We start from the raw sequence: 43,265 nt of genomic DNA, 5'->3' as shown, positions 1-43,265 counted from the left end.
ACCAGGTCCGTGCCCGGGACCGGGACGACGAGGTTGTCGTAGAAACCCTCGTCCCAGGCCGCGGCGGCGAGGTTGTGGGAGCCGGCGGAGAACTCGTCCTGCTGCTCGCGGGTCACGCCGTACTTCTCCCGGAGCCGTTCGGTGGCCTCGCCCAGGGAGATGGTCCAGTCCGCCGGCATGGCCTGGTTCACCAGCCGCCAGCCCAGCGTGGTGGAGGCCAGGGTCAGGTCCCCGGCCGGGTAGGGCTTCTCGGTCTTCGGCAGCACCCACGGGGCGCGGGACATCGATTCGGCGCCGCCGATCAGCATCAGTTCGGCGTCGCCGGTGTTGATCTGCCGGGAGGCGATGATCGCCGCGTCCAGGGAGGAGCCGCAGAGCCGGTTGACCGTGGTGCCCGGGACCGAGACGGGCAGCCCGGCCAGCAGGGTGCCCATCCGGGCGACGTTGCGGTTCTCCTCGCCCGCGCCGTTCGCGTTGCCGAACACCACCTCATCGATCCGCTCCACGTCCAGGGCCGGGGCGCGCTTCACGGATTCGCGGATCACGTGCGGAACTTGCGCGTGCTTACCGGGAGCGGGTGGTGAACCGCCGGGTGGCAGATGTACGCCTCCTGGTGGAGCGGGGCATCTCCCGAGGAGACCTGAGCCCGGACGTCGACGCCGAGATGCTCACCGACCTCCTGCTGGGGCCGATCTACTACCGGTTCTTCCTGAGCGGCCAGCCGCTGGACGAGGGCTTTGGGGTCCGGCTGGTCAGCACGCTGTTTTCGCGCCGACCCGCCCACGGGGGCACGCCGTAGAAGCGATGACGGCGCGGGGGCCCGTGCCGATGTCGGTCCCCGGACTGTCATTCGAAAACGACGGTCAGCGTCCCTTACATGGGTGCGGGCATGTATAGCCCGGGCAGCAGCTCCGGGTGTGCCGGGACGAAGAGCGCGAAAACGATCAGCGAGACACCGGTTATCCGGCTGAAGGCGGGCCCGTATTTCCATGTCTTCTCCAGGAAGATAACTACCGTGAGCACGGCCATCCACGCCAGGTTCATCACGCCCACGGCAATCAGCACCACCATGAGCCCCCAACAGCAGCCGACGCAGTACACGCCGTGGTACATGCCGACGCGGACGTCCCGCAAGCGGCCCTTGTACCCGGACACGTGCAACAGGAAGGCTATGGGCGACCGGCAGTGCCTGAGGCAAAAGTCCTTCAGCGGGGTGAGCTGGTAGGCGCCGGCCGCCACGAGGACTCCGGCACCCACCCAGGGTGCGATGTCCGCCGCGTTCTCAGCCAGCAGTCCGGCGAGCGCCGCGGCCGCGTAGGCCACGACGCCGAATCCGATCCATGTCAGAAGGTAGCCGCCTACCAGGGCCGTTGTCCGGATGGCCCTGACCCGGCGGCTGCGCACGGCGCGGATGGATCTGAGATACGTCGAAGTCAGGGGCGCCAGCGCCGGCAACATCATGGCTGCCATCATCAGCGTCCACACCGCCAGGAAACCCCAGAGCCTCAATCCCATCGTTCCCGGGCCCGTGGACATGTCGGAAAGGCCTAGGAACGTCAGGTACCAGGCCAGCGCGGCGCACCCGATCAGCGCCAATTCTCCGGCATGGTGGCCAGCTGTCAGGCGGCTCCTGCCCGGCACCTAAGCGGACCAGGCGAAGGGGGCCGAGAAGGAGTTCTTCCCGGCGTTATCCCAGGTCATCCCGAACACGTCGACGCGGGCGGTGCTGGATGTGCCGGCTGCCAGAGTGTCGGCCGGGAATCCGACCCCGCTAATTTTCACTCCCCGCCCTGTGGAATCAAATGGATTCATGAAGTCCTCGACCACCATCTCGACTGCACTGCCAATACGCACCTGGTGGACACGCCCGTCGTCGGCGTAGGCCATCTCCAGGGACTCCATGCCCGCCATTTCACCGATCAAGGGTGCGAGGCCCTCCATCGGTCCGCCGAGCTGGCCGCCGAAGACTGCACCGAGCGCTTCGGCCTGCTCGGCGGAGGCGGCGGCGTCCATCAGGAGACCGACCTTCCAGCCCCCCTCACTCATCAGGGCCGGGGTATCGGCGAGGACGCAGACTGTCAGACCGCCGACGTCGACACCGTTGACTTCGCCGGTTTCCACGTGGAAGGCCAAGGCCACGTTGCAGCGGTCATTGTCCGCCGGTGCCGTCTGTCCTGTCGCCGTACACGGGCAGACCATGTCGCAATTGCAATTCTCAAAGTATGTACCCTCGACATGCCACGGCATTTAGGGCTCCTTTCGAAGAGGCCCCCCAAAACAAATCCTCCTCGCGGCCCTGAGCAGTGTCAACGTCCTGCGGACACCCCTGCAAAAGGCCATTCTGGGCGGCCCTGCGCTTCGAATGGAGGGGTGGGGATCATGCGGCCGGGATGGGCGCCAGGGCGACTTTTCCGTTTACAGGAGCGGTGTAACACCGCTGCTAGCTGGCCGGCGTCACGACGTCCTCAAGCATTGACCTGTCGAAGAATCGGACCTCACCCGTTGCCTGGAAAAACACCGGCACGACCGAGGTGCTCGGGTCCTTCGAGGTTTCGTAGATCTCAGGCGCGCCCCCGTGTTTGCGCGCGATGGTTCCAACCAGGTCAGTGCCGCGAACCCGGACAGTTCGATATTTGTAGCTCATGTGGACCCCTTCGTCTGCCAAATCAAACCCTACTCCTGAAAAAGCGTCAGCCACGCCGTTGCTTGCGTGCCAGAATCCTCATATGACCAAGGAACGAAGTGAACTGAAGAGCACCGGATACGAGATCTTCATCGGTATCCTTTCGATCCTGTCGATTATCAATCTCGTGCTCTTGTATGTCGTGCAGGACCAGTACCTCGACACGGTGCTCACCGTGATGAACGCCATTTTCAGTGTGATCTTCCTTGCGGACTTCCTCTACCGGATCCTCACCGCGCCATCGGCCGGCGCCTATTTCTTCAAGCACTTTGGCTGGGCCGACCTGTTGGCCAGCGTGCCTGTCGCGCAATTCAAGATCCTGCGCATCTTCCGGCTGATCCGGGTGTACCGCCTGCTCCGCGACGTCGGCGTCCGCACGATCAGCCGCGCGCTGATCAAGGACCGGGCCGGCAGCTCCCTGTACATCCTGCTGCTCATGGGCATTCTCGTGCTCGAATTCGGCAGCCTCGCCATGCTCCGCGTCGAGCAGTACGCCCCGGGGGCCAACATCACGACCGCCTCCGACGCCATCTGGTACACCATCGTCACGATCTCGACAGTCGGATATGGTGACCAGTATCCGGTCACCGAACCGGGCCGTCTGATCGGGGCAGGCATCATTGTCCTCGGTGTCGGCATCTTCGGCACATTCACCGGCTACCTGGCCAACTTCTTTCTGTCTCCCAAGAATCCCGCACCGCCGGTCGATGCCGCCGGGACGGGACCCGCGACGGTCGAAGGACTCCGTCAGCGCCTCGAAGAGTCCGAAGCCAAGCTCACCGAGATCAAAAAGCTGCTTGCCGGGCCAACCGGGTGAACGTTCGTCCCATAGCTGCCGCCATCTGACCCGGCGCCTCTATTGAAGGAGCGCTCATGGCGACGGGGGCGTGAACTGGCTGGCGGTAAACTCCGCTCCCTGGGGGTCCCGGATCAGTGCCGTGCGCGTCCACTCGGTCTCGCTTTGGCTAACGACTTGGGCGCCGAGTCGCTTCGCATCAACCACTGTCCGGTCCCGGTCAGCAACGGTGAACGAGACGTGCCAGTGCGGCAGTTCGTCGGGGGGCCGTGGTCGCGATCCAGGCGATCGCATCCTCGAAGCCAGGTGGAGGGGCCAGCACTGACTGCCTCGCCCGGATGCCTGGATCGATTGTCGCCTCAAGGTGATCACCGTAACCGGGCCTGCGGATCATCATCGCGAAGCCGAGGTCGTCGACTTGCCAGCCAAACACGTCCTCATAGAACTTGATGGCCGCGCCGGGGTCAGGCGTGTGGAGATCACTGAAATTCCAGGACCCCGGCTGATTGGCCATTTGTGCCCCTAAGCGTCGCTTGGCTTGCCAGATGCGGATCCCGACGCCCCCTGGATCGGTCAACGCCGCACTGCGGCCGCCTTCTCCAGCGTCTGCGGCTGCCGACCGTACCGTAGCGCCGGCAGCGACCAAACGCTGCACTGCGGTATCCGCGTCCTCGACGGATACGTAGGTATTCCATGTCGCGGCACCCCGGGTGTCCGCCATCCCGGCGACGTCCTGGCCATCGAGCTTGGCAATCAAGTATCGGCCTGGCGCGCCCGCCGACACAGCGTCCTCGAACGTCCAGCCAAAGAGGCCTGCATAGAACTCGGCGGCCGCCTCTACGTCGGGCTGCTCGGTGTCGATCCAACACGGTACACCCTCAGGGTAGGTTCGCTGGGTCATGTCTCGCTCCCGCAGTCCCTTTCGTAGTACCGCTTGGCGTGATCAGTCCTCGGCCGGGGCATCGGCTTCAGCCTCAAGCTCGGCTTCGAGCTCGGCTTCGGCCACTGCGATGACAAAGCCGAGCGCAATGGCGAGGTTTGCTGCCTGCCGCCACGATCCGGGGAGTGCAGACAATGGGCGCAACTGCGATGACGATGCCCTGGACATCATCTGCCGTGACGCCGGCGTCGACCGCCGTACCGGCGTTGAGCAGGTAGGAGGCGGGTGGAGCGTCGACGGAGACGAGGGCCGCGATACGGGCGTGCATCAACTCGCGGGGAACAAGGGTGGAGCGTTCGAGCGACACGGCGGTGATGTCGGCGAGGGCGTCGACGACGGGGGTTTCTTCTTCGGCCATGATCATGTCTCCATCTGGATTCGGTGTTGGGTGCCGAGCCGACGGCACGGGCGAGGGGCCCGGCCCGTCTGCAAAGTGACCCTGTACGTCCCAGGGAGACATCACCCCCGCGGGATGAACCGATCGCCGGCCATCGGACTCCGTAACAGACGGGCCTCGAGCGTGCGGCGGGATCATTTCTCGGTAGCCGCCAAGTAGCGAGGTCGCCTTTGACGCACAATTGCTGACCCGCCCAAAAGGATTTGAGCCCGATGTATCCGTCGGCCCCAATGCCGAGAGATATACCCGTTACGGTGTCGGCTGGAAGAAGGTCTGGATGAAACGTAGGAGTCGGTGAGTCCGTCATATGTGGGGCCGAAATCGGCCATGGGGCGTGGCTGCCCCACGGGCAGCGCATCAAGTAGATCGTTCGTTGCGGATGAGCCGGATGTCAAGAAGCGGCTGCCATGCTTGTCCCATGGATGACCAGGTTGGTGCCGCGCAGCCGCAACCCCGGCCGTCTGCCTATCGGACCGGGCGGATGGAAGCATTCAGCGACGGCGTGTTCGCCATCGCGATAACGCTCCTCATTTTGGAGATCTCGGTCCCTGCCGGCTCCCACGAGAACCTCGTCGGCGCGCTGGTCGACCTGTGGCCGTCGTACTTAGCCTACTTGGTCAGCTTCTCGACGATTGGGGCGGTCTGGTTTGCCCACACCGTTATCACCGAATACCTCGACCATGCCGACTCGGTGTTCGTGCGGCTGAACCTGTTACTGCTCCTGGTTGTCTCGTTCCTGCCGTTTCCGACGAAGTTGCTGGCCGAATTCATCCACGAAGCCGGGCCCGAGCGGATCGCGGCGACCGTCTACGGCATCAACCTGCTCCTATCGATGATCATGATTTCGGTGACCTGGCGATATGCTGTCCGCGCGCGTCTCGTGCGCCCGGATCTGGCTGATGAGGATGTGAAGACCCTCACCAAACGGCTAACGCCCACGCTGGGCGTGTACGTCGCCATGATCCTGATTGGGCTGGTCCAGCCAGTCATCGCCGTCTTCGGCTATCTGGCACTCGCCCTGTTTATCCTCCTGCCGTTCAGCGCCATCCGGCGCCGTTCCCGTTCCGCTTGACCGGCGGGTAGGCAGAATCGGGGGCTTTGCATTCAAGATTCCTGTCGATGCGCTGCGGCCGCCACGGCGGGCTGAGCATCGGTTCATCCCATGGGGGTGATGTCGTCCTCCGCTTTCGAGGGTTACGTTGATGTCGAGTCGCAGCGACCGGCCCCGGTCGCGCCACTCGCCATACAATCACCGCAACCAGATGGAGACATGGCCATGGCCGAAGAAGAAACCCCGATCCTGGACGCCCTCGCCGACCTCACCGCCGTATCGGTTGAACGCTCGACGCTTGATCCTCGCGAGTTAATGCTGGCCCGGATCGCTGCCCTCGCCGCCGTCGACGCCCCGGCCGCGTCCTACTTTTTCAATGCCAGTACCGCGATGGATGTCGGCATCACCAGTGAGGACATCCAGGGCATCCTGATCGCTGTTGCCCCGATCGTCGGCACCCCCCGGATCGTGGCGGCAACCGGCAACCTAGCCAGCGCCCTGGGCTTCGCCCTCGAATTGACCGAGGCTATGGCCGAGGCAGAAGCGGAAGCCGAGGGCTAATCCCGTCCGGACCACGGCGCCGTGGCGCGCGGGCTCGTGGGAGGGGAACCTGCACGGGCGGCATATCGCCTTCGGGCTACGCCGGAATGATCCTCGTCCCGGTCTGTGCAGACGACGTCGTGGGGTCCGGTGCTGATGACGTTCTCCCCTCCGGTCCACGCATTCCGGCTCAATGTGGCAGGGGACGCGTAGATTTGCCCCGGGTGGTTATGACCGGTTTGGATCGCACGGAAAGGCGGTTATTTCTGGCCCCACCTCGTGACTCGCCGGCACCCTGGTGGATGGAGCCGAGAGTGGAGTTGTTCGCGCGGATCCGAAGCGATGCCCGGGCATGTCGGTTCGTGGCCTTGCGGCCCTCCGCAGGGTTCACTGGAGTCGTGTCGGCCGATCAGGACGAAGCGGCTTCGATGAACTTCTCGTCTCCCACGTTCACGGCCTTGACACCGGACGCTGTCTCCGGACGGTGTGGGGCAGGACCGACCCGTCAAAGGCAAGCGGCCTTTCGCACCCGGACCGGGGCGCTGGCCAAACCGGTAGCGAAGGTCCGACTCTTGCCCCGGCAGGCACACACGGGCAGTGCCAAAAGTCATTGGTTCGGCGAAGAACCCTGGCAGGCAGCCGGGCCGGGGAGGCCCAGCTAGGTTGGCTCGGTGAGCAGCTTTCTGATCTCGGTGAGCTTGGCTTCGGACTCTTCGAGGCGCAGGCGGAGTCCTTCGACCGTCGCGCTGGTGTTGGCCGCATCGACGGGCGGTGCGGGTTCCTTCTTCCGGGGAGCCAGGAAGAAGTTGGCCAGGTAGCCGGTGAAGGTGCCGAAGATGCCGACACCGACGACGATGATGCCCGCACCGAGAATACGGCCGGCACCGGTGACCGGATACTGGTCACCGTATCCCACTGTCGAGATCGTGACGATCGTGTACCAGATGGCGTCCGAGGCCGTCGTGATATTGGCCCCCGGCGCATACTGCTCGATGCGGAGCATCGTGAGGCTTCCGAATTCCAGTACGAAAATGCCCATGAGCAGCAGGATGTACAGGGAGCTGCCGGCCCGGTCTTTGCTCAGTGCACGGCCGATTGTCCGGATGCCGACGTCGCGGAGCAGGCGGTACACCCGGATCAGCCGGAAGATGCGCAGGAACTTGAGTTGCGCGAAGGGCATGCTGGCCAGCAGGTCGGCCCAGCCGAAGTGCCTGAAGAAATAGGCGCCCGCCGATGGCGCGGTGAGGATCCGGTAGAGGAAGTCGGCGAGGAAGATCACGCTGAAAAGGGCGTTCATCACCTCGAGCACGGTGTCGAGCGACTGCTCCCGCGCGGCATACACGAGCACGAGATTGACGATCGACAGGAGCGAAAGGATTCCGATGAAGATCTCATATCCGATGCTCTTCAGTTCACTGCGTTCCCTGGTCATGTGAGGATTCTGGCACGAAAGCACTCAAGTACCCGACACTTTTTGCCCTTCTCTGACCGGACCGCAGTGCCGCTGTTCAACAGCCTGGCGCGCAAGTACCCGGCCTGGGGCCTCGCCGGGATCGAGGCAGGCGCATGGTCTAAATGTCGTTAGCCACTCCCCCACGGCGACGACCGCTGCATGCACGCCGCCACGAAAATTCCCCTGCATTAAGTAGTCTTACTATGCAAGCTTCCAGCAGAGTCGAGGAGGTTAAAGTGGCCGGACATTTGGAGTTGGAGCACTCGCTGCAGAGTGGTGGCGGCGTTCTGATCGTGGACGCTGAGAAGTCTTTGACAGGTACTTCGGACGCCGGTCTGGAAAGATCCGTTATGGGCCGAGCCGTTGCCTGGTCAGGCACATGCGGCCGCCCTCAACCAAAGGTGGGGTAGCAATGGTGCCAGGTTCAAAATCCGAAAAGAAACGCGGGGTCCTTTTCGACGTCGACGGGACCTTGATTGACTCCAGCTATTTCCATGCCCTTGCCTGGTGGCAGGCGTTCCGGCGGGAGGGGCTGGACATCCAGATCTCGGCTATCCACCGCTGCGTCGGCATGGGCGGCGACAAGCTCATCGAACACTTGGTCCCCGGGTGCACCACGGACATGCAGGAAGACCTCAAATCCGCGCACGGCGCCGTGTTCTCCACGTTTTGGCCTTCCCTGCGCCCCTTCGACTCTGCCCGGGACCTCCTGGCCGCATGCTCCGGCGCCGGGCTGGCCGTGGGTTTGGCATCATCAGCGCAGGAGCGCGACCTGGACGTCGCCCGGCGCCTCCTGGACGCCGGCACGTCCATCGATGCGTGGACCAGTTCCAACGACGCCGACGAGAGCAAGCCCGCTCCCGACATTCTGCTGGCGTGCCTGGACAAGCTTGAGCTCAGCCCGGCGGACGTCGTGTTTGTTGGCGACGCCGTCTGGGACGTGCTGGCCGCCGCGGCAATCGGAGTTCCCGCCATTGCCCTGACCTGCGGCGGAATCAGCGAAGCCGAGCTGCGGGAGGCCGGTGCCGCCGAAGTTTACGACAATCCGCGGCACCTGTTGGAGAACCTTGAAAGCAGCGCGATTGGAAAGCTGAGCGCCTGAGGCCTTCCGCCCGTGCGGCTTCCAACGCCGGAACGGCCGCCCAGGCAGCACGGTCTGGAATTCTCAGTCCGTGCTGCCCGGCGGGTGTCCGGCCTGTCTTACTTGGACGCCGCGGCTGTCAGTTCGCCCCGGCCCCGACGCCTGCCTCGACGGCCGGGCCGGCTGTGGCGCCGGCAAGGCGCAGCCAGGTGTCCACCACGGTGTCGGGGTTCAAGGAGACCGAATCGATGCCTTCCTCGACCAGCCACTCGGCGAAGTCCGCGTGATCGCTCGGACCCTGGCCGCAGATGCCGACATATTTGCCGCGCGCCTTGCAGGCCGCGATGGCCATGCTCAGGAGCTTTTTGACGGCCGGATCGCGTTCATCGAAGCCGCCCGAGACAATCGCGGAGTCCCGGTCCAGGCCCAGGGCCAGCTGGGTCATGTCGTTGGAGCCGATGGAGAACCCGTCAAAGTAGTCCAGGAACTCATCGGCGAGCAGCGCGTTGGATGGGATCTCGCACATCATGATCACCTCGAGGCCGTTCTCGCCGCGGGTGAGGCCGTTCTCCCCCAGCAGTTCAATAACGCCGCGGGCCTCGTCCAGGGTCCGTACGAACGGGATCATCAGCTTGACGTTGGTCAGGCCCATCTCGTTGCGGACAAAGGACAGGGCCTCACACTCGAGGTCGAAGCAGTCCCGGAAGGACGGCTCGAGGTAGCGTGAGGCGCCGCGGAAGCCGATCATCGGGTTCTCTTCGTGCGGCTCGTAGGCGGGCCCGCCGATCAGGTTGGCGTACTCGTTGGACTTAAAGTCGGACATGCGCACAATCACGGGTTCCGGCGCGAACGCCGCCGCGATGGTGGACACGCCCTCGGCCAGGCGCTTGATGTAGTAGTCGCGCGGGCTCTCGTACGCGGCGATGCGCTCACGGATTTCCGCGGCGACGTCCGCCGGCTGCTCGTCGAGGTTCAGCAGTGCCTTGGGGTGGATGCCGATCTGGCGGTTGATGATGAATTCGAGCCGGGCCAGGCCCACTCCGTGGTTGGGCAGTTGCGCGAACGTGAAAGCCTGCTCCGGGGTGCCGACGTTCATCATGACCTTGACGGGGGCCTCGGGCAGCTGGGTGATCTCGGTTTCCTCGACGCTGAAGTCCAGGAGCCCTTCGTAGATCACGCCGGTTTCACCGTCGGCGCAGGACACGGTCACGTCGAGGCCGTCGGAGAGGGCATCGGTGGCGTCCCCGGTGCCGACGACGGCGGGAATCCCCAGTTCCCGGGCAATGATGGCCGCGTGGCACGTGCGCCCGCCGCGGTTGGTCACGATGGCGGAGGCACGCTTCATGATCGGTTCCCAGTCCGGGTCGGTCATGTCGGCGACGAGGACATCACCGGTTTTGAAGGCGGCCATCTGGTCGATCGCGGTGAGGATGCGGACGCTGCCCGCGCCGATGCGCTGGCCAATGGCGCGGCCCTCGACCAGCACCCGGCCGGTCCCGTTGAGCCGGAACCGGCTCAGGCTGCCGGAGGCCCGGCGGGACTGCACGGTCTCCGGGCGCGCCTGCAGGATGTACAGGCCGCCGTCGATCCCGTCCTTGCCCCATTCGATGTCCATGGGGCGGCCATAGTGGTTCTCGATGGCGACGGCGTGCCGGGCGAGCTGCTCGACGTCGTCGTCAGTGAGGCTGAAGCGGTTCCGCAGGGACGCCTCGACCGGCACGAAGTCGATGGTGCGGCCGATTTCGCGGCTGCTCGTGTAGGTCATCTGCAGGGCCTTCTCGCCCAGTCCGCGCTTGAGGATTGCGGGCCGGCCGGCCTGCAGCGCGGGCTTGTAGACGTAGAACTCGTCGGGGTTGACGGCGCCCTGGACGACAGCCTCGCCGAGGCCGTAGGAGGACGTGACGAACACGGCGTCCTGGAACCCGGACTCCGTGTCCATGGTGAACATGACGCCGGAGGCGCCGACGTCGGAGCGCACCATGCGCTGGATGCCGGCCGAGAGCGCCACCTCGGCGTGCTCGAACTTGTGGTGCACCCGGTAGGCGATCGCCCGGTCGTTGTAGAGGGACGCGAACACGTCCTTGATGGCGAGCAGGATGTTCTCGATGCCGCGGACGTTCAGGAAGGTTTCCTGCTGCCCGGCGAAGGAGGCATCAGGGAGGTCTTCCGCCGTGGCGCTGGAACGGACGGCCCAGGACAGGTCCTCAGAGCCGCCGTGCTTGTCCACCAGCTGCTGGTAGGAGTTCCGGATCTGCGCTTCGAAGTCAGGCAGGAAGGGCGTTTCGCGCATGAGGGCCCGGATCTCCTGCCCGGCGGCTGCCAGGGCGGTGACGTCATCGGTGTCCAGGCCGACAAGCCGGTCGGCGATCTTCTGGTCAAGGCCCGAATCCGCCAGGAAGTTGCGGTAGGCATCCGCGGTGGTGGCGAAGCCGTCGGGAACCTGGACGCCGGCGGAGGTCAGGTTCTGCACCATCTCACCGAGGGAGGCGTTCTTCCCGCCCACCCGGTCCAGGTCCTTGAGTCCGAGTTCTGAGAACCACAGGATGTCTGTCGTCATAGTTACTGCTCCTTTGCAGATGATGGCATGCAAGTGCGCCGCCCCGCTTGCGGCGATGGCCGGTTGATGGGCGCAAGTCCTGTCCACAGTGACAGGTCTCCAGCGCACTTTCCACATGACGTGCGCCACACTAAGTTTGTGAAACTTTTCTCTAATGCTTGAGGTTCATCCGCTGCAGGATGGTTGCCGCCATTTCCTCGACGGACACCGTGGCCGAATTCAGGTACGGAATCCTATGGGAGACGTACAGCTGTTCGGCGCTGCGCAGCTCGAAGCCGCACTGCCGCAGCGACGCGTAGGGTGAACCCCGGCGCCGTTCGGTGCGGATCTGGCTCAGGCGCAGGGGGTTGGAGGAGAGCCCGAAACACTTCTCAACGAAAGGCCTCAGCGGCTTGGGGAGCCCTTCGCGTTCAAAGTCTTCGTCCACCAGCGGGAAGTTGGCGGCGAAAATGCCGTGCTGCAGGGCCAAGTACATGGTGGTGGGCGTTTTTCCGCAGCGGGACGGCGCCACCAGGATGACTTGGGCCTTTTCGAGCGCCCGCAGGCTTTGGCCGTCGTCGTGTTCCATGGCGTATTCGACGGCGGCCATCCGGGATTGATACCGCTCCGCATTGCCCAGGCCATGGGCCCTGCCGGGTTCGCCGCTGGCCGGCGAACCCAGGGCCCGCTCCAGCTGTCCGACATGTGTCCCGATGAGATCCACGATGATTCCCTGGCACGTACCCAGGACCTGGCGGATATCGCTGCTTACCGCGGTGGAAAAGACGATCGGCTGCAGGCCAGTGGCGGCCAGTTTGTCGATAGTGCCGACCACCGTCCTGGCCTGTTCGACCGTGGTGATGAAGGGGACCGTGATGCGGTCAAAGTGGTTCGCGGGGAACTGCGTCAGCAAAGTGTTGCCGAGCGTTTCCGCGGTGATGCCGGTGCTGTCCGAAAGGAAGTAGACAGGCCGAAGATCGTCTTTGGTCATGAACGCATTCTCCCCCACGCCGGGACCGGTCCGGTATCGGGCAGCCGGCGGGTCCCTACCCCGCCTCCGGTCCCGGACGTAGACTGCTCGCTTACAACGCCACCAGCTATTCGGGAGATCGACATGAACTATGCAGGGACCGGGAACGAGAAGGCCGTCACGGCAAGTGACCTTAACCGGACACATGTCGGACTGACCGTGAGCTTCCAGCCGGACGAATTTACCGTGGTCTTCGGCCGGATTGGCGCCATTGCGCGCAAAGAGGGTGGTGTGACCATCGCGCTGGCAGGGGTGGACGGTGCGGGTGGCCTGGCGTCCCATTACAGCCTGCCTCCCGCCCAACAGGTCTACGTCCAGCCGGACATGCTCACCAATACGGAGACGACCATCAAGGATTTGTTCGGCAAGGTGCAGGAGAATCTGCGGAGCCACAAGGGAGATCAGCGGCCGGACACCGTGTAGGGCGTCACTGACCCCTGACACGGTCACAGTGCTACGTGTTGAGGTCCCAGTGGACACGGATCGCTTCGGCAACCGGTCCGGCGGTGACATCAATCCGGAAAGCAACGGGCGCGGTCCCAGTCTCTTCGATGACAGCGTCATGGTAAACGCGGCCGCAAGAGGAGCACAAGGTGTAGAGATCCTCGTCCTCAGGCCAGGTAGCCAGCCCCGCGGGCACGGGAACGTTTCCGCCAATGTGAACGGGCATGCCCTGTGAGTTGGCCTGAATCAATCCCTCGCTGCTGACGGTATTGCCGCATACGCAGGTGATGGTGGTGACGTCATGATCAATGACCTCGGCGAATTCGGTATCCATGATCAGTTCCCCTCAGGTTCCGCAGAAGGTCCGGTACGGGCCAAAGCTTTCCGGGGCGGCAGCGGCGTAGCGCTCGAGGCCGGACCGCTCGTCGAAAGGCGAGGCGACTGCGTCCAGCAGCCGTGCCAGCGGATCCAGGTTTCCGACGGTAGCGGCCGCCAGGGCCTCCTCCACCAGGTGGTTCCGCGGGATGTAGACCGGGTTGACCCGGTCCATGGCGTCAGCATCCGGTGCCAAGGCACGCCATCGCCCCACCCAGGCATCGAAAGCTGCCGTGTCCTGAGCCTGGCCCCGGGCGGCTTCGGCACGGCCGCGGGCGGCATTGCCGAGGTGCCGGAAAAACGAGGTGTAGTCGGCCCGTGACTCCTGCATTAAAGCCACAAGTTCGTCCACGAGAGGCGAGGCCACGTCGTCGTCGAGCCCGTCACGGAACCCCAGCTTGGCCTTCATGCCTGCCGACCAGGCGTCACTGTACTGCCGGCGGAACTCGCCGAGTGCTCCCACCGCGAGCTCGACCGCCTGCTCCTCGTCGTCGTGGAGCAGGGGCAGAAGCGACTCCGCGAGCCGGGCAAGATTCCACTCCGCCACCACCGGCTGGTTGCGGTAGGCGTAGCGCCCGCTCTCGTCGATCGAACTGTAGACGGCGGCCGGGTCGAAGCCTTCCATGAAGGCACACGGCCCGTAGTCGATCGTTTCGCCCGAAATCGTCATGTTGTCGGTGTTCATGACCCCGTGAACGAATCCGACGAGCATCCACTGGGCCACCAGCGAAGCCTGGGCGGATATGACCCCTTGGAAGAGTGCGAGATATCGGTTCCCGGCCTTCGCGGCGGCGGGGTGGTGACGGGTCAGGGCGTAGTCGGCGAGGCGGCGAAGGAGGCCGATGTCGCCCGTAGACCGGGCGTACTGGAAGCTGCCGACGCGCAGGTGGCTGCTGGCTATCCGGGTCAGAATGGCGCCGGGCAGGGGCGTCTCGCGCTGCACCGAACGTCCCGTCGCGACGACGGCGAGGGACCGGGTCGTGGGGATGTGCAGCGCGTGCATCGACTCGCTCACGATGTATTCGCGCAGCATGGGACCGACCACCGCCTGGCCGTCCCCGTTGCGGGCAAACGGCGTGCGTCCTGATCCCTTGAGGTGGACGTCGCGGAGCTGCCCGTCCGCGTGCCCGATCTCGCCCAGCAGGAGTGCGCGCCCGTCGCCGAGCCGGGGCGCGTACCAGCCAAACTGGTGGCCGGCGTAGGCCTGCGCCACCGGACTGGCATGGGCAGGGACGGCGTTGCCGGTCAACAGACGCAGACCCTCCGGACTCCGGAGGAAGGCCGGATCGAGGCCCAGCTCAGCGCCGAGGTGCTCGTTGAGCACCAAGAGGTGCGGCTCGGGCGCCTCCTCCGCGCGCCAGGGAATGGCCATCTCCTGGAACTCCCGGGCGAAGCGGCCATCAAATGTGACGGTTGAATGCGCTGTGCCACTCATCTTTCAAGGATACCGGCCACAGCGTCAGCAATGCCGCTGGTCGCGGCGGAGCAGATTCGGGCCGGTGCCATGACGTGGCGCGGAGCTGGTGGCAGGATGGGCGCATGGAACTGCACATCACGGGCGACGCCGCCGCCGACCAACTGCTCAGCAATGACGCGTTCGCACTCCTTGTGGGCATGCTGCTTGACCAGCAGGTGACCATGGAGTCTGCGTTTGCCGGACCCGAAAAGATCCGGACGCGCATCGGGTCCATGGCCCCTGCCGCAATCGCCGAATACGACCCTGCCGGCTTCGTTGAGATCTTCAAGGAGCGTCCATCCATCCACCGCTTCCCCAGCTCCATGGCCGGCCGCGTCCAGGACCTCGCTGCGACCGTCCAAGGCGATTGGAATGGGGACGCAACTGCCATCTGGAACCAGGACGACCCGGACGGTGAGGAAGTGCTGCGCAGGTTGAAGGGCTTGCCCGGCTTCGGAGAGCAAAAGGCCAGGATCTTCCTTGCACTGCTAGGCAAGCAGTGCGGCCTGCAGGCGCCAGGCTGGCGTGAGGCCGCCGGCCCCTATGGCCAGGAGAGCGCATTTCTTTCTGTCGCCGACATCGTGGACCCCGAGTCGCTGAAAAGAGTGCGCGCCAGCAAGCAGGCCGCCAAGGCCGCCATCAAAGCCGCGAAGGCATCCGAGCGCTGATACGGAGGTCCGGGATCAGAGGCTTCCAACGGCTTCGCCGGGGAACACGATTCCGAGCTGGTTCCTGATGGCGTCGGCGACGGCCATGGTCCGGATGGATTCGGCGAGCGGCCGCTGGGGAACCTCCAGCCGCCCTGCCGCAATGGCGCGGGCGACGGCGGCAGCCTCGAAGTGCAGGCCCTCGAAGTGTGCTCCGGCCGGCTCCTCGTAGGTGAGCCGGGTACCGTCCGGGAAGTGGACGCTGAACTTGCCTGGCATGTTGAAGGGCCCGTCAATTGACAGTGAAGCCTCGGTGCCCACAATGGTGGCGGACGTCGGCGTGAAGTTGTGCAATTGGGTGTTCATCATGGCCTGGCGTCCGCCGGCAAAGGACATGACGGCCGAAAGCTGGGCATTGACTCCGGATTCGTGCGGTTCACCGAGCGCCAGCAGGCGGTCCGGTTCGCCCAGGACGGACGTGATGAGCGAGAGCGGATAGGTCCCCAGGTCCAGCAACGGGCCGCCCGCCAGAGCCGGGTCAAAGATCCGGTGGCTGGGGTCAAAGTGCTCACCGTATTCGGCGAAGACCGTAGTAAGGACCCCGAGCATTCCGGAGTCGAGCACTTGCCGGATGACGTCGAACTTGGGCAGGAAAAATGTCCACATGGCTTCGGCGGCGAACAGGCCGGCGTCGGCGGCCCGGCTGGCGATGCCGGCCGCCTGCGCGCGGTTGATGCCTATCGGCTTTTCGACCAGAACGTGCTTGCCGGCGTCGAGCGCCATGAGGGCGGCCTCGTAGTGGAAGTTGTGCGGCGTGGCCACGTAGACGATGTCGACGTCGGCGGCCGCCAGCTCCTCATAGCTGCCGAAGGCAGCGGGGATGCCGTGCCGTCCAGCAAAGGCTTCGGAACGGTCCAGCGAGCGGGACCCGATTGCGGCGATAATCTGCGAGGTGTGCGCGTGGACGGATTCCGTAAAGCGTTCCGCGATCCAGCCGGGACCCATAATGCCCCAGCGGAGCGGTGGTGCGCCTCGGGAATCCGGGACCCGGGACACCGGGAGTGAGGAGTTCCCGCTCATGTGCCGGCCTCCCTGGTGTTGACATCGATTCGCATGAGACTCATCGCCCTTTCCCTGACTTTGTCCTGACATAGTAACAAGCCGTTTCATCCGGGAAAAGCCCCTGAAGAAATAGCCGCTCCACCCCGGCGCCACCTACTAGTTTTCCGGCATCCTCCTCGCCGCCCCGCCCGCGGACTTGCCCCTGACCGCCCGCCTCCAGGATGCGCGTCGATACTTTGAGCGTATGTCCAGACAAACTCTTGACTGTCACGTTAGAGCGCTCTAACGTTGAAGGTGCGTGATCCAGCACACTCCCGGGAACGCTCCCAATTCAAAGTCCGCCCTCCAGGTCGGCCGAATCGAGGAAGTCAACAATGTCGTTGCACATAGAAAGCTCGCCCGCATCGGGCTCAAAACACCGCGGGTATCTCGCCCGTCTCACTGTCATCTCCACACTCGGCGGACTCCTGTTCGGCTACGACACCGGCGTGATCTCCGGTGCGTTGCTCTACATGCAGGACTCCCTGAGCATGAGCCCGGTCGAAGAGGCCACCGTCGTCAGCGCACTGCTCTTCCCTGGTGCCGCGGTGGGCGCACTGAGCGGCGGCAGGCTCGCCGATAGGCTTGGGCGGCGCGGCACGCTGCTCGTCTGTGCGCTGCTCTTCCTCCTCGGCGCGATAGGCTGCGCCATCGCACCGACCGTCGGGTTCATGGTGGTGGCCCGCGTCATCCTCGGCCTTGGCGTCGGCGCCGCCGCCGTAACGTGCCCCCTTTACCTGGCAGAAATGGCGCCCGCACATCTGCGCGGGCGCATGGTCACCATCAACGAACTGATGATCGTTACCGGACAGATGCTTGCTTTTGCCATCAACGCACTCCTCGACGCCGTCATCCACGACGCGGAGGTCTGGCGCATCATGCTTGGCATTGCCTCCATCCCCGCCATCGCACTCCTGATCGGCATGCTCGCCCTGCCCGAATCGCCGCGCTGGTTCGCTATCCGCGACAGGCTCGACGACAGCCGCCGCATCCTCAACCTCAGTCGCAGCCCGGAGGAAGCCGATTTCGAGTACAAAGAAATCGTTGAGTCCGCGAATACGGCCCGGAACGAGCGCTCCAGCGCCTGGCGCGATCTGAAGAACAATCCCTGGATGCGCCGGCTCCTCTGGGTCGGCATCGGGCTCGCCGCAGCCCAGCAGGCAACGGGCATCAATACCGTGAACTACTACGCCCCCACCATCCTCGAGCGCAGCGGCCTCGGCGTGAGCGCATCGCTCGTGGCGACCATCGCCGTCGGTGTGACGTCGGTGTTGATGACCGTCCTGGGCATCTGGCTGCTGGGCTTCGTCGGGCGCCGCCGCATGCTGGTCATCGGCTTCTCCGGGGTCGTGGCTTCGCAGGCACTCCTCGCCGTCGTCTTCACGCTCCCCCAATCGGACCTCGTCAGTTACACCATTTTGGCGGCGATGATGCTGTTCGTGGCCTTCGTGCAGTGCTTCATCGGCACGTGCGTGTGGCTGTTGCTCTCCGAGATTTTCCCGTTGGCCATCCGTGGCTTCGCGATGGGCATTGCGGTGTTCGCCCTCTGGACCGTGAACGCGGCGATCTCCTTCCTGTTCCCGATCCTCGTCGTGGCCCTGGGCTCAACCGGCACGTTCACCCTGTTCGTGCTGGTGAACATTGTTTCCCTGATCTTCGTGGCGAAATTCGTGCCGGAGACAAAGGGACAGTCGCTGGAAGAGCTGGAGGTGCAATTCCGCACCGGAGGCATACCAATCATCGTGCCTCCCACGGTACCGGGCGAGAAGGCGGTGTCTCTCTGAGAATCGAACGTCCGCAGCCTTTGCCGCCGAGGCCTCCCCCACGGGACAGACAGGCGGCCGGCGTAAGGCAGCAGTGGAACCGGTGCGGTTGCCCATGGGGCGGAGGCCGGAACCGCTGTGTTTCCCGCGATACGCTTGCCGGCAGGAGGCCATTTGTCCAGGAGCGAACTGAAACGGCATGGAGCGGCCAAACGCGCCACCATTGAGGATGTGGCGCGCGAAGCCGGCGTATCTCGCGCACTCGTATCCCTGGTGCTGAGGGGTTCACCAAAGGTGAGTGAACAAAAGAGGGAAGCTGTTGCCATCGCCATAGCCGCACTCGACTACCGGCCCAGCAATGCGGCCCGCTCGCTCGCCAGCGGACGGACGCAAACTGTAGGAGTGCTGCTGGACGACCTCTCCAATCCCTGGTTCGTGGAGCTGCTAGACGGCATGCAGAACATCTTCCGGGAGCAGAACCTCCGGATGGTCCTCGGCGATCCCCGCTATCTGGCCCGCCCAGGGGAAAGCCCGGTGTCCGCCTTCATGGAATTGCGCGTCGACGGCCTCGTCATCGCCGGAGACTTCAACGCCGATGAAGACCTCACCCGCGCCACACTGCTCACGCCAGCCGTCGTCGCCGGCACCCGCGCCTTCGACCTCCCGGCAGCGGACCGCGTCACCAACGACGACGCCGCCGGCGCCCGGATGGCCGTCGAGCACCTGATTGGTCTCGGCCACAGCGACATTGCCTTCCTCACCGCTCCCACCGGCTCTGCTACCGTGCGGGCCGACGCCTACCGGGACACCATGACCCGCCACGGCTTGCAAAACTACATCCGAGTGATAGCAACGGATTTGAGCGAACATTCCGGCTTTGAGGCAATGAGCCGCCTTATCGACAGCGGACTGCCCCCCTCAGCGGTCTTTGCCGCCAACGACATCCTCGCCGTCGGTGCGCTCTCGGCCGCGGACGAGCACGGCATCAGCGTGCCGGCACAACTCTCACTGGTCGGATACGACAACACGTATCTCGCCGGGATCCGCCACGTCTCCCTGACCACCGTCGACCCAGTCAGCCGGGACGTAGGCATCCGCGCTGCGGAGTTTCTCCTTGCCCGCATCGCCGACCCCTCCCTGCCGCCACGTACCGAAGTGCTGGCCCCGCGCCTCGTCGTTCGAAGCACCACCGCTCCCGCCGCCCACACCTGACACCCCCGGCCACCCAAGGCGGGCGGCCGGCGGCCGCTACCCTCTGTCGTGGTGCAGTGGCCCTGACTAGACTTGAATTGCGCCGGATTAGACGCATGGATTCGTCTCTGGAGGGCAGGATCATGACAGACCGCAGCGACTCCGAATTGCCCGCGGATCAGACGCCCGCGGAAATGAAACCAGAAGATAAGGAGCTCCGGGGCCGGTACGTCAAAGGGACCTATGGCAAGGCGGGCGTGCAGAGAGGCCGGCACGCCGAGGACGAGGAAGGTCAATACGTCCAAGGTGACTACGGTGCGGCCGGCAAGGAGGGCGGCCTGCCCGAACCCTTGGGAGACCGAGCCAAGGAATCCGGGCGCTACGTAGCAGCCGACTACGGCGGCGCTGGTACGGCTCCGGGACGCACGGCCGGGTCGGAAATCGGCCAGTACACCGAAGGTGACTACGGTGAGGAAGGTACTGTAGATCCGCTGCGCAAGGCCGGAACAGGTACGCCTGGCGAAAAGCCGCCGGCCGCGGGCAAGCCCTTCGACACCGGCACCCCGGAGGGCACCTAAAAGCGCCGGCCCGGGGGCAGGCAAGGACGTATCACGAGGCGATTCCGGGCTGGTAGGTGCCGGCGCTCCATTCCTGTCCTTGGGGATCGAGCACCCGGCAGCGCCGGGCGCCCCATTGGGTGGCTTCGGGCTCGATCACTGAGGTTCCGCCCGCGGCGAGGGCCTTCTGATGAAAGGCGTCGACGTCGTCGACCAGGAGATACAGTCCCTGGCCGGTTGACTGACCGATAAGTGGCGGCCGCTGGTAGGCGGCATCGCTACTTGCCACCATTAGCACCGCCTCCCCCATGGAAATCTCGGCGTGCAGCACTGTCCCTGCGGGGCCGTCCTGCCGCTGAATAACGCCAAATCCCACCGCCTGGAGCCAGTCCAGGGCTGCGGGGGCGTCACTGTAGCTGAGATAGGCGAATAACTTGGCGTCCATGCCGGAATGCTATTCCCAAGCGCAGCCGTCCGGAACTAGCGTGGCGGAATGAACTCGTCGAAGACCTCCGCCGAGATCCTCAACATAGCCGGCAACGAGGTTCGCATCTCGAGTCCGGACAAGGTGGTGTTCCCCGAACCCGGGCTGACCAAGCTCGACCTGGTCCGCTACTACCTCGCCGTCGCCGACGGTGCACTGCGGGGCGCAGGCGGCCGGCCCATGGTGCTCAAGCGCTTCCCGAAGGGAATCGGCGCTGAGCCGTTCTTTCAGAAGCGCGTGCCTGAAAACCACCCCGACTATATCGACACGGCAACGCTGCACTACGCGTCAGGAACATCAGCCGAAGAGGCCGTCATCCGGGATGCTGCGGGCTTGGCGTGGGTCGTGAATCTTGGATGCCTGGACCTCAACCCGCACCCCGTGCGTGCCGAGGACCTCGAGCACCCGGACGAGCTCCGGGTCGACCTCGACCCGATGCCGGGGGTCGACTGGGCGCAGATCGTCGATGTCGCCTATGTCGCGCGGGAGGTGCTCGACGACGTCGGACTGGTGGGGTGGCCGAAGACGAGCGGTTCGCGGGGACTTCACATCCTCGTGCGCATCGCGCCTCAGTGGTCGTACCGCGACGTGCGGCTCGCCGCCGAGACCCTCGCCCGCGAGGTCGAGAACCGCGCTCCGGGCCTCGCCACCGCGCGGTGGTGGAAGGAGGAGCGGGGCGAGAGTGTGTTCGTCGACTTCAACCAGAACGCCAAGGACCGCACCGTGGCATCGGCGTACTCGATCCGGCCCCTGCCCGACGCCCGGGTCTCGACTCCGCTCACGTGGGACGAGGTTACCTCCACCCGGCCGGAACAATTCACGGTGCCAACGGTGCTTGAGCGCTTCGCGGCGATGGGCGACCCCCACGCCGGGATCGACGACGCGGCAGGGACACTCGACAGGCTCATCAGTCTGGCTGCCGGGCTCGGCCCCGCCGAGAAGCCGCCGCGCGGCGGCGACGGCTTGGGCCGCCGGCAATCGGTAATGCCGCTCATCGAGGTGGCACGGACCAAGACCAAGCCCGAGGCGCTCGCGGCGCTCGAGGAATGGAAGACCCGGCATGCGGACCTCTTATCAGCCCTGCACCCCGCAGACGTCCTCGTCGACGGAATGCGGGGATCGAGTTCGCTCTGGTACCGGGTCCGGGTGAACCTGCAACACGTCCCGGAAAATGAGCGTCCGCCGCAGGAGGAGCTCATCGCCGACTACGACCCCTGGGCGGGCAAAGAGTGGCCGGGGCGCCCTGGATCCTGACCGCCGGATCCTGACCACCGGATCCTGACGCCACGGGACGGGCTCAGGCGTCTTGAGGCTTGCTCGATTCCAAGCTTTCCGCAAGGGGGTTCAGGCAAGATTCGGTCCGAGAGTATCCCAATTGATTGCGGGGTGGTTGTTATGGATGAGAAACCGAGACGGAAACTCTCTGCCCTATTTTGGGTGGTTTCCGTTACCGTTCTGGGAGCACTTGGGGCATTGGGCTGGTATGCGGTGAACGTCATAGCCGCCCTGTTGTCCCCGTCGGTGCGTTGAATACGCCTCGACGCTGCTGACACCCAATTCGACGCACACTCGGATTGCGGGATCCATTTTGCGTCTGCCATCGCGGCCGGTTGATAGCAGCCTCGGCTTCCCGACGACGCAGGGCACGCTTACGGTGGGCAAGAGGAGCAGGACACAAGGCATTCGAAGGGACCCACCATGCTGATCTGCGCAACCTGCGCCGTGGAACGCGACGAACCTGCCCCGGACGTTTGCCCGATCTGCACCGACGAGCGGCAGTATGTACCCGAGGACGGACAAAAGTGGCTCACACTGGACGGGCTGGCGCAGGAGGACCAGCGAACGGTGTTGACGGAGAACGAGCCGGGCCTTGTCGGGATCCGGACAGAGCCAAAAGTCGGGATCGGCCAGACCGCCCAGCTTGTGGCGACACACGAGGGTTCGCTGTTGTGGGATCCGGTCGGATATGTCGACGACGGCGCTGCGAAGGCAGTGCTCGAGCGGGGCCCGGTCCTGGCGATCGCCGCCAGCCATCCACACATGTTCGGTGTGCAGGTCGAATGGTCGCATCGGCTCGGCGGCGTCCCCGTACTTGTGGCGGATGCAGACCGGCGATGGCTGGGGCGCAATGATCCGCTCATTAAATACTGGTCCGGCAGAAAACCTATCGCCGAAGGGTTGACCCTGCACCAGACCGGGGGCCATTTCCCGGGCAGCGCAGTGGTGCACTGGGCTGCAGGCGCCGGCGGCAAAGGAGTTTTGCTGACCGGTGACAGCGTGTATCCGAATCCAGACCGTCGCTCCATCGCCTTCATGCGCAGCTACCCTAACCACGTGCCGCTATCCGGCGCGGTGGCGGTGCGAATCGCCGCGCAGCTGGGAGAGCTCAACTTCGACCGGATCTACGGCAACTTCAACAATGTCATCGCGTCCGGCGCCAAGGCCGTTCTGCACGATTCCGCCCAACGGCACGCTGCTTGGGCGCGCGGCGACTTCGACCATTTGACCTGATCCGCCCATTTCCCCTTTTGCGTTAGCGTGGGATCAAGCGCCTCAATTGACGTCAGAGGTATCCGAGCCATCATGGCGACCAGGAGAACCCCCAGGTTCTCACGGCGCTCTCATCCCTTCCCCCTATGGAATCCGAAGAAGCGGAGTAACAGTGAAGGCCATCGTGTACGAAAAGACAGGGCCATCGTCCGTGATGACCCTCCAGGACAGGCCACTGCCGGTACCCGGACCGGGCCAGGTCAGAGTCCGGGTGGTGGTCTCCGGGGTCAATCCCACCGACTGGAAGTCCCGGGCCGCCGGCGGGAGCGGAAGCAGGCTGGAGGCACCAAAAGTGCCGAACCAGGATGGTGCCGGCGTTATCGACGAGCTTGGATCCGGCGTGCCGGGGCTGTCCGTCGGCGATCGTGTTTGGCTCTGGGACGTCGCCTGGGGCGGCACCGAGGGCACAGCCCAGGAGTACGTGGTGGTGCCGGCCGCGCAGGCCGTTGCCCTTCCAGAGATGGAGTCCTTCGACACGGGCGCATCCCTGGGGATCCCGGCACTGACGGCACATCGTGCACTGACCTCCAGCCAGGACGGCCCGGCCAGGCTTTCGCCGGGCGCCCTGGAAGGGCGGGTGGTGCTGGTCACCGGTGGCGCGGGTGCGGTCGGGCATGCGGCCATTCAGCTCGCCCGCTGGGCCGGGGCAACCGTCATCGCGACCGTGAGCGGGGAGCGGAAAGGTGAACTTGCCCGCCGGGCCGGCGCGCACAATGTGATCAACTACCGCACTGCCGACGTCCCACAGGCCGTGCGCGAGGCAGCCCCTGGAGGCGTTGATACGATCGTCGACGTCAATGCTCCGGCGAACATCGGCAATAACCTCAAGGTGGTGAAGCCGGGCGGAACCATTTCCATTTATGCTGCCAACCCCGGCGAATCCTTGGCCATTCCCATTCGCGAGAGCATGGGCAAGAACGTCCAATTCCAGTTCATCCTCACGTACACCGTGACGGAGCAGCAGAAGGCGGCGGCCGTCGCCGCCGTCGCCGATGCGCTGAAAGCGGGGGCATTGCGGGTCGGCGATGAGCACGGACTGCCCCTCACCCGCTTTCGACTCGAGGAAACCGCGGCAGCGCACGACGCCGTAGAACAAGGCTTCGTCGGGAAGGTCCTGGTCGACGTGTCCGCGGCCTGACCACCTTCTGCGTGTCCGGCGAGGAGCCCGCGACCAGACAATGCGTTCGGCATACTGGTTCCATGCAGGCGACGACGGTGTTGGTCGAGGGTGAGAGTGACCGGCTTGCGGTTGAGGCGCTGGCCTTCCGCCGTGGCCATGACCTGGCAGCCTTGCGGGTGTCGGTCGTGCCGATGGGAGGCGCGACCAGCATCGTCCACTTCCTCGACCGCTACGGACCGAATGGCGCAGGCCACCGGTTGTCGGGCCTGTGTGATGCAGGCGAATCCCGTGGCATCGCCCGCGCGCTCGGCCGGGCAGGTATCGGGCCCGGTTCGCTGGCCGAGCTTGGGTTCCACGTCTGTCACGCCGATCTGGAGGACGAACTCATCCGCTGCCTGGGGATCGATGCCGTGCTCAAAGTCATCGCCGCTCAAGGCGAGCTCGCGTCGTTCCGGCTCCTCCAACGCCAGCCGTCACTGCGGGAGCGGCCAATAACGGCGCAGTTGCGCCGGTTCTTCGGTGGACGCAGCGGCAACAAGGTCCGATACGCGCCACTGCTGGTCGACGCCTTGCCGGCCGGACAGGCGCCTCCGCCGCTCGCCCGCCTCGTTGCATCATTCCCGCTGTGATCCTGCCGCCCAAAGGATCGAATGCCTTCACCGTGTCGCGGGCATTCCGCTATCTACGTGCGGCGGTGGATGGACTTGTAGCTCAGGTACGCGTTCAGGCCTTCAATCCCGTACTCGGTGCCAAGGCCGGAATCGTGCCGGCCGCCAAAGGGGGCTGCATGGTTGGAGGCGAAGAAGTTGATGCCCACGGAGCCCGTGTCCATCCGGTCGGCCGCGTTCAGAGCAGCCGCCGCGTCCTGCCCGAACACCAGACCGCCGAGCCCGAACTCGGTGTTGTTCGCCAGCGCGACAGCCTCGTCAACACGGCCATCGGCGTCGTCGTATCTTAGGATGCACAGGACCGGGCCGAAGATTTCCTCTCGGGAGATCCGCATCTCCGGGGTGACGTCGGCGAAGACTGTGGGCTCCACGAAATAGCCGCCCTCAAGGCCACCGCCTAACGACGCCGCTCGCCCCCCGGTGGTGACCCGCGCGCCGTCGGCCACGCCCGACTCCACGTACTCCAGCACGGTCCGGTACTGGGACTCCGTTGCGCAAGGGCCGAACACAGTGTCCGCGTCGAGCGGATCACCCTGCTTTCCGGCCGCAATCGTGGCCGTGACCATCTCCACCACTGCGTCATAACGGCTCGCGGGCGCCAGGATCCGGGTCGAGATGTAGCAGGTCTGGCCGGTGTTTCGCATCGACGACCGGATCAGCACCTTGGACATCGCGTCCAGATCCGCATCAGGGAGCACAATGGCGCTGGACTTCCCGCCCAGCTCCAGCGTGACCGGACGCAGCAGTTCCCCGCAGGCCGCGGCAATTTTCCGGCCCACCGGCGTCGATCCCGTGAACGCCACCTTATCGACGCCCGGGTGCTTCACCAGCTGATCCCCCAGCCGGCCGGAGCCGGTTACCAGGTTGACCACGCCCGCCGGAACCCCGGCCGCGGCGACGGCCTCGACAATCACCCGGATGGACAGCGGCGTGGGCGACGCCGGCTTGATCACCACGGTGCAGCCTGCCAGCAGAGCCGGCGCCAGTTTAATGACCACCAGGTTGATGGGGAAGTTCCACGGCGCGATCAGCGCGCAGACACCCAACGGGTCGCGCCGCACTACTGACTCGCCGCCGCCGCGCGGGAAGGGGCGGACATCCTCATGCTCAAGGTACGCGGCGAGGGTGGCGAAGTACCGGAAGATACCGGCCGCGTTGGCTGCCGCCCCGGCGGATTCGGACACCGGTGAGCCGTTTTCCCGCGAGTTCGTCAGGGCAAGCTCCTGAGCCCGGTTCTCCACCTCCTCAGCGATCCGGAGAAGGTAGCTGGCGCGCTCAGACGGGGTAAGCCGGGGCCACTCGCCCTGAAAGGCACGCTGGGCAGAGCCGACGGCGGCGTCCAGGTCTTCCGGCGTTCCGTCCGGCACCGAGCCCCACACTTCGTCCGTAGCGGGGTCGGTCACCGGGTTGCGGCCGGTGCCCCGCGAAGGCTGCCACGCGCCGTCGACAAAAATCGTATCCACATGCGTATGCGGCAGGGACAGCTCCGTCCGGGCTACCAGGGCAGGAGCATCATGCGTGGCGGAGGTCATCGGATCACCGCCGTCTTAAGAAGGGCGTTGGATCGGTTTAGGTCCGCGGCGGCCATATCGTGGGCGGCCTGGGTGATGAGTTCGGGCACGATCTCGGTGGCCAGCCTGTCGGTGTACGTGGCCGGGTCCATGGCGAACCACGAGGAGGCGAGGGCGATGCCGGCGCGGTCGAAGCGCCATAGCCTGTCGGCATCGCGCATCAGGGCGTCTTCCAGGGACCGGGCCACCGGCCGGGTGTCGTGGCCGTCGATGATCTCGCAGACGCGCTCAATGAATTCAGTGGAGTATCCCAGGGCCGGGAGCACCCGGCGGGCCACGTCGCAGCCCTGCTGCTCGTGTTCGTAGCGGATGGCGGCCTTCCGCCAGTCACCGGTGAAGCCCTCGGATATGATGCGGGATTCATCAACGTGGGCCCAGCCAGTGTCGTGCAGCACGGTGGCCACGCGCACCAGTTCAGCGTCGGCGCCGGGATAGGCCCGGCACAGCCGTTCGGCGTAGGCCAAGGAAATCGGCAAGTGGATGTCGTTTCCGCGCGTCCGCGTCTCATGGACCACGGCCCTCCACAGCGCGTCGAGTTCCTGAACGGCAGCCGGGGTATTGCAGATCGCGGTGGTGTCTACCGGACCAGCCGCGGGAACAGGCCGGACGCTGTACTCCGCGGCAAAGGCCTGGGCCGGCACGTCCACCGGTTCAGCGGCGGGGCTGGCTGCGACCGGAGTCTTGGGGGTGCTCATAATGCTCCTTCGGGTGGGCCGGCGTACTGTCTGAGTGCAGTTAGCTGTCCGTGGTGATGGTCTTGAGTTGCGTGGCGGGGTCCGCCGCGGCGTCGGCAGGGATGTTCTGGCCCTTTGCCAGTGCGTTCTTGACGGCCATGAAGTCCAGCGGGGCGTTGACGCAGTCCGCGGCGATGACCTGGCCCTGGCGGTAGTACAGGACGCTGAACTTCCCGCGGTCCTCGTCCCGCCGGAGTACCGTCTGGTCGTAGCCGTTGCACAGTCCGGCGATCTGCAACTTGAGGTCCGCCTGATTGGACCAGAACCACGGGATCCCGGCGTATTCCTCGCGCCGCCCGGTCAGCGAGTAGGCGGCCACCTTCGCGTGTTCGATGGCGTTGTTGACGCTTTCCAGCCGGATCCGCTCCCCCGGCTCCGACCCTGGCACCGGGTTGGGCATGTTGGCGCAGTCGCCGATCGCCACCGTTGTGCCGTCCGAGGCCAGCGCGAAGCGGTCAACCACAATCCCGTTGTCCACCGTCAGCCCGAGCTGTTCGGCCAGCTGTGTGTTGGGAATGACGCCGATCCCCACGAGCACAATCTGCGCGGAGAGCTCTGTGCCGTCCTGGAGTTCGACGCCGGCGACCGCGCTACCGCCCTCGCTGGCTGTGAAGCGCTTGGCGCTGGTGTTGAGCCGGATGTCCAGGCCGCGGGAACGGTGCGCCTGCAGGAAGTACCCGGCCGTCTCATCTCCCACGGCCCGGCCGACGAGCCTCGGACCGAATTCCAGAACCGTGACGTTCTTGCCCATCTTCCGCAGGCTGGACGCGGCCTCCAGTCCGATGAATCCGCCGCCGATCACCACCACATCCGTGGCATCCCCCACCCGCGCCTTGAGTGCCAGCGCGTCGTCGGCGTTGCGGAGGTACAGCACGCCGTCGAGGTTCCCGCCCTCAATCTCCAGCTTGCGGGCCCGGGCGCCGACCGTGAGCGCCAGCCGCTTGAAAGGGAACTGTTTTCCGGCGGAAGAATGCGCGACCCCGGAGCCGTCGGGTTCCTTGTCGATCCGGACGATGTATTCGCCCTTGACCAGGGCCACGTTGTGTCCGGCCCAGTAATCGTTGGAGCGGAAGATCAGTGATTCGCTCTCTACCGTGCCCTGCAGGAACTCCTTGGACAGGGCCGGGCGCTGGTAGGGTCGGTGGTCCTCGTCGCCGAGCAGGGTGATGTGTTCGTCGAAGCCGAGTGCCCGCAGCGATACAGCAAGCTGGACCCCGGACTGGCTGGCGCCGATGATCAGGAGCCCCGTGCGCGTTGGAGTGTTTTGCTCCGCGACGAGGGCGTCAGTTGCCTGCTCCACTGCTTCCGCGCCCACGGCTACACCTGGGTTTCCGGGGTGGTGACGAACAGCTCCACCGTGTCCGTGAGCCGGAGCTGGCAGGACAGCCGCGAGTTGTCCTCACGGTCGACGGCGGTGCCGTAGAGCATTTCGTCTTCCATGTCCTCCATCGGCGGAAGCTGCGAAAGGCAGTCCTCGCGGACGAAGACATGGCAGGTAGCGCAGGACAATGAGCCGCCGCATTCGGCGACGATCCCGGGGACGCCGTTGCGGACGGCCGTTTCCATGACTGAATCGCCGGGGTTTCCCTGGACGTCGCGGACAGCGCCCCCGGCGTCGGTGAAATGAACCGTTGGCATGTGGTTCTCCTTAGGTTGAATCGGATGATGGCAGGCAAGGGAGCGCCTCAGATGAACTGGCGGCCGCCGTCCACCACCATGGTCTGGCCCGTGTAGTAGGAACTGTCCGGCCCAGCCAGGAAGAGGGCCGCGCCCACGATGTCCTCGGGCTGGCTGGCCCGCTTGATGGCCCCGCGCTCCACACCGTAGTTCTCGGCGTTCTCCATCAGGCCGTAGCTGGCTTCGGTGAGCGTGAAGCCGGGGGCGATCGCGTTGACCGTGATCCCCCGGCGCCCCAGTTCCTTGGCCATCACCCGGGTCATGGCCACCACGCCGCCCTTGGACGCGACGTAGTGGAGCCACTGTTCCGAGCCGCTGAAGATGGTGGCGCTGGAGAGGTTGATGACGCGCCCGCCCTCGGGCAGGTACGGGCTCGCCGCGCGGGTCACGAGCCAGGGGCCCTTGAGGTTGACGTTCATCACCAGGTCCCATTCGGCCGGGTCGATGTCCTCGAACGGGCTGCGGGTCACCCCCGCGTACACCGCCGCGTTGTTGAGGACGACGTCGATGCTTCCGTTCCCGAAGTCCGCGCAGTCCCGTGCGAGGATCTCAGTGGAGTCCACGCTGGTGACGTCCGCCGGGAAGGCGGCGGCCTCGGCGCCGAGTTCGCGGACCAGTTTGGCCGTCTGCTCAGCGCCCTCGAGGTTGATGTCGGCGACCGCCACGCGGTACCCGCGGCCGGCAAAGCCGAGCGCAAACGCCCGGCCCAGCCCGCCGGCGGCACCGGTGATCAGGACGGTCCTTGCAGCCGGCGCGTTCAGCTCAGACATGACTGTGGCTGTGCGCGTGGGCGCCGGGTCCGGTCGCCAGGAGCTCCGGTTGGTCGGCATCGAGGATCTGCACGGTGCCCTTGGTGCCGTCCACCCTCAGCCGCTGGCCGGTCTTGATGGTGGTGGAGGCGGAACCCGTTCCGGTCACCGCCGGAAGACCGTACTCCCGGCAGACGATCGCCGCGTGGCTCATCATGCCGCCGATGTCCGTCACCGTGGCCTTGATCTTGCCGAAGATCGGGCCCCAGGACGGCGCGGTGACGGTGGCCACCAGGATCTCGCCCTGCTGGACCTCGGAGAGCTGGTCCGCGTCGGTGATGACGCGGGCCAGGCCCTCCACCACGCCCGGCGAGGCAGCCATGCCGCGCAGGCCCCCGCCCTCCACTTCCTCGCCGGCGCCCAGCCACTGCTGGACCTGCTCGGTGGTGATGCCCCACAGCATCCGGGTAAAGGGTTCGGTGATGGATTCCGGCGGGGTGTTCAGCGCCGGGGCAGGCCGGGCGGTCTTGAGCGCGTCCACGATTCCGCGGCGGCGCTCGATCTCTGCCGGCCAGTAGTCGGGACCGATCGGCTTGGCACCGACGCCCCAGCCCGTGACCAGGTCGAACAGCGCGTCGCGGACCTCGTTGCGGCCCAGGTAGAGGAGGTCGTCCGGTTCAGTCCAGAAACCCTCGGCCTGCATCATGCGGGACAGCTCGCGGATCTTGCGCCAGAAGACGCCCATGGTCCAGTGCTCGATGTAGAAGTTGTGGTTCTCCACGTACGGGTAGGCGGTGGCGGCGAGCCCGCGCTTGGCGTCGAAGAGGGCCTGATTTTCGCCTTCGAGCAGCTCGCGGTATTCCTCGATGATGCGGTCGCGTTCTGCGATGAGCGCCTCCACCGGCCGCATGATTTCCTGGCCCTCGTCCACGCGGCGGATGTAGTCCGCGATGTAGCCGAGCGGGATTTCCTGGTGTTCGTTCCAGTACTTGTCGTGGCCGTAGAAGCCGTTGCCCACGGTGAAGTTGAACCACGGGTCCTTGGCGGCATCGTACTGGGACGTCCAGCGGTTGCCTCCGGGGGCCGCGGCGATGGCAGCCAGGGTGGCCTCGACGTCGTCGGTGTTGCTGAAGTGGGCCTGGATCCCAAGTTCCACGGCGAGCTTGGCCAGCTGCTTGAGCTCGTCATCCGGGCGGAAGAGCTCCATGTCCACGCCCTGCACCATGGTGGCGATGGACTGGTCCGGAATGTTGGGGAACACCTGCTTGCAGAAGTTGAAGAAGTCCAGGTAGGCGATGTAGCCGAGGTTGAGGAACTCGAAGTGGTACTGCCAGTTCTGGTAGGCCAGCTGGATGAGCCGGTCGTAGCTTTCCAGGAGCTTCTCGGAGCCGTCCTTGCCCTTGCCGGAGAGGATGTCCTCCATGGGGACCAGGTCCGGGAGCCTGGGGAAGGAAATGGTTTCCATTTCGTCGATGGTGCCCTTGACCTTGACGTGCCACTGCTTGAGGAGCTGGTCCCAGTTCTGGAAGTAGTGGCCAACGCGCTGTTCGAACAGGGGCACGCGGGCGGCGATCTGGTCTTCCGGCACCGGGATGGGCGACATGTAGAGGTAGCCCAGGTGGACGCGGAACTCGATGCCGTTGGCGTTGGGGATCATGAGGTGCCGTGCGTTGTACTGGCCCAGGCACTTGACCGCGAACTCGCCGCCGATGGTCTCGAAGGGCTTGAACACGGTGGGCCAATGCTGGCTGTCGCAGAACCAGAACTTGGCGTCCTCCTGCTCCTTGAGCTTGTCCTGGAAGACCAGATAGTACGGGTAGATCTTTTCCCAGCCCTCGGCCCCGGCGGGGACCGCGAGCTCGGAGGGTTTGGGGAAGGACTTCAGGGACATGGCGGTCCTTTCAATACGGGCTCGGCGTTGAGCCTGGGTGACGTAGCGGACTAGCGGGTCGGAACGTTCTAGAAGGACGGCTTCAGCAGTGAGGCGGTGATGCTGCCGAGGCTAAAGCCGGTGGCGGACGACGGCGCCGGGCCGGCCGGCGTCGTGGTGGCTGGCGTCGTCGGGGAAGCGGGCGCTGCCGCAGAAGTGGCGGAGCTGAGTCCGCTGAAGTAGCCGCCGGCGGCTGCCGAGGATGGGACAACAGGCTTCGAGGAGTGCACGGTTTCCGGGCGGGACTGCAGCAGGAGCAGGTTCTCCCCGTCCGGCAAGTCCGCATCGAGGGCCCACTCGATGTCCTGCGGGCACTTGTAGTGCTTCTCCGCGCGCTTGGCCATCTGCGCGACGGCGGTGAGCTCGGCGCCGGTGAGGCTGCGGCGGCCGCGGCGTTCGGCGTCGACCTCCCGCTCCACCAGGCGGCCGGCAACAGCGTCCGGGACGAGTTCGGCGTGCTTGTCGCCGAGGTGTTCGGAGACGACCGCCAGCGTGACCTTGTCCAGCATGATGTTGTCCGGCGTGACCTGGCCGGAGACCACCATCTCCCCCACCCCGTAGGAGGAGTCGATAGTGATCTTGGAACGATCGCCGTTGGTGGGGTCCATGGTGATGGCGACGCCGGAGACCCGTGCGTTGACCATCTTCTGCACCACTACCGCCATCGAGAGGCCCTCGTTGGGGATGTTGTTCTTGAGCCGGTAGATGATGGCGCGGGATGTGAAGAGCGAGGCCCAGCACTGGCGGATGTGCTCGGTGACGGCCTTGACGCCGTCGAGCCAGAGGTAAGTGTCCTGCTGGCCGGCGAAGGAGGCGTCCGGCAGGTCCTCGGCGGTGGCGCTGGAGCGAACGGCCACCGGGACCGGCGACTCAAAGCGGGACATCAGGGACTCGTAGGCGGCGACAGTGAGCTCGCGCAGGGCCTGAGGCACCGCGCGGGAGCGGATGTCCGCCCGGATCGCGGCGGACACCCTATCCACCTGGCCCATGTCTTCGGGGTCCAGTCCTGCAAGGAGCTGGTGGATGTCCCGGGTGATCCCGGCTTCCTCCATGAAGGCATCGAACTGCGCGGTGGTGACCACGAAGCCGGGCGGGACGGGCATGCCGGCGGAGGTCATGGTGACCAGGGAGGCGCCCTTGCCGCCGAGGTTTTCGAGCTTCGGTTCGATGCCGCCGTCGAAGAACTGGACGTATTCGTTGCTCTGCATATTTCTCAGGCCTTCCAGGTGACGGGGACGGTCTCGGGGACGCGGAACGAGAGGTTCTCCCGGAAGGAGATGGTTTCCGGATGCTCCAGCTGCAGCTCCGGGACGAGCCGGACCACTTCCTCGAGGGCGATCTTGGCCTGGAGCTTGGCGAGCATGTTGCCCAGGCAGTAGTGGATGCCAAACCCGAACGAAAGGTGCTCGCGGGCGTTGGGGCGGGTGATGTCGAAGTCCTCGCCGGCGTCGAACTTGGTGTCATCCCGGTTGGCTGAGCCCATGAGGAGCAGCAACTGTGCGCCTTCTTCGATGGCGACGCCGCCAACTTCAGCGTCCTTGAGGGCCTTGCGGCGCCAGCCGACGATCGAGCCGGCGTAGCGCAGGACTTCGTCGATGGCGGCGGGAATTTTCTTCGGGTCCTCCACCAGCTGCTTCCACTGCTCGGGGCGGGCCAGGAGTTCGCGGAGGGCGTTGGAGATCAGCGTGGTGGTGGTCTCGTGGCCGGCGAAGAGCAGGCTATAGAGGACGGAAGCGACCTCGTGGTCGGAGATTTCCGCGCCGTCCTGCTGCGCCTTGACCAGGTCCGCGGTGAGGTTGTCGCCGCCTTCCTCGTGAGCCACCCTGACCAGCCGGAGGCATTCCTGCCAGTACTCCACCAGGTTGTGGGCGTGCGGGATCTGTTCGTCGTCAGTGAGGTCGCCCCACGTCATGGCGGCGCGGGAATCGCTCCAGCGCTTGAAGGTGTCGACCTGGGCCACGTCTGCGCCGATCAGGGTGAGGATGGTGATGGTGGGGACGTCGTAAGCAAGGTCCTTGACCATGTCGCCGCGGCCTTCCGGCCGGGCCAGCATTTCTTCAAGCAGTACGACGACGTTTTGCCGGATGAACGGTTCCAGAGCCTTGTAGCGGCGGGGGGTGAAGGCCTTCTGCACCACGGCGCGGATGCGGGTGTGCTCCGGCGGGCGGCGGGCGGAGAGGCCCGAGTAGGCGGTGAAGCCGCCGTCGTCCATGATCTTCTTGGCCGCGGCACCGCGTTCGCGGACAGGCGCCTGGGCGTTTTCGCTGGAGAAAGTCTCCCAGTCTTCAAAGACGGCCTTGATGTCGTCATATCGGGAGACGACATAGAGGCCGATCCGCTCGTCGAACATCACGGGCTGCTCGGCCCGGAGTTCGGCGTAGGCGGCGAAGGGATCCTTCATCTGGAACGGCTCGTAGCCGTGGTGCCCCGTAGGGGCTTCGGCGCCGTGTCCGAAGGGACAGCGGCCGGCCGTTTCAGTCGACGATGACATCTGGGCTCCTTGGTTTTCCGGTCCCGCTGACAGCAGCAGTGCATGCCGGGGGTTCTTCCACCAGTGTGGCCCCCGTCACCTCGGGATGGCAGGAATGGCTTCCACTGAGCGGAAGCCACTTTGCCGCGGGCCTGCAGCTGCAGGATTCGGACTAGTCCGATCCCGCGGCGTGGCTACCCAGCAGCGTTTCCAACGGGATCCGCGCGGTGGCGCGTTCGATCTGCGCCGAGATGCCCCTCAGGACGGGAAGGTGGCGGCTCATCGTGGCGGCCTGGCTCGTGGGAAGCACCAGGCCGATTGCGGCGCCGATTCTGCCGGTGTGGAAGACCGGGACGGCGATGGAGCACGAGCCCAGCCGGACTTCCTCGAGCGTAGTGGCGTAGCCCTGCTCCCGGATCTGGGTCAGTTCGGCGGCCAGTTTTCTCGGGTCAACGTGGGTGTGCGCGGTGTGCCGCTCGAGCTGCCGGTTCAGGTAGGCGTCGCGGACCCAATCCTCCTCGAAGGCCAGGAGGACCTTCCCGACGGCGGTCGCGTGCATGGGCAGGCGTCCGCCGACGCGGGAAGCTCGGGGCAGGCGCTTGGAGCCGTAGACGCGGTCGATGTACAGCACCTCGTGGCCGGACCGGACGGCCAGGTGCGCGGTTTCGCCCGTGAGGGAGAAAAGATCCTGGATGTATGGGCGCGCCGCGTCGCGGAGCTGCCGCCCGGTGTTCTGGGCAAGCTCCCAGAGGCGGATGCCCAGCTGATAGCGGCCGTTGGGCTCGCGGGAAAGTAATCCCCAGTCCGTGAGCTCGTTGACAAGCCGGTGGGCGGTGCTCAGGGGCAGCCCGGATTTTTCCGCGATTTCCGTCAGGCTGAGGGCACCCCGGGACTTTTCGAAGGCTTCCAGGATGGAGAGCACCTTCGAGGTCACAGTCCTACCGGGCTCACTGCTGCCGCCAGCCATCAAGGCTCCTCTGCGATATTCGCCCATCGTCGATGGTCGCCGGGACGTCCGATCAGAGTCTAGCCCTCGAGCAGGAGCACACGAGTCCTCCAAAGAGCTGCAGCCGGCCGGTAAGTAGAATCCGGGGAAGTATCTTCCATGGAATCCAAATGCTAATCTTGATCCATGGACACCAGAACTGGCCAGACTGACTTCTATCCCCTCTTCAGCGCACTGACCCGGCTGGAAACCGAGCTGTGGGATGCGGTCGACGCCCGCCTGCGCCAGGAATGCGGACTTCCCCTCGGCAGGTTCGAGGCGATGGTCGTTGTCTCCTCCCTTGGCACGTGCAGGGTGTTCGACATCGCGTCGGCGCTGGCCATAACCGTGGGCGGCGCCAGCAAGCTGGTTGACCGTGTTGAGGCGGCCGGGTACTGCTCGCGGAAGATGAACCCGGGCGACCGGCGCTCCTCCCTCCTTGACCTCACTGAAGAAGGGAAGGCGGTGGTTGCTCGGGGCCGCGCTGTGATCGAGGCCGAGCTCGCGCGCTGGTTCACCCCGGCCCTGAGTCCGCAGGAGACCGCCACCCTGTTCGACCTCCTGACACGGGTCCGCAGCGCCCAGCGGCCCTCCGTGGACTCGACGGCGGCCGGTCAGTGAGCGGCGGCACCATGCGGGCCGTGGTGCTGGACGGCCCAGGGCCGGCCGAGGCGCTGGTCATTCGCGACCGACCCATCCCCGTGCCACTGCCGGGCCAGGTGCTCATCCGGGTCCGGGCGTTCGGGCTCAACCGCTCGGAACTGCACACCCGCCTGGGCTTGGCCGAGGGCGTCACGTTCCCGCGCGTGCCCGGAATCGAAGCTGTCGGCGAGGTGGCCGACTCCCCCGGCGGCGAGTTCCGCACCGGGCAGAAGGTCGCCACCCTGATGGGGGGCATGGGCCGCGTGTTCGACGGCGGCTACGCCGAGTACACGTGCGTGCCGGCCCGGCAGGTCATTGCCTTCGAATCAGAGCTGCCCTGGTCCGTCATCGGCGCCATCCCTGAGATGCTGCAGACCGCCCACGGCTCCCTCACCATTGGCCTGGACATCCAGGCCGGCCAGAGCCTGCTCATCCGCGGCGGAACCTCCTCCGTCGGCATGGCCGCCGCAATACTTGCCAAGCGCCGCGGGCTCACCGTCCTGGCCTCAACGCGCGACGAAGCCAAACGGGAAGCGCTCGCCTCGATCGGCGTCGACCATGTCCTGATCGACGACGGCGACCTCGCCACTGCCGTGCGCCGCATTGTTCCGGGCGGAGTCGACGCCGCCCTCGAACTCGTCGGCACCCCCACGCTGCCCGACACGTTGCGCGCCACCCGGGTCCACGGCGTCGTCTGCTTCACCGGGATGCTCTCAAACCAGTGGACAGTCCCGGACTTCTATCCGATTGACTACATTCCGCGGGGCGTCCGGCTCACCTCCTACACAGGCGGCGCCCCCGACCTCCCCGGCGGCGTGCTCCAGGAATTCCTGCAGGCCGTCAGTGACGGCACCGTGATGGTACCCATCGGCAAGGTCTACACCCTCGATGACATCGTCCAGGCCCACACGGACATGGAGAAAAACCGCGTCAGCGGCAAACTCATCGTCACCACGTAAGACCCACAGCCGGCAGCGAATGCTACGTCCCCCCAACCCTGTTGCGACGCCCCGCTGATTCGCAACAGTCGCTGGGGGAATACGCGACGCGCAATAATACTTGAAGCTTCAAGAGAAACTTATTGTGCCCAACACCCCCGAGCAGGAGCATTCATGCGCATCTCCGAGAAGTCCACCGATCTTGACGGCCGCCACCCGGGCACCTCGGCAGTGGCGACGACGGCCGGGTCGTCCGACCCTGCGGCTCCCCTGGTGGTGCTGTTGCACGGCCGGGGCTCAAGCGAGCGCGAGATCATTGCCCTCGCCGACCACCTGCCGCCCGGCCCGGCCTACGCCGCCGTCCGGGCGCCGATCGCAGAGGGCGGCGGCTATGCATGGTTTGCCAACCGTGGCATCGGCCGTCCGGTCGCCGAGTCGCTGACGGCATCCATGGCGTGGTTCCGAACCTGGCTCGATGCTGTCGCCCCCGCAGGCCGGCCGGTCGTGCTCGTCGGCTTCAGCGGGGGTGCAGCATTCGCTGGCGGGCTGGTCCTTGCAGATCCGCAACGATTCTCCGGTGCGGCTATTCTGTACGGCACCTTGCCGTTCGACGCCGGTGTCCCGGTCACGCCGGCCCGGCTGGCAGGCCTTCCGGTTTTCGTCGCTCAGGGCGATCAGGACAAAGTCATCCCGACGGAACTGCTGGACCGCACCTGGAACTACTTGCTGACGGATTCCGCCGCCCCCGCCTACGCCCGCCGCGACCCCGGAGGGCACCAGATCAGCGGCCAGACGCTCCGTGAACTCGGGGGCTGGATCCACGAGCGACTGTCGTTCCTGGCTCGTTCCGGAGCGGATGAAGGCACCACCGGCGGACGCTGGTCGGCCCTGCCGGACGGCACTCTTCCCCGCAGGGCCGGTCAGCGTCCCACCGTGTCATGGACAATCCCGCAGGAACAGCGCAGTGACAATGCGCCAGTGGACCTTCAGGAAAAGTTGTTCGCCAGGATCAGTTCGCTCGCCGGAGTCTCGACTTCGCAGTCCGTTATCTCCGTTCCAGGCGCGCGGGGCCTGATGATGCAGCCGGAACCTGACGCTCCCGAGGATGCGTTCCTGGTCCCCTCAGCCGGGGAGTTTGCCCACCAGCACCCGCCCCACGACGGCTCCCTCCACCTGGCCCTGCCGCCCCAACTGGCCGCGGACGCAATCGCCAAGGGCTGGGCAGTGGCCCACCCGCTGGCCGGCATCCGGCTGGCTCGAGGCATGGTCATGGTCTACGGGCCCCGCGACGAGAATGAGCTGCACGTGGTCGCTGCAATGGTAGAGACCAGTCACGCCTGCGCCACAGGCCCCGACGCCCACAGGTTGTAACGTTCCGGCAGGCCGGCCCCGATCATGCACCCCGGCGTGGCTTGCGAACCCGCGCATGGCGTTTCGCATTGTGCCGCGCCCGAGTGCGCGTGGCAACGTGGCCCAGCTTCGCCTGGAGCAGGAGAAGGCGGGGAACGGCGAAGTAGACGGCAATGGGAACGACCACAAGAGTGAGCGTAAAAGCGCGCAGGACCGGGGGCCACCCCGGCGCCAAAGCGGCCAAAATACTCATCCCGATTGCGGCCAGCGGAAAGATCGCCACCCAGGTGATAGCAGCCCTCACATGGACCGATGCCACACCGACGGTTCGGTGATGATGCGCATCCGTTTCATCGGCCGCTAGCGCCTTACCCTCGTGTTCCACTCAATCTCCAAACGTCTGGTTGGAATCGATGCTACTGCGTGCTGTTTCGCGAAAGCAAACAAACGGTTGGAGTTAGGATGGGGGCCATGGCCTGGGACACTGATGCGACGCAGAAGAAAATCCTCGATGCCGCAATTACCGAGTTCTCCGATCGGGGCTTCTCCGGTGCGCGTATCCATCAGATTTCGCGGATCTCCGGGTGCAACCGCGAACGGATTTACTTCTACTTTGGCGGCAAGGCCGGACTCTTTGAAGCGGCGCTCACCCGCGAACTCGTCACCGCCCTGGACGACCTTCCGGTCGCCGGCATGGGTCCTGGTGCGATCGGAGATTTCGCGGGACGGTACTTTGATTTTTCCAGGAGCCGCCCCAGCCTCGCACGCCTTACCTTTTGGGAGGGGCTTGAGCAGGGACATCCGGTAGGAGCCGAGGCCCGCACCCTCCGCTCGGCGAACAAAGTCACCGAGATCCGGAATGCCCTTCCGGCCTTGAGCGAGGCCGCGGCGGAAGACCTGCTCCTGACCGTCGTCACACTGTGCCACGCCTGGGTCGCGAGCCCGAATGTCCCCCTCGTGATCACCGGACCGCCGGACGCAGAGCGCAGGCGCGCGTCCATCGTGCGCACCGGCGAACTGCTCGCTCAAGATGCCGTGGATACGGCCCAGCGGCCGTCATAGGCGCGAATACTCCGTTCAGTTCTGAAAAGTAGTTGACGCTTCAACCTTACCGACGTACATTTAGTTGTAGCTTCAATGATCACTTTCCCAAGAGAACAGAATCTGATGAAAACCCTCCTGGCCCGCATATTCGGAAAGAAGACACCCATGACGAACCTCACCATCATCGGCAACGGCAACATGGCCCGTGGCATCGCCACCCGAGCACTCGCCGGCGGCCTGACCGTGGAAATCCTCGGACAGGACATCACCAAAGCGCAGGAACTGGCCGCCGAACTCGGCGCCGGCGTCACCTTCGGGACCACCGCCGAGGCCCCGCAGGGCGCCATCGTGGTCCTCGCTGTCCCGTTCGACGCCGCCAAGAACGTCGTCAGCGCCCACGGCGAGGCCCTGACCGGCAAGACCATCGTCGACATCACCAACCCGGTGAACTTCGAGACCTTTGACTCCCTGGTCGTCGAGCCCGGCACCTCCGCCGCCGAAGAAATCGCGCAGCTTGCCCCCGCAGGCGCCAACGTGGTCAAGGCGTTCAACACCACCTTCGCCGGCACCCTCGTCGCCGGAGAGTCAGGCGGACAGCCCCTGGACGTCTTCATCGCCGGCGACAACGCGGACGCCACCGCCGCCGTGAGCAGCTTCGTCAGCGCCGGCGGCATGCGCCCCCTAGTGGTCGGTCCGCTCAAGCGCTCCCGGGAACTCGAAGGCTTCCAGTTCGTCCTCATGACCATGCAGGCCAACCCCGAGTTCGCCGACTTCAACTGGGACACCGGACTTCAGGTCACCAAGTAACCCGGACTGCGATAGGCGTCAAGAAATAGACGCAAGAGCACGACGGCGGGCAGGATCCGCCGTCGTGCTCTTGTTTGCCTCGGCGGCAGGCCTCCGGTTCAACGCTTCTTGCCCCCGACACCCGGCACGGACGCGACCTGCTTCATCCACGCCGCGATCTGGCGTTCGTCGACGTCGTCCATGGATTCGAGCTCCACACCCCGAGTCGACTTGCCCATCCCCACCGGTGTCACCGGAGGCACAGGCTCGAGCGCTGCGCCATTCACAAACATGAGCTTGACATGGCCAGCAAATCCGCCGCAGCTGAAGCACCACCCGTCGCCGACTCCGTAGTAGGACATGCCCCACTTCACTGAGCGCCGAAGGCTGGGCAGCGTCTTTGCCGCCAAAGCATCGACCGTTTCTGCGATGCCCCGCTGCGGCTGTGGCAGGCTGGCGATATATGCGAAGACCGGCTTGTCGCCGACCGCCGCTTTTGCCGGGCTTGCCCTGCCGGTCATGGATTCCGGCAGAGTTGGGGCGACGTCAACACGTGCGCCGGTGCGCGTTGCCGGCTTTTGGGCTTCCCTCTTACCTATTTCCCCACTGGTCATGGAGGGTATTATTCCTCACCCATCGCGAGACGGAACCACAACCGTTTTCTCGCGAGCCGTATCAGGCTCTTCGGGGAAGTCTCTAACTGTCCGCAGTTATCGATTCCAGGACGGCCTGGAATGCTGGACTTACTCGTATCCCCAGGCCACCATCGTCGGACACCTCGGTAAGTTGCTCGTAGCTCGTCCCGTTCCACCAAAAGACGTGTGGACTCACCGGTGCAGGTGAATCGCTGTATCCCATGGCGGCGAATCGGGCCATTCCGTTAACCGCTGGAATGACGGTGGCGTCTTCGATGATGTGCCAAACGACTTGGTGTCGGTTCGGGACGCTCATGAGCCAGCCGAATTCTTCTCCGACGCGCTTGCCGATGAGTTGTGAGGCCAAGTCGGGAAGAAGTAGAGCCCGGCTCCCGGTATGGACAGATTCACCTAACAGAGCCGTGAACGAGCCCCCTCCCGGTGCAGGGAGGGTTTCGAGTTTTTCGACTGCCAGCCCGCGAAGGTTCGCAATACCCTGGGTTCTGAGGGCTTCGAACCCGCCGAACTTGTTTGCGTTGTTGTGACTGAAAACGGTAACCGTGTCCGGGAGGTCGAGCGCGATCATCTCGACGATGCCCGGCGCGAACTCCCTGTGCGGGTAGCCGTCGATCCCTGGCATGCTCGCCTCATCATAAAGGCGTGCGAAAGTCTGCTTCGCTACATCAGCAGGGGCAAGGATGTCGAACGGATCGGGTGCGTCGAAGCTCGCCAGAACGCGTTGAAGATGTTCGCGTATCAGGTCCCGCCACAAGGATTGCGGCTGGTCACCACAAGCGGCGGCCACGTTCCAAAATCCGAATTCACGCCCGGAGTCATCGACAGCGTGGCCGGGCTGAACATGGACTTCGAGTCCCATCTCGGCGAAAACTTCGCGCGTGATCGTTCGGAAATGGTTAGCGCCTGAAATCGTGAAGAACGTGAGGTGCGAATCAGGCGGTTCCGGTTCGGGAGACTTCTTCCTGAAGATGCCCACAATGACCCGCTTTCGTTGTGGCGGTCGATCGATTCAAGTCGACAATGGCCGGCCTGGGAGTTTCTGCTGCCGTCAGTGGGTCCACAGGCTGAGCACCCGGTGAACCCGATTCCGATTCTGTCGCAGTCCGATGGGAACCCAGGTTGCGACCCGCCCGGTAGAGACCTCCAGCCAGAACAGGCGGCATTGCTTTAGGGTCGGGTCCGGCACACCCAAGTCATGTCCAGGGTTCCGACCGGGAATCCAGACGTGCCCACGTATCGAGACCGAGATTCCCCTGCATCGCACTGCCCCTAAGCCGACCGGTCTGCACAGCATGTGTATGGTGCTGATATGGCTTCTCCGCAGACGCTGAGTGAGCCCGAGCGCCGCGTCGTCGCGACTTGGGCCGCAGACTGCGCTGAGCGGGTGGTGGCTTTATTTGAGGCCGAGGCGCCGGCAGATGATCGCCCCCGCGACGCCATCGCGCGGGCGCGGGCCTTCGCCCGCGGTGAACTCCGTGCCGCCGACGAGATCCGCCGGCGGTTTGTTGCCGGCCGTGCCGCACTCGAGGTGACCAGCCCTGCTGCGGTGGCTGCCGCCCGGTCTGCCACGCAAGCCGCCGCCGTCGCCCACATGGGCGCGCACGCCCTGGGGGCAGCCGCGTATGCCGCGAAAGCGGCCGGACTGGCGGCGCCCGGTCGGCCCCAGACGATCGACGACGAGATTCACTGGCAACTCGAGCACATGAGCGCCGAAGCCCGGTCCGCGCTCCGGTGCCTGCCACCGTTGGGCGCGAATTCCGCCGGTCCGCTGGGGCCAGGACTTCTCGCATCCGGAATCCTCGCCTCGATCATCCGCACGATCCAGACCGACTTGGCCCGCCCCGACCAGCCTGCCTCCTCCAGTTGAATCTGCCGCCCGCAAGCCGGTCCCCCACCGCGACACCATCCGCCCGCACTGGTGCTGCCAGAAAATCCGATACAGCTACTGGATTCCTGGAAGCCAGCAGCTTGGCCCACGTGCCCGGGTGAGGAGACCGTCGGGACCAGCCGCCGGAGACGGTGGGCGAGGATGCCAGCACGTGCTACGATCCCCGGAATCGCCACACGCGACCATGCAAGTCGCTATCACTCAGGAGGTTCGCGATGCCGGACACCACCTGCCACATGTCGATCTCGCTGGACGGCTTCGTCGCCGGGCCGGACCAGAGCCGCGAGAACCCCCTGGGCAAGCGGGGGCTGGAGCTGCACGGCTGGCACATCGGCGACCCGCGGGCCAACGATGCCGACAAGGTCGCGAACGAGTGGCTCATGCGCCCGCGGGGTGCGTATGTGATGGGGCGGAACATGTTCGGCCCGGTCCGCGGGGACTGGGATGAGGAATGGGCCGGGTGGTGGGGAGCCGAACCGCCGTACCACGCGCCGGTGTTTGTGCTGACCCATCACGGACACGACCCGATCCAGCTGGACGGCGGGACGACCTTCCACTTCGTCACCGAGGGTTTCGACGCGGCCTACTCCGCAGCGTGCCAGGCCGCCGGGGACAAGGGCGTGGACATCGCCGGCGGGGCCTCGACCGTCCGGCAGGCACTGATCGCCGGCGTGATCGACGAGCTCACCCTCGACATCGCACCGGTCCTGCTCGGTTCGGGCGAACGCATCTTCGACGGGGTTGAATCCTTCGGCTTCGAACCCGACGAGGTGCTCCACTCACCGCTGGCCACCCACATCCGCTATCGCCGCGTCGGCTGACTCCGAACAGGGATCCGGCCCGCTCCGGCCCAGGTACGACCCGGTCCGAAGCCCAGGGTGTGCACATTGTGCATACCCTCCTTTTGCCCACTTCGGCGCACCCAAACAAGGGGCCACATATGCCTGGGACCAATCCCAATGGCCAATAAGCTCGTCCAGCGACG

45 protein-coding genes and 1 pseudogene are annotated in these 43,265 nt (G+C 65.4%); 21 read left to right on the top strand and 25 right to left on the bottom strand.

Features of this window, described 5'->3' with window-relative positions; all coding sequences use genetic code 11:
* Positions 1-548 (bottom strand): annotated as a pseudogene (locus AC1DBX_RS16910) (thiolase family protein); the annotation flags it as partial.
* A 44-nt stretch (positions 549-592) separates the two neighbouring features.
* On the opposite strand from AC1DBX_RS16910, the gene AC1DBX_RS16905 reads away from it, so the two are divergent.
* Positions 593-799, top strand: coding sequence for a TetR-like C-terminal domain-containing protein (locus AC1DBX_RS16905; protein WP_476932291.1), 207 nt, complete (start codon positions 593-595; stop codon positions 797-799).
* Between the two features lie 74 nt (positions 800-873).
* On the opposite strand, the gene AC1DBX_RS16900 is transcribed toward AC1DBX_RS16905, so the two are convergent.
* The 3 genes from AC1DBX_RS16900 to AC1DBX_RS16890 form a co-directional block, all read right to left on the bottom strand.
* Positions 874-1,596 carry a DUF2182 domain-containing protein gene (locus AC1DBX_RS16900; RefSeq protein ID WP_476932290.1) on the bottom strand — a complete coding sequence of 241 codons (723 nt, stop codon included), beginning with the start codon at positions 1,594-1,596 and terminating at the stop codon, positions 874-876.
* A 45-nt stretch (positions 1,597-1,641) separates the two neighbouring features.
* A complete protein-coding gene (locus AC1DBX_RS16895; protein ID WP_476932289.1) occupies positions 1,642-2,247 on the bottom strand; it encodes a DUF1326 domain-containing protein in 606 nt (201 codons plus the stop codon).
* Between the two features lie 193 nt (positions 2,248-2,440).
* Complete coding sequence (locus tag AC1DBX_RS16890) at positions 2,441-2,644, bottom strand: hypothetical protein (protein WP_043435465.1); 204 nt, start codon at positions 2,642-2,644, stop codon at positions 2,441-2,443.
* Positions 2,645-2,726: 82 nt separating this feature from the next.
* Here AC1DBX_RS16890 and AC1DBX_RS16885 point away from each other — a divergent pair, with 82 nt between their 5' ends.
* Entirely contained in the window at positions 2,727-3,500 is a 774-nt protein-coding gene (locus AC1DBX_RS16885) for an ion transporter (RefSeq protein ID WP_476857359.1), read from the top strand.
* Positions 3,501-3,554: 54 nt separating this feature from the next.
* On the opposite strand, the gene AC1DBX_RS16880 is transcribed toward AC1DBX_RS16885, so the two are convergent.
* From AC1DBX_RS16880 to AC1DBX_RS16870, 3 genes are all read right to left on the bottom strand, one after another.
* Positions 3,555-3,773 carry a VOC family protein gene (locus AC1DBX_RS16880; protein ID WP_476932288.1) on the bottom strand — a complete coding sequence of 73 codons (219 nt, stop codon included), beginning with the start codon at positions 3,771-3,773 and terminating at the stop codon, positions 3,555-3,557.
* A complete protein-coding gene (locus tag AC1DBX_RS16875) occupies positions 3,700-4,380 on the bottom strand; it encodes a VOC family protein (RefSeq protein ID WP_476932287.1) in 681 nt (226 codons plus the stop codon). The genes AC1DBX_RS16880 and AC1DBX_RS16875 overlap by 74 nt, the downstream gene beginning before the upstream one ends.
* A 73-nt stretch (positions 4,381-4,453) precedes the next feature.
* Positions 4,454-4,777: a carboxymuconolactone decarboxylase gene (locus tag AC1DBX_RS16870; protein WP_476932286.1), complete on the bottom strand. Its 324-nt coding sequence runs from the start codon at positions 4,775-4,777 to the stop codon at positions 4,454-4,456.
* A 457-nt stretch (positions 4,778-5,234) separates the two neighbouring features.
* On the opposite strand from AC1DBX_RS16870, the gene AC1DBX_RS16865 reads away from it, so the two are divergent.
* Positions 5,235-5,888 carry a TMEM175 family protein gene (locus tag AC1DBX_RS16865; RefSeq protein WP_476857362.1) on the top strand — a complete coding sequence of 218 codons (654 nt, stop codon included), beginning with the start codon at positions 5,235-5,237 and terminating at the stop codon, positions 5,886-5,888.
* Between the two features lie 204 nt (positions 5,889-6,092).
* Positions 6,093-6,428 (top strand): carboxymuconolactone decarboxylase family protein, encoded by a 336-nt coding sequence (locus AC1DBX_RS16860; protein WP_476851136.1) that lies wholly within the window; start codon positions 6,093-6,095, stop codon positions 6,426-6,428.
* A 637-nt stretch (positions 6,429-7,065) separates the two neighbouring features.
* On the opposite strand, the gene AC1DBX_RS16855 is transcribed toward AC1DBX_RS16860, so the two are convergent.
* The gene (locus AC1DBX_RS16855; RefSeq protein ID WP_476932285.1) at positions 7,066-7,839 is read right to left on the bottom strand and encodes an ion transporter; all 774 of its coding nucleotides are present in this window, start codon (positions 7,837-7,839) and stop codon (positions 7,066-7,068) included.
* Positions 7,840-8,272: 433 nt separating this feature from the next.
* Here AC1DBX_RS16855 and AC1DBX_RS16850 point away from each other — a divergent pair, with 433 nt between their 5' ends.
* Entirely contained in the window at positions 8,273-8,962 is a 690-nt protein-coding gene (locus AC1DBX_RS16850) for an HAD family hydrolase (protein ID WP_476851138.1), read from the top strand.
* A 118-nt stretch (positions 8,963-9,080) separates the two neighbouring features.
* On the opposite strand, the gene ppsA is transcribed toward AC1DBX_RS16850, so the two are convergent.
* Together ppsA and AC1DBX_RS16840 are read right to left on the bottom strand one after the other, a co-directional pair.
* Positions 9,081-11,498, bottom strand: coding sequence for a phosphoenolpyruvate synthase (gene ppsA, locus AC1DBX_RS16845; RefSeq protein WP_476858701.1), 2,418 nt, complete (start codon positions 11,496-11,498; stop codon positions 9,081-9,083).
* Positions 11,499-11,649: 151 nt separating this feature from the next.
* Positions 11,650-12,468 (bottom strand): pyruvate, water dikinase regulatory protein, encoded by an 819-nt coding sequence (locus AC1DBX_RS16840; protein WP_476871978.1) that lies wholly within the window; start codon positions 12,466-12,468, stop codon positions 11,650-11,652.
* A 123-nt stretch (positions 12,469-12,591) separates the two neighbouring features.
* On the opposite strand from AC1DBX_RS16840, the gene AC1DBX_RS16835 reads away from it, so the two are divergent.
* Positions 12,592-12,930, top strand: coding sequence for a hypothetical protein (locus tag AC1DBX_RS16835; RefSeq protein ID WP_476857366.1), 339 nt, complete (start codon positions 12,592-12,594; stop codon positions 12,928-12,930).
* Between the two features lie 31 nt (positions 12,931-12,961).
* Here AC1DBX_RS16835 and AC1DBX_RS16830 read toward each other — a convergent pair whose 3' ends face one another.
* Both AC1DBX_RS16830 and AC1DBX_RS16825 read right to left on the bottom strand, forming a co-directional pair.
* Positions 12,962-13,285: a hypothetical protein gene (locus AC1DBX_RS16830; RefSeq protein WP_476851141.1), complete on the bottom strand. Its 324-nt coding sequence runs from the start codon at positions 13,283-13,285 to the stop codon at positions 12,962-12,964.
* Positions 13,286-13,297: 12 nt separating this feature from the next.
* Positions 13,298-14,761, bottom strand: a complete 1,464-nt coding sequence (locus AC1DBX_RS16825) for a protein adenylyltransferase SelO (RefSeq protein ID WP_476932284.1) — start codon at positions 14,759-14,761, stop codon at positions 13,298-13,300.
* Between the two features lie 104 nt (positions 14,762-14,865).
* Between AC1DBX_RS16825 and AC1DBX_RS16820 the strand changes: the two genes are divergently transcribed.
* Positions 14,866-15,450 (top strand): HhH-GPD-type base excision DNA repair protein, encoded by a 585-nt coding sequence (locus AC1DBX_RS16820; RefSeq protein ID WP_476932283.1) that lies wholly within the window; start codon positions 14,866-14,868, stop codon positions 15,448-15,450.
* 15 nt (positions 15,451-15,465) lie between these two features.
* Here AC1DBX_RS16820 and AC1DBX_RS16815 read toward each other — a convergent pair whose 3' ends face one another.
* Positions 15,466-16,509 carry a Gfo/Idh/MocA family protein gene (locus tag AC1DBX_RS16815; protein WP_476932282.1) on the bottom strand — a complete coding sequence of 348 codons (1,044 nt, stop codon included), beginning with the start codon at positions 16,507-16,509 and terminating at the stop codon, positions 15,466-15,468.
* 356 nt (positions 16,510-16,865) lie between these two features.
* Between AC1DBX_RS16815 and AC1DBX_RS16810 the strand changes: the two genes are divergently transcribed.
* The 3 genes from AC1DBX_RS16810 to AC1DBX_RS16800 all read left to right on the top strand — a co-directional run bounded on the left by AC1DBX_RS16810 (position 16,866) and on the right by AC1DBX_RS16800 (position 20,062).
* Complete coding sequence (locus AC1DBX_RS16810; RefSeq protein ID WP_476932281.1) at positions 16,866-18,314, top strand: sugar porter family MFS transporter; 1,449 nt, start codon at positions 16,866-16,868, stop codon at positions 18,312-18,314.
* A gap of 117 nt (positions 18,315-18,431) precedes the next feature.
* Entirely contained in the window at positions 18,432-19,505 is a 1,074-nt protein-coding gene (locus AC1DBX_RS16805; protein ID WP_476932280.1) for a LacI family DNA-binding transcriptional regulator, read from the top strand.
* Positions 19,506-19,600: 95 nt separating this feature from the next.
* Positions 19,601-20,062 (top strand): hypothetical protein, encoded by a 462-nt coding sequence (locus tag AC1DBX_RS16800; protein WP_476932279.1) that lies wholly within the window; start codon positions 19,601-19,603, stop codon positions 20,060-20,062.
* 31 nt (positions 20,063-20,093) lie between these two features.
* Here AC1DBX_RS16800 and AC1DBX_RS16795 read toward each other — a convergent pair whose 3' ends face one another.
* Entirely contained in the window at positions 20,094-20,486 is a 393-nt protein-coding gene (locus AC1DBX_RS16795) for a VOC family protein (RefSeq protein ID WP_476932278.1), read from the bottom strand.
* 48 nt (positions 20,487-20,534) lie between these two features.
* On the opposite strand from AC1DBX_RS16795, the gene ligD reads away from it, so the two are divergent.
* From ligD to AC1DBX_RS16775, 4 genes are all read left to right on the top strand, one after another.
* A complete protein-coding gene (gene ligD / locus AC1DBX_RS16790; RefSeq protein WP_476932277.1) occupies positions 20,535-21,779 on the top strand; it encodes a non-homologous end-joining DNA ligase in 1,245 nt (414 codons plus the stop codon).
* Positions 21,780-22,223: 444 nt separating this feature from the next.
* A complete protein-coding gene (locus AC1DBX_RS16785; protein WP_476858711.1) occupies positions 22,224-23,036 on the top strand; it encodes an MBL fold metallo-hydrolase in 813 nt (270 codons plus the stop codon).
* A 151-nt stretch (positions 23,037-23,187) separates the two neighbouring features.
* Entirely contained in the window at positions 23,188-24,213 is a 1,026-nt protein-coding gene (locus tag AC1DBX_RS16780; protein WP_476932276.1) for an NADPH:quinone reductase, read from the top strand.
* 62 nt (positions 24,214-24,275) lie between these two features.
* Positions 24,276-24,824 (top strand): TOPRIM nucleotidyl transferase/hydrolase domain-containing protein, encoded by a 549-nt coding sequence (locus tag AC1DBX_RS16775; RefSeq protein ID WP_476932275.1) that lies wholly within the window; start codon positions 24,276-24,278, stop codon positions 24,822-24,824.
* A 53-nt stretch (positions 24,825-24,877) separates the two neighbouring features.
* Here AC1DBX_RS16775 and AC1DBX_RS16770 read toward each other — a convergent pair whose 3' ends face one another.
* From AC1DBX_RS16770 to AC1DBX_RS16730, 9 genes are all read right to left on the bottom strand, one after another.
* Positions 24,878-26,395 (bottom strand): aldehyde dehydrogenase family protein, encoded by a 1,518-nt coding sequence (locus AC1DBX_RS16770; RefSeq protein ID WP_476932274.1) that lies wholly within the window; start codon positions 26,393-26,395, stop codon positions 24,878-24,880.
* Entirely contained in the window at positions 26,392-27,129 is a 738-nt protein-coding gene (locus tag AC1DBX_RS16765) for an HD domain-containing protein (protein WP_476851153.1), read from the bottom strand. Before AC1DBX_RS16765 ends, AC1DBX_RS16770 begins: the two co-directional genes overlap by 4 nt.
* A 40-nt stretch (positions 27,130-27,169) precedes the next feature.
* Entirely contained in the window at positions 27,170-28,483 is a 1,314-nt protein-coding gene (locus tag AC1DBX_RS16760; RefSeq protein WP_476851154.1) for an NAD(P)/FAD-dependent oxidoreductase, read from the bottom strand.
* A gap of 2 nt (positions 28,484-28,485) precedes the next feature.
* Complete coding sequence (locus AC1DBX_RS16755) at positions 28,486-28,806, bottom strand: 2Fe-2S iron-sulfur cluster-binding protein (protein ID WP_476851155.1); 321 nt, start codon at positions 28,804-28,806, stop codon at positions 28,486-28,488.
* Positions 28,807-28,853: 47 nt separating this feature from the next.
* Positions 28,854-29,615, bottom strand: coding sequence for an SDR family NAD(P)-dependent oxidoreductase (locus AC1DBX_RS16750; RefSeq protein WP_476851156.1), 762 nt, complete (start codon positions 29,613-29,615; stop codon positions 28,854-28,856).
* Positions 29,608-31,485, bottom strand: a complete 1,878-nt coding sequence (locus tag AC1DBX_RS16745; RefSeq protein ID WP_476932273.1) for a PEP-utilizing enzyme — start codon at positions 31,483-31,485, stop codon at positions 29,608-29,610. The genes AC1DBX_RS16750 and AC1DBX_RS16745 overlap by 8 nt, the downstream gene beginning before the upstream one ends.
* A gap of 68 nt (positions 31,486-31,553) precedes the next feature.
* The gene (locus AC1DBX_RS16740) at positions 31,554-32,732 is read right to left on the bottom strand and encodes a PEP/pyruvate-binding domain-containing protein (protein WP_476932272.1); all 1,179 of its coding nucleotides are present in this window, start codon (positions 32,730-32,732) and stop codon (positions 31,554-31,556) included.
* A 5-nt stretch (positions 32,733-32,737) separates the two neighbouring features.
* On the bottom strand, positions 32,738-34,015 hold the full coding sequence (locus tag AC1DBX_RS16735) for a cytochrome P450 (protein ID WP_476888106.1): 1,278 nt from the start codon (positions 34,013-34,015) through the stop codon (positions 32,738-32,740).
* A gap of 151 nt (positions 34,016-34,166) precedes the next feature.
* Positions 34,167-34,961: an IclR family transcriptional regulator gene (locus AC1DBX_RS16730; RefSeq protein ID WP_476888105.1), complete on the bottom strand. Its 795-nt coding sequence runs from the start codon at positions 34,959-34,961 to the stop codon at positions 34,167-34,169.
* Positions 34,962-35,126: 165 nt separating this feature from the next.
* Here AC1DBX_RS16730 and AC1DBX_RS16725 point away from each other — a divergent pair, with 165 nt between their 5' ends.
* The 5 genes from AC1DBX_RS16725 (at position 35,127) to AC1DBX_RS16705 (ending at position 39,760) form a co-directional block, all read left to right on the top strand.
* A complete protein-coding gene (locus AC1DBX_RS16725; protein WP_476932271.1) occupies positions 35,127-35,600 on the top strand; it encodes a MarR family winged helix-turn-helix transcriptional regulator in 474 nt (157 codons plus the stop codon).
* A complete protein-coding gene (locus AC1DBX_RS16720; RefSeq protein ID WP_476932270.1) occupies positions 35,597-36,580 on the top strand; it encodes a zinc-binding alcohol dehydrogenase family protein in 984 nt (327 codons plus the stop codon). The genes AC1DBX_RS16725 and AC1DBX_RS16720 overlap by 4 nt, the downstream gene beginning before the upstream one ends.
* Positions 36,581-36,733: 153 nt before the next feature.
* Positions 36,734-37,930 (top strand): luciferase domain-containing protein, encoded by a 1,197-nt coding sequence (locus AC1DBX_RS16715; RefSeq protein ID WP_476932269.1) that lies wholly within the window; start codon positions 36,734-36,736, stop codon positions 37,928-37,930.
* A 450-nt stretch (positions 37,931-38,380) separates the two neighbouring features.
* Positions 38,381-38,971, top strand: a complete 591-nt coding sequence (locus tag AC1DBX_RS16710; RefSeq protein ID WP_476932268.1) for a TetR/AcrR family transcriptional regulator — start codon at positions 38,381-38,383, stop codon at positions 38,969-38,971.
* Positions 38,972-39,118: 147 nt separating this feature from the next.
* Positions 39,119-39,760 carry an NADPH-dependent F420 reductase gene (locus AC1DBX_RS16705; RefSeq protein WP_476932267.1) on the top strand — a complete coding sequence of 214 codons (642 nt, stop codon included), beginning with the start codon at positions 39,119-39,121 and terminating at the stop codon, positions 39,758-39,760.
* Positions 39,761-39,858: 98 nt separating this feature from the next.
* Here the strand turns inward: AC1DBX_RS16705 and AC1DBX_RS16700 are convergent, their stop codons facing one another.
* Together AC1DBX_RS16700 and AC1DBX_RS16695 are read right to left on the bottom strand one after the other, a co-directional pair.
* Entirely contained in the window at positions 39,859-40,353 is a 495-nt protein-coding gene (locus tag AC1DBX_RS16700; protein WP_476932266.1) for a DUF1801 domain-containing protein, read from the bottom strand.
* An 82-nt stretch (positions 40,354-40,435) separates the two neighbouring features.
* Positions 40,436-41,368 (bottom strand): hypothetical protein, encoded by a 933-nt coding sequence (locus tag AC1DBX_RS16695; RefSeq protein WP_476932265.1) that lies wholly within the window; start codon positions 41,366-41,368, stop codon positions 40,436-40,438.
* 333 nt (positions 41,369-41,701) lie between these two features.
* Between AC1DBX_RS16695 and AC1DBX_RS16690 the strand changes: the two genes are divergently transcribed.
* Together AC1DBX_RS16690 and AC1DBX_RS16685 are read left to right on the top strand one after the other, a co-directional pair.
* Positions 41,702-42,259, top strand: a complete 558-nt coding sequence (locus AC1DBX_RS16690; protein WP_476932264.1) for a putative immunity protein — start codon at positions 41,702-41,704, stop codon at positions 42,257-42,259.
* Positions 42,260-42,495: 236 nt separating this feature from the next.
* Entirely contained in the window at positions 42,496-43,101 is a 606-nt protein-coding gene (locus AC1DBX_RS16685; protein ID WP_476932263.1) for a dihydrofolate reductase family protein, read from the top strand.
* Positions 43,102-43,265: the final 164 nt, after the last annotated feature.

Source organism: Arthrobacter sp. 10N44_2, from assembly GCF_056394385.1.
This window is presented reverse-complemented; position numbering and strand designations above follow the sequence as displayed.

What these genes read in the sequence shown, in the direction of transcription:
- AC1DBX_RS16830 (WP_476851141.1), bottom strand. Translation starts at nt 13,285, where the DNA reads ATGGATACCGAATTCGCCGAGGTCATTGATCATGACGTCACCACCATC.
- AC1DBX_RS16710 (WP_476932268.1), top strand. Translation starts at nt 38,381, where the DNA reads ATGGCCTGGGACACTGATGCGACGCAGAAGAAAATCCTCGATGCCGCA.
- AC1DBX_RS16865 (WP_476857362.1), top strand. Translation starts at nt 5,235, where the DNA reads ATGGATGACCAGGTTGGTGCCGCGCAGCCGCAACCCCGGCCGTCTGCC.
- AC1DBX_RS16730 (WP_476888105.1), bottom strand. Translation starts at nt 34,961, where the DNA reads ATGGCTGGCGGCAGCAGTGAGCCCGGTAGGACTGTGACCTCGAAGGTG.
- AC1DBX_RS16765 (WP_476851153.1), bottom strand. Translation starts at nt 27,129, where the DNA reads ATGAGCACCCCCAAGACTCCGGTCGCAGCCAGCCCCGCCGCTGAACCG.
- AC1DBX_RS16690 (WP_476932264.1), top strand. Translation starts at nt 41,702, where the DNA reads ATGGCTTCTCCGCAGACGCTGAGTGAGCCCGAGCGCCGCGTCGTCGCG.
- AC1DBX_RS16775 (WP_476932275.1), top strand. Translation starts at nt 24,276, where the DNA reads ATGCAGGCGACGACGGTGTTGGTCGAGGGTGAGAGTGACCGGCTTGCG.
- AC1DBX_RS16770 (WP_476932274.1), bottom strand. Translation starts at nt 26,395, where the DNA reads ATGACCTCCGCCACGCATGATGCTCCTGCCCTGGTAGCCCGGACGGAG.
- AC1DBX_RS16800 (WP_476932279.1), top strand. Translation starts at nt 19,601, where the DNA reads ATGGATTCGTCTCTGGAGGGCAGGATCATGACAGACCGCAGCGACTCC.
- AC1DBX_RS16855 (WP_476932285.1), bottom strand. Translation starts at nt 7,839, where the DNA reads ATGACCAGGGAACGCAGTGAACTGAAGAGCATCGGATATGAGATCTTC.
- AC1DBX_RS16870 (WP_476932286.1), bottom strand. Translation starts at nt 4,777, where the DNA reads ATGGCCGAAGAAGAAACCCCCGTCGTCGACGCCCTCGCCGACATCACC.
- AC1DBX_RS16840 (WP_476871978.1), bottom strand. Translation starts at nt 12,468, where the DNA reads ATGACCAAAGACGATCTTCGGCCTGTCTACTTCCTTTCGGACAGCACC.
- ligD (WP_476932277.1), top strand. Translation starts at nt 20,535, where the DNA reads ATGAACTCGTCGAAGACCTCCGCCGAGATCCTCAACATAGCCGGCAAC.
- AC1DBX_RS16850 (WP_476851138.1), top strand. Translation starts at nt 8,273, where the DNA reads ATGGTGCCAGGTTCAAAATCCGAAAAGAAACGCGGGGTCCTTTTCGAC.
- AC1DBX_RS16785 (WP_476858711.1), top strand. Translation starts at nt 22,224, where the DNA reads ATGCTGATCTGCGCAACCTGCGCCGTGGAACGCGACGAACCTGCCCCG.
- AC1DBX_RS16860 (WP_476851136.1), top strand. Translation starts at nt 6,093, where the DNA reads ATGGCCGAAGAAGAAACCCCGATCCTGGACGCCCTCGCCGACCTCACC.
- AC1DBX_RS16745 (WP_476932273.1), bottom strand. Translation starts at nt 31,485, where the DNA reads ATGTCCCTGAAGTCCTTCCCCAAACCCTCCGAGCTCGCGGTCCCCGCC.
- AC1DBX_RS16725 (WP_476932271.1), top strand. Translation starts at nt 35,127, where the DNA reads ATGGACACCAGAACTGGCCAGACTGACTTCTATCCCCTCTTCAGCGCA.
- AC1DBX_RS16740 (WP_476932272.1), bottom strand. Translation starts at nt 32,732, where the DNA reads ATGCAGAGCAACGAATACGTCCAGTTCTTCGACGGCGGCATCGAACCG.
- AC1DBX_RS16705 (WP_476932267.1), top strand. Translation starts at nt 39,119, where the DNA reads ATGACGAACCTCACCATCATCGGCAACGGCAACATGGCCCGTGGCATC.
- AC1DBX_RS16890 (WP_043435465.1), bottom strand. Translation starts at nt 2,644, where the DNA reads ATGAGCTACAAATATCGAACTGTCCGGGTTCGCGGCACTGACCTGGTT.
- AC1DBX_RS16750 (WP_476851156.1), bottom strand. Translation starts at nt 29,615, where the DNA reads ATGTCTGAGCTGAACGCGCCGGCTGCAAGGACCGTCCTGATCACCGGT.
- AC1DBX_RS16735 (WP_476888106.1), bottom strand. Translation starts at nt 34,015, where the DNA reads ATGTCATCGTCGACTGAAACGGCCGGCCGCTGTCCCTTCGGACACGGC.
- AC1DBX_RS16820 (WP_476932283.1), top strand. Translation starts at nt 14,866, where the DNA reads ATGGAACTGCACATCACGGGCGACGCCGCCGCCGACCAACTGCTCAGC.
- AC1DBX_RS16885 (WP_476857359.1), top strand. Translation starts at nt 2,727, where the DNA reads ATGACCAAGGAACGAAGTGAACTGAAGAGCACCGGATACGAGATCTTC.
- AC1DBX_RS16875 (WP_476932287.1), bottom strand. Translation starts at nt 4,380, where the DNA reads ATGACCCAGCGAACCTACCCTGAGGGTGTACCGTGTTGGATCGACACC.
- AC1DBX_RS16895 (WP_476932289.1), bottom strand. Translation starts at nt 2,247, where the DNA reads ATGCCGTGGCATGTCGAGGGTACATACTTTGAGAATTGCAATTGCGAC.
- AC1DBX_RS16835 (WP_476857366.1), top strand. Translation starts at nt 12,592, where the DNA reads ATGAACTATGCAGGGACCGGGAACGAGAAGGCCGTCACGGCAAGTGAC.
- AC1DBX_RS16700 (WP_476932266.1), bottom strand. Translation starts at nt 40,353, where the DNA reads ATGACCAGTGGGGAAATAGGTAAGAGGGAAGCCCAAAAGCCGGCAACG.
- AC1DBX_RS16810 (WP_476932281.1), top strand. Translation starts at nt 16,866, where the DNA reads ATGTCGTTGCACATAGAAAGCTCGCCCGCATCGGGCTCAAAACACCGC.
- AC1DBX_RS16880 (WP_476932288.1), bottom strand. Translation starts at nt 3,773, where the DNA reads ATGCGATCGCCTGGATCGCGACCACGGCCCCCCGACGAACTGCCGCAC.
- AC1DBX_RS16715 (WP_476932269.1), top strand. Translation starts at nt 36,734, where the DNA reads ATGCGCATCTCCGAGAAGTCCACCGATCTTGACGGCCGCCACCCGGGC.
- AC1DBX_RS16795 (WP_476932278.1), bottom strand. Translation starts at nt 20,486, where the DNA reads ATGGACGCCAAGTTATTCGCCTATCTCAGCTACAGTGACGCCCCCGCA.
- AC1DBX_RS16755 (WP_476851155.1), bottom strand. Translation starts at nt 28,806, where the DNA reads ATGCCAACGGTTCATTTCACCGACGCCGGGGGCGCTGTCCGCGACGTC.
- AC1DBX_RS16685 (WP_476932263.1), top strand. Translation starts at nt 42,496, where the DNA reads ATGCCGGACACCACCTGCCACATGTCGATCTCGCTGGACGGCTTCGTC.
- AC1DBX_RS16815 (WP_476932282.1), bottom strand. Translation starts at nt 16,509, where the DNA reads ATGAGCGGGAACTCCTCACTCCCGGTGTCCCGGGTCCCGGATTCCCGA.
- AC1DBX_RS16825 (WP_476932284.1), bottom strand. Translation starts at nt 14,761, where the DNA reads ATGAGTGGCACAGCGCATTCAACCGTCACATTTGATGGCCGCTTCGCC.
- ppsA (WP_476858701.1), bottom strand. Translation starts at nt 11,498, where the DNA reads ATGACGACAGACATCCTGTGGTTCTCAGAACTCGGACTCAAGGACCTG.